The organism is Caulobacter sp. GW821-FHT10C03 (assembly GCF_059415485.1).
Genome location: NZ_JBWKNI010000015.1, coordinates 1 through 41,251 on the forward strand (window position 1 = coordinate 1; position 41,251 = coordinate 41,251).

Annotated in this window: 34 protein-coding genes and 1 tRNA gene; 12 read left to right on the plus strand and 23 right to left on the minus strand. The window is 70.2% G+C overall.

Annotated elements, in window-relative coordinates:
- Positions 1 to 73 precede the first annotated feature (73 nt).
- The 3 genes from AC07NG_RS18180 to AC07NG_RS18190 are packed head-to-tail and all read right to left on the minus strand — an operon-like array spanning position 74 to position 3,547.
- Entirely contained in the window at positions 74 to 1,063 is a 990-nt protein-coding gene (locus AC07NG_RS18180; protein WP_494595484.1) for a transglutaminase family protein, read from the minus strand.
- 4 nt (positions 1,064 to 1,067) lie between these two features.
- On the minus strand, positions 1,068 to 2,009 hold the full coding sequence (locus AC07NG_RS18185) for an alpha-E domain-containing protein (RefSeq protein ID WP_110122103.1): 942 nt from the start codon (positions 2,007 to 2,009) through the stop codon (positions 1,068 to 1,070).
- The gene (locus AC07NG_RS18190; RefSeq protein ID WP_110122104.1) at positions 2,006 to 3,547 is read right to left on the minus strand and encodes a circularly permuted type 2 ATP-grasp protein; all 1,542 of its coding nucleotides are present in this window, start codon (positions 3,545 to 3,547) and stop codon (positions 2,006 to 2,008) included. Before AC07NG_RS18190 ends, AC07NG_RS18185 begins: the two co-directional genes overlap by 4 nt.
- A 261-nt stretch (positions 3,548 to 3,808) precedes the next feature.
- Between AC07NG_RS18190 and AC07NG_RS18195 the strand changes: the two genes are divergently transcribed.
- The 7 genes from AC07NG_RS18195 (at position 3,809) to AC07NG_RS18225 (ending at position 15,406) form a co-directional block, all read left to right on the plus strand.
- Positions 3,809 to 5,590, plus strand: coding sequence for an autotransporter assembly complex protein TamA (locus tag AC07NG_RS18195; RefSeq protein WP_487289553.1), 1,782 nt, complete (start codon positions 3,809 to 3,811; stop codon positions 5,588 to 5,590).
- Positions 5,587 to 9,759, plus strand: coding sequence for a translocation/assembly module TamB domain-containing protein (locus AC07NG_RS18200; protein WP_494595487.1), 4,173 nt, complete (start codon positions 5,587 to 5,589; stop codon positions 9,757 to 9,759). The genes AC07NG_RS18195 and AC07NG_RS18200 overlap by 4 nt, the downstream gene beginning before the upstream one ends.
- 100 nt (positions 9,760 to 9,859) lie before the next feature.
- On the plus strand, positions 9,860 to 11,119 hold the full coding sequence (locus AC07NG_RS18205) for a hydrolase (protein WP_494595489.1): 1,260 nt from the start codon (positions 9,860 to 9,862) through the stop codon (positions 11,117 to 11,119).
- Positions 11,120 to 12,124 carry an arginine N-succinyltransferase gene (locus AC07NG_RS18210; protein ID WP_492856187.1) on the plus strand — a complete coding sequence of 335 codons (1,005 nt, stop codon included), beginning with the start codon at positions 11,120 to 11,122 and terminating at the stop codon, positions 12,122 to 12,124.
- On the plus strand, positions 12,121 to 13,569 hold the full coding sequence (gene astD, locus AC07NG_RS18215) for a succinylglutamate-semialdehyde dehydrogenase (protein WP_494595491.1): 1,449 nt from the start codon (positions 12,121 to 12,123) through the stop codon (positions 13,567 to 13,569). Before AC07NG_RS18210 ends, astD begins: the two co-directional genes overlap by 4 nt.
- Positions 13,566 to 14,903 carry an N-succinylarginine dihydrolase gene (locus AC07NG_RS18220; protein WP_494595493.1) on the plus strand — a complete coding sequence of 446 codons (1,338 nt, stop codon included), beginning with the start codon at positions 13,566 to 13,568 and terminating at the stop codon, positions 14,901 to 14,903. The genes astD and AC07NG_RS18220 overlap by 4 nt, the downstream gene beginning before the upstream one ends.
- The gene (locus AC07NG_RS18225; protein WP_494595494.1) at positions 14,900 to 15,406 is read left to right on the plus strand and encodes a GNAT family N-acetyltransferase; all 507 of its coding nucleotides are present in this window, start codon (positions 14,900 to 14,902) and stop codon (positions 15,404 to 15,406) included. Before AC07NG_RS18220 ends, AC07NG_RS18225 begins: the two co-directional genes overlap by 4 nt.
- A 126-nt stretch (positions 15,407 to 15,532) precedes the next feature.
- Here AC07NG_RS18225 and AC07NG_RS18230 read toward each other — a convergent pair whose 3' ends face one another.
- Genes AC07NG_RS18230 through AC07NG_RS18250 form a run of 5 tightly spaced genes read right to left on the minus strand, consistent with a single transcriptional unit; the run spans position 15,533 to position 20,004 of the window.
- Positions 15,533 to 16,432 (minus strand): polysaccharide deacetylase family protein, encoded by a 900-nt coding sequence (locus AC07NG_RS18230; protein WP_494595496.1) that lies wholly within the window; start codon positions 16,430 to 16,432, stop codon positions 15,533 to 15,535.
- Positions 16,419 to 17,363, minus strand: coding sequence for a polysaccharide deacetylase family protein (locus AC07NG_RS18235; RefSeq protein ID WP_494595498.1), 945 nt, complete (start codon positions 17,361 to 17,363; stop codon positions 16,419 to 16,421). Before AC07NG_RS18235 ends, AC07NG_RS18230 begins: the two co-directional genes overlap by 14 nt.
- Before the next feature lie 12 nt (positions 17,364 to 17,375).
- Entirely contained in the window at positions 17,376 to 18,236 is an 861-nt protein-coding gene (locus AC07NG_RS18240; RefSeq protein ID WP_494595500.1) for an isocitrate lyase/PEP mutase family protein, read from the minus strand.
- Complete coding sequence (locus AC07NG_RS18245; protein ID WP_232793070.1) at positions 18,233 to 18,721, minus strand: LeuD/DmdB family oxidoreductase small subunit; 489 nt, start codon at positions 18,719 to 18,721, stop codon at positions 18,233 to 18,235. Before AC07NG_RS18245 ends, AC07NG_RS18240 begins: the two co-directional genes overlap by 4 nt.
- On the minus strand, positions 18,721 to 20,004 hold the full coding sequence (locus AC07NG_RS18250; RefSeq protein ID WP_494595503.1) for an aconitase/3-isopropylmalate dehydratase large subunit family protein: 1,284 nt from the start codon (positions 20,002 to 20,004) through the stop codon (positions 18,721 to 18,723). The genes AC07NG_RS18245 and AC07NG_RS18250 overlap by 1 nt, the downstream gene beginning before the upstream one ends.
- A 118-nt stretch (positions 20,005 to 20,122) precedes the next feature.
- Here AC07NG_RS18250 and AC07NG_RS18255 point away from each other — a divergent pair, with 118 nt between their 5' ends.
- Positions 20,123 to 21,313 (plus strand): acyl-CoA dehydrogenase, encoded by a 1,191-nt coding sequence (locus AC07NG_RS18255; RefSeq protein WP_492856178.1) that lies wholly within the window; start codon positions 20,123 to 20,125, stop codon positions 21,311 to 21,313.
- An 11-nt stretch (positions 21,314 to 21,324) separates the two neighbouring features.
- Entirely contained in the window at positions 21,325 to 22,047 is a 723-nt protein-coding gene (locus tag AC07NG_RS18260) for a hypothetical protein (protein WP_494595505.1), read from the plus strand.
- 274 nt (positions 22,048 to 22,321) lie between these two features.
- Here the strand turns inward: AC07NG_RS18260 and AC07NG_RS18265 are convergent, their stop codons facing one another.
- The 10 genes from AC07NG_RS18265 to AC07NG_RS18310 form a co-directional block, all read right to left on the minus strand.
- On the minus strand, positions 22,322 to 23,104 hold the full coding sequence (locus tag AC07NG_RS18265) for an enoyl-CoA hydratase/isomerase family protein (RefSeq protein ID WP_494595507.1): 783 nt from the start codon (positions 23,102 to 23,104) through the stop codon (positions 22,322 to 22,324).
- Positions 23,101 to 24,432: an amidase gene (locus tag AC07NG_RS18270; protein ID WP_494595509.1), complete on the minus strand. Its 1,332-nt coding sequence runs from the start codon at positions 24,430 to 24,432 to the stop codon at positions 23,101 to 23,103. The genes AC07NG_RS18265 and AC07NG_RS18270 overlap by 4 nt, the downstream gene beginning before the upstream one ends.
- 1 nt (position 24,433) lies before the next feature.
- A complete protein-coding gene (locus AC07NG_RS18275) occupies positions 24,434 to 25,831 on the minus strand; it encodes a phenylacetate--CoA ligase family protein (protein WP_494595510.1) in 1,398 nt (465 codons plus the stop codon).
- A 20-nt stretch (positions 25,832 to 25,851) separates the two neighbouring features.
- Positions 25,852 to 27,207: an MmgE/PrpD family protein gene (locus AC07NG_RS18280; RefSeq protein WP_494595512.1), complete on the minus strand. Its 1,356-nt coding sequence runs from the start codon at positions 27,205 to 27,207 to the stop codon at positions 25,852 to 25,854.
- Between the two features lie 419 nt (positions 27,208 to 27,626).
- Positions 27,627 to 28,736, minus strand: coding sequence for a CaiB/BaiF CoA transferase family protein (locus AC07NG_RS18285; protein ID WP_494595513.1), 1,110 nt, complete (start codon positions 28,734 to 28,736; stop codon positions 27,627 to 27,629).
- Complete coding sequence (locus tag AC07NG_RS18290) at positions 28,733 to 29,893, minus strand: CaiB/BaiF CoA transferase family protein (RefSeq protein WP_494595515.1); 1,161 nt, start codon at positions 29,891 to 29,893, stop codon at positions 28,733 to 28,735. Before AC07NG_RS18290 ends, AC07NG_RS18285 begins: the two co-directional genes overlap by 4 nt.
- The gene (locus tag AC07NG_RS18295; protein ID WP_494595517.1) at positions 29,893 to 31,074 is read right to left on the minus strand and encodes an acyl-CoA dehydrogenase family protein; all 1,182 of its coding nucleotides are present in this window, start codon (positions 31,072 to 31,074) and stop codon (positions 29,893 to 29,895) included. Before AC07NG_RS18295 ends, AC07NG_RS18290 begins: the two co-directional genes overlap by 1 nt.
- A 1-nt stretch (position 31,075) precedes the next feature.
- A complete protein-coding gene (locus tag AC07NG_RS18300) occupies positions 31,076 to 31,597 on the minus strand; it encodes a MaoC family dehydratase (protein WP_101715660.1) in 522 nt (173 codons plus the stop codon).
- Between the two features lie 18 nt (positions 31,598 to 31,615).
- Positions 31,616 to 32,416, minus strand: coding sequence for an HpcH/HpaI aldolase/citrate lyase family protein (locus tag AC07NG_RS18305; protein ID WP_494595518.1), 801 nt, complete (start codon positions 32,414 to 32,416; stop codon positions 31,616 to 31,618).
- 52 nt (positions 32,417 to 32,468) lie between these two features.
- Positions 32,469 to 33,353 (minus strand): polysaccharide deacetylase family protein, encoded by an 885-nt coding sequence (locus tag AC07NG_RS18310; protein WP_494595519.1) that lies wholly within the window; start codon positions 33,351 to 33,353, stop codon positions 32,469 to 32,471.
- 120 nt (positions 33,354 to 33,473) lie between these two features.
- Here AC07NG_RS18310 and AC07NG_RS18315 point away from each other — a divergent pair, with 120 nt between their 5' ends.
- Both AC07NG_RS18315 and AC07NG_RS18320 read left to right on the plus strand, forming a co-directional pair.
- Positions 33,474 to 33,788, plus strand: a complete 315-nt coding sequence (locus tag AC07NG_RS18315; RefSeq protein ID WP_494595520.1) for a RedY/HapK family protein — start codon at positions 33,474 to 33,476, stop codon at positions 33,786 to 33,788.
- A gap of 2 nt (positions 33,789 to 33,790) precedes the next feature.
- Positions 33,791 to 34,630 (plus strand): SDR family NAD(P)-dependent oxidoreductase, encoded by an 840-nt coding sequence (locus AC07NG_RS18320; RefSeq protein WP_110120242.1) that lies wholly within the window; start codon positions 33,791 to 33,793, stop codon positions 34,628 to 34,630.
- Between the two features lie 161 nt (positions 34,631 to 34,791).
- On the opposite strand, the gene AC07NG_RS18325 is transcribed toward AC07NG_RS18320, so the two are convergent.
- The 3 genes from AC07NG_RS18325 to AC07NG_RS18335 are packed head-to-tail and all read right to left on the minus strand — an operon-like array spanning position 34,792 to position 38,106.
- Positions 34,792 to 35,439 carry a glutathione S-transferase family protein gene (locus tag AC07NG_RS18325; protein ID WP_494595521.1) on the minus strand — a complete coding sequence of 216 codons (648 nt, stop codon included), beginning with the start codon at positions 35,437 to 35,439 and terminating at the stop codon, positions 34,792 to 34,794.
- Between the two features lie 58 nt (positions 35,440 to 35,497).
- On the minus strand, positions 35,498 to 36,499 hold the full coding sequence (locus AC07NG_RS18330) for a zinc-binding dehydrogenase (protein ID WP_494595522.1): 1,002 nt from the start codon (positions 36,497 to 36,499) through the stop codon (positions 35,498 to 35,500).
- On the minus strand, positions 36,496 to 38,106 hold the full coding sequence (locus tag AC07NG_RS18335) for an FAD-binding oxidoreductase (protein ID WP_494595523.1): 1,611 nt from the start codon (positions 38,104 to 38,106) through the stop codon (positions 36,496 to 36,498). Before AC07NG_RS18335 ends, AC07NG_RS18330 begins: the two co-directional genes overlap by 4 nt.
- 113 nt (positions 38,107 to 38,219) lie before the next feature.
- Between AC07NG_RS18335 and AC07NG_RS18340 the strand changes: the two genes are divergently transcribed.
- The gene (locus tag AC07NG_RS18340; protein ID WP_494595524.1) at positions 38,220 to 39,218 is read left to right on the plus strand and encodes a zinc-binding dehydrogenase; all 999 of its coding nucleotides are present in this window, start codon (positions 38,220 to 38,222) and stop codon (positions 39,216 to 39,218) included.
- A gap of 174 nt (positions 39,219 to 39,392) precedes the next feature.
- Here the strand turns inward: AC07NG_RS18340 and AC07NG_RS18345 are convergent, their stop codons facing one another.
- Positions 39,393 to 40,721, minus strand: a complete 1,329-nt coding sequence (locus AC07NG_RS18345; protein WP_494595525.1) for an MFS transporter — start codon at positions 40,719 to 40,721, stop codon at positions 39,393 to 39,395.
- A 194-nt stretch (positions 40,722 to 40,915) separates the two neighbouring features.
- Positions 40,916 to 40,991 (minus strand) — tRNA-Lys (locus tag AC07NG_RS18350).
- Between the last annotated feature and the right edge of the window lie 260 nt (positions 40,992 to 41,251).

Consider the following 41,251-nt stretch of genomic DNA (forward strand, 5'->3'; position numbering starts at 1 on the left):
CCCTGGCGCTGGCGCCGGCCCCCTCCGGCCCTCTGGGCCACCTCCCCCAGAGGGGGAGGATCTACGAAACCGCCTACTGCTGCTGTTGTTGTTGCTGCTGCTGGCGCTGCTGGTCCTGATGGACCGCGGCGGCGTCGCCGCGGCGGCGGCCGCCGAAGGCGGCGGGCTTGGCCAGGCGCAGGAACTCCGGCTCGGCCAGGGCCGCGCGGGCGCGGCGCACGGTGACGCCCACCGCCAGATGGCTCTCGGCGTCGCCCTTGTAGACCCCGCGCGAGGGCGTGACGTCGGCATAGTCGCGGCCGACGGCCACGGCCACGTGACGCTCGCCCGTCAGGCAGTTGTTGGTCGGATCGAACCCTACCCAGCGCAGGCTGGGCAGGAAGACCTCGATCCAGGCGTGGGTCGCGTCGGGATCGGAGCGGTCGCCGGCGTCGCGGTCGGTGAACAGGTAGCCCGAGACATAGCGCGCGGGCAGGCCCCAGCTGCGGCAGATGGCCAGCATGATGTGGGCGAAGTCCTGGCAGACGCCGCTGCCGGCCTCCAGGGCCAGGTCGATCGGGCTGTCGGCGTCGGTGACGCCGGGCTGGTAGCCGAACGACTGGTAGAGGGTCTCGTTCAGCCGCTTCAGCGCCGTCAGCGGGTCCTGACGGCGCAGGTCTTCCAGGTCGTGCTTGGCGATGAACGCCAGCAGCGCCTCTGTGGTCTGCACGAAGCCGTGCGGCCGCAGGAAGTCGAAGCACTCGCCGCGCACGAACTCGCTGCGCAGGCGGTCCCACTCGCCGGTGTCGAGCCTGTCGGGCAGGTCGGCGGCGCGTTCGGTCTCCACTGCCGAGCGGGCGATGATGGTCAGGCGGTCGTGCGGCTGGGGCACGTCGAAGTGATAGACCGCGTTGCCGAAGCTGTCGGCGTAGGAGAACAGCTGGCCGGCCGGATCGATGTCCAGCTCGAAGCTGACCAGCCGCTGGCGCGCGCCCTTCTGGGGCTGCATCCACAGCTCCATCAGGCTTTCGCGGACCGGCCGCTCGTAGTGGTACTGGGTGACGTGGCGGATTTCGAGCAGCATGGGATCAGGCCGGCAGTCGCAGTTCGAGGGGATAGGAGACGAAGGTTTCGTAGATGGCTTCGTGGATGCGGGCGCACTCGTTGACCACGGCGGTCAGCAGCGAGCCGGCGCCGCCGGCCTCGAGTTCGTCGACGTCGGCGAACTGCAGGCGGGCCTTCAGCTTGCCGGCCAGGCGCTCGGGCGCGGCGCGGCCGGCGGCCTCGACGTGGCGGGCCAGGGTCGCCAGGTGCTCCTCGATGCGCGAGGTGGCGAAACGGATCGAGCGCGGGAAGTCCTCGTCGAAGACCAGGAACTCCAGGATGTGCCGGGGCTCGATCTCGGCGGTGTAGACCCGCAGGTAGGGCTCCAGCGCGCAGGCCATACGCAGCAGGCTGACCAGCGCCAGGTGGTCGTTGATCTCGCGGCCGGGGGCGGGGGCGAAGCACACCTCCAGCAGGCTGGAGACCAGCTGCGCCCGCTCCAGGTACATGCCCAGCATCATGAACCGCCAGCTTTCGCCGTGGCTCATGGTGGCGTCGGCCGCGCCCTTGAACAGGTGCACGTCGGCGATGACGTCGTGCAGGAAGGCCACTGAGTTGTCGGCGAACTCGGCCTCGGCGTTGGGGTCGGTGACCCGCAGATAGAGGACGTTCAGCCGCTCCCAGGTCTCGGTGGTGATCTGGTCGCGCACCTGGCGGGCGTTCTCGCGGGCCATGGTCAGGGATGAGACCACCGAATTGGGGTCCGAGCGGTCGAGCACCAGGGCCAGGGCGGCGTCATAGGGCGACACCTTGCCGGTCTCGCTGTCGCCGACGGCCGAGAGGGCGATCCACACCGCCTGGACGCCGGAATCGGTCTGGTCGAGCGTGGCGTTCAGCATCACGCTGGACAGCCGCGACAGGTGTTCGGCGCGCTCGATATAGCGGCCCAGCCAGTAGAGGCTGTCGGCGACCCGGGCGAGCATCATTGGCCGTTCCCCTTGTGACCGTTGGAGTGGCCATTGCCGTTGCCGTTGGAGTGACCGTTCTCCTCGGCCAGCACCCAGGTGTCCTTCGAACCGCCGCCCTGGCTGGAATTGACCACTAGCGAGCCGCGCTTCAGCGCCACGCGGGTGAGGGCGCCGGGGGTGACGATCGTCTTCTCGCCCGACAGGATGAAGGGCCGCAGGTCGACGTGGCGGGGCTCGATGCGGCCGTCCACGAGGCACGGCGCGGTCGACAGCTGGATGGTCGGCTGGGCGATGTAGTTGCCGGGATCGGCCTTCAGGGCTTCCGCGAACTCGGCGCGCTCCTGGGCGCTGGCGTGCGGCCCCACCAGCATGCCGTAGCCGCCCGAGGCCCCCACGGCCTTGACCACCAGCTTGTCGAGATTGGCCAGCACGTGGCTGAGCTGGCTCTTCTCACGGCAGAGATAGGTCTCGATGTTGGGCAGGATCGGGTCTTCGCCCAGGTAGTAGCGGATGATGTCCGGCACGAAGGCGTAGACGGCCTTGTCGTCGGCCACGCCCGTGCCCGGGGCGTTGCAGATCACCACGTTGCCGGCGCGATAGGCGTTGAACAGGCCCGCGGCGCCCAGCGACGAATCCCGACGGAAGGTGAGGGGGTCGATGAAGTCGTCGTCGACCCGGCGATAGATCACGTCCACCCGGCGCAGGCCTGTGGTGGTGCGCATGTAGACCATGTTGTCGTGGACCACGAGGTCGCGGCCCTCGACCAGCGGCACGCCCATCAGGCGGGCCAGATAGGCGTGCTCGTAATAGGCGCTGTTGTAGACGCCTGGGGTCAGCACCACGACCTGCGGGTCGGACCGCCAGTCGGCGCTCATGCTCTTCAGCGTGGCCAGCAGCAGGTCGGGATAGCGCTCGACCGGCCGCACCCCGGCCTCGCGATAGGTGCCCGGGAAGGTGCGCTTGGCCGCGTCGCGGTTGGCCAGCATGTAGGATACGCCCGAGGGGACGCGCAGATTGTCCTCCAGCACGGCGAACTGGCCGTCCTGGCCGCGGATCAGGTCGCTGCCGCAGACATTGGCGTACGACTTGTGCGGCACGTAGAGGTTCTGCATCTCGCGCCGGTACGAGGGCGCGCCCAGCACCAGGTCGCGGGGCACCACCCCGTCCATCAGGATCTTCTGCTCGCCGTAGATGTCGGCGAGGAACATGTTCAGCGCCAGCAGGCGCTGGGTCAGGCCCGACTCGATCTTGGCCCATTCGGCCGCCGGGATGATTCGCGGAAAGAGGTCGGTGGGAATGATCCGCTCGGTCGCGCTGCCCGCGCCGTAGACGGTGAAGGTGATGCCCTGCAGCAGGAACGAGCGTTCAAGGGTCTTCTGGCGATCGGCCAGCGCCGAGGCGCCCAGGGTCGCCATCCGAGACTGCAGCGGGGCGTAGTGGCCGCGCACTTCGCCGCCCGGAGCGAACATTTCGTCGTAAGCCACGCCGGGCAGATAGGCCGCCCCCGTCATCGGCAGGTTGGGGGCTTCGTCCAGGCTCTGTATTTTCGCCGCCACGCCTGTGTCCACCTTGGTTGTCCGTCTCTTGGACCCGCGCCGAAGCGGCGCTGGTCGATGGAAACCTAGAACGCCTCGAAAAGGTTCGCGGCGGATTTCGCGCTCCGCCGCGCCAATGCGCACGACTGCTCATCATTTGGGCGCCAATTGCCGGGCCTGAGAAGGCGCCATCGTTCGCCCTCGCAGCATTTCGCGGCGTGACAGGCGTGAAGCGCCCGACTACACGAGGCCTGGGGGCGCTCCGCGCGGGGACGAAGCTTGGTGCGTAAGACGACAGTCCTGGGCCTGGCCGCCGTCATGGCGGCCTTCGCGGCCCAGGCGCATGCGGACGAACCATCGGCGACCATCACGGGCGTCGAGGATCGCGCCCTGCGCGAGGCGATTCAGCGCGCCTTGACCGAATCCGACGGCCCGCCCGGCAGCCGCTCCGAAGCCCGCCGCCGCGCCCGCGACGCCGCCGACGACGCCGTGGCCGTGCTGCGCGCCGAGGGCTACTACGCCTATGTCGTCGAGCCCGACGTCACCGAGGCCGATCCGCCGCGCGGCGTGGTCAAGGTCACGCCCGGTCCGCTGTTCGTCTTCGCCGATCCCCGCATCGACTGGTCGGGCGAACCGCCGGACGAGGGCGTGCGCGAGCGGGCCTTCTCGGTGCTGGGCCTGACCGAGGGCTCGGCCGGCCGCGCCGCCGAGGTGCTCGGGGCCGAAGGCAGGGCCGTCGCCCAAGTCCAGAAGCTGGGCTATGCCGACGCCATGGCCGATCCGCGCCAGGTGATCGTCGACCACGCCGACCACACCGTGCGCCCGACCTTCGTCATCGCTTCGGGCGAACTGGTGAAGGTCGACGGCGTCGAGCTTTCGACCAAGGGCCGCACCAACATCGTCTGGCTGCGTCGCCTCGCGCCCTGGAAAGAGGGCGACGTCTACGATCCCGAGGACGTCGCCGAACTGGAGCGCCGGCTGCGCGACACCGGCGTCTACGACACCGTCTCGGTGGCGCTGGCCCCCAAGGACAAGGCGCTGGAGAACGGCCTGCGTCCGATCCAGGTGACCCTGGCCGACCGGGCCTCGCGCACGCTGGAACTCGGCGCCGGCTATTCGACCAGCGAAGGCCCCGGCGTCGACGTCAAATGGATCCGCTACAACCGCCTGCGTCGGGCCGACACCACCACGATCACCACTCAGGTCGCCAAGCTGGAAAAGAGCCTGGAGGGCTCGGTCGCCCTGCCGCACTGGGGCCGGCCGCAGCAGACCCTGAAGCTGACCAGCAAGGTGTTTGGCGAGACGACCGACGCCTATGACGAAACCGGCGCCACCATCAGCGCCGACCTGACGCGCCGGCTGCAGGCCACGCGCTACCAGACCTACGGCGTATCGCTGGACCTGTCGCAGACCACCGAACTGACCTCGGCCAGCGGCGGCACGGTGGGTCAGCGGCTGAACCTGGCGACCTTCACCACCCTTGCCGCCTACGCCTGGGATCACTCGGACAACATCCTGGATCCCAAGCAGGGCTGGCGGATCGAGGCCCGGGCCGAGCCGACGGCGATCACCGGCGACACCAGCCTCGTCTACATCCGGACCCAGGCGCAGGGCGCGGCCTACATCCCGTTCGGCGAGAACGCCAAGACGGTGCTGGCCGGCCGGCTGAAGCTGGGCGCCATGCTGGGCGGCACCATGCCCGAAGTGCCGGCCTCGCGGCGCTTCTATTCCGGCGGCGGCGGCTCGGTGCGCGGCTATTCCTACCAGGCCATCGGCCCGCGTCTGTCGGACAACACCCCGCAGGGCGGCCTGTCGCTGTTCGAGGCCTCCCTCGAAGTGCGCCATCGCTTCACCGAGCGCTGGGGCGGGGTGTTCTTCCTCGACGCCGGCGCCGTGGGCGTGGAGCCCACGCCCAGCGCCGACGACTTCAGCGCCGGCGTCGGCTTCGGCGTCCGCTACGACCTGGGCTTTGGCCCGATCCGCGCCGACTTCGCCGTGCCGCTCGAAAAGCGCAAGGGCGACCCGGCCTTCCAGATCTATCTCAGCATCGGGCAGAGCTTTTGACCGACGCCGCACCGCCGCCAGAGCCCGTCGAACAGGTCGCAGAAGCCGCGGTCAAGGTCGCGCGCCGCATCGGCGGGCCCGGCTGGCTGATCATCGTCTCGGTGACCCTGGTGGCGATCGTCGCCCTGTTCCTGGGCGTGGTGCGCTACGGCGTGATCACCCCTCAAGGGCGGGCGTTCCTCGAAGCCCGCACCAGCGGCCTGAAGCTGGGCCGCATCGGCACGCTGAAGATCGAGGGTCTGTCGGGCGACATCTGGCGTGACTTCGGCGTGCGCCGGCTGACCATCTCCGACGAGAAGGGCGTCTGGCTGGAGGGCGCCGACCTGCACGTCGTCTGGCGTCCGCGCGAGCTGTGGTGGCGCCGCTTCCACGCCGACAACATCGAGGCCCGCCAGGTGACGCTGGTGCGCCGCCCCACGCTCGGCCCCAAAGGCAAGTCGAGCGCCGCGCCGGTCTCGGTCGATCTCGACGCCTTCAAGCTGCGCCTGGTCTCGCGACCGGCGTTCAGCAACGTGGCCGGCGACTTCGACGTCTCCGGGGCGTTCGAGATGGCGCGGGCGGGCGGCCAGGCCGGCCGGCTGTCGGCCGCCAGCCGCCTGCACCCGGGCGATCACCTGGATCTCGTCTTCGACCTCGGCCGCGACCAGACCCTGCTGCTGACCGCCACGGGGCGCGAGGCCAAGGGCGGCGCCCTGGCCGGGAGCCTCGGTTTGCCCGCCGACCGCCCGTTCCAGCTCGACGCCAAGGCCAACGGCACCACCCAGGCCGGCGCCTTCACCATCCGCGCCCAGACCGGCGACACCGTTCCCCTGCGGGCCGGCGGCGCTTGGACCGCCCAGGGCGGTTCGGCCAGCGGCCATGTCGACCTTTCGGCCTCCAGCCACACCGACCTCTACGAGCGGATGTTCGGCGCGGCCGTGGACGTCGACCTCGTCGGCCGCAGGGCCGGGGCCTCGACCGATCTTTCCCTGAAGCTGCGCGCGCCGAACCTCAGCCTGGACGCCCAAGGCCTGGCCGACATCAGCCAGCGCCGCACCGCGCCGGAAGGCGTGACCTTCTCGGCCTCTGTTCGCGATCTCTCCAAGATCACCCCGATCCCCAAGATGGGCGCTGCCAAGGCGCAGGGCGTCTTCAAGCTCGGCGCCGACGGCTTCTCGGTCGAGGGGCCTGCCGACGTCGCCAATCTGGAGTTGCTCGGCTACCGCCTGGCGCGGGCCCGCGGTCCGGCCTTCGTCGGCTGGAAGAAGGGCGAACTGACCATCCGCGCCTCGGCGACCACCGAGGGCGGGGCGGGCGAGGGTCTGCTGGCGCCGCTGGGCCGCTCGCCCAAGGCCGAGTTCGAGGGCGCGCGCCTGAAGGACGGCCGTTTCCTGATCAAGCACGCCAAGATCGTCGCCCCCAACATCGTCGTCGACGGCAAGGGCGAGCGCGGCCTGCTCGGCGGCCTGTCGTTCGACGGCTCGGCCAAGGTCGCCTCCCTGGCCCCCATCCGGCCGGGCATGAAGGGCGCGGCCGACATCAAGTGGTCGGCCAGCCAGGCCCACAACAAGCCCTGGAACTTCACCGCCGACGCCAAGGGCGCCGGCTTCGCCACGGGTCTTTCCGAACTCGACCGGCTGCTAGGCGCCGCGCCCAAGCTCAGCGCCCGCGCGGCCTGGGACAACGGCAAGCTGTCGGTCGCCGACGCCAAGCTCGACGGCGCGTCGGCCCGCGCCAAGGCTTCGGGCGTCATGACGCCCGGCAACAACCTGGCCTTCAAGCTCGACTGGTCGGCCGAAGGGCCGTTCGGCGCCGGGCCGGTGGAGATCAGCGGCAAGGCCTCGGGCGACGGCGCGATCACCGGGACGCTGACCGCGCCCCGCGCCGACCTCAAGGCCGCCTTCGACAGCATCGAGCTGCCGCGCCTGCCGCTGAAGGACGCCAAGCTGGCCCTGACCTTCGCCAAGCTGCCCGACGGCGGCGACGGCACGGCGTCTTTGCAGGCGGCCAGCCAGTACGGGCCGGCGCGCGGCAAGACCGCCTTCCGGTTCGCGCCGGGCGGGCTGGAGCTTTCCGATCTCGACATCGACGCCGGCGGCCTGAAGGCCCAGGGCGGCGCCTCCCTGCGCGACGGCCGCCCCGCGAGCGCCGACCTGAGCGTGGCCGTCGGCCCCGGCGCCTTCCTTGCCCAGGGTTCGGTGAAGGGCGCGGTCAAGCTGGTCGACGCGCCCGGCGGTCCGAACGCCACGCTGGATCTCGTCGCCCAGGACGTCGCCGGCGGCGCCTGGAAGCTGCGCACCGCGACCATCAAGGCCAACGGCCCGATGAGCCGCCTGCCGCTGACCCTGGACGCTCGCGGCGAGGCGCCGGCCGGTCGCTGGAACCTGGCCGGAACCGGCGTGCTGGCCCAGCAGACCGACGACTATCTGCTGACCCTCGACGCCAAGGGCCGGATGGCCCGCACCGACATCTCCACTCGCGAATCCGCCCAGATCCGCTTCGGCGGACCGCGTACGACCAGCAGCCTGCGCCTGAACCTCGGCGACGGCCGCGCCGACCTCGATCTCGACGTCGGCGGCGAGCTGGCCAATCTGCGCGCCGACCTGGTGGGCGTCAGCCTGACGGCCCTCAATCCCGATCTGGCCGGCCGCATCGACGCCCGCGTCTCGATGCGCGGCCAGGGCGAGGCGCTGGACGGCGAGCTCGACGCCAACCTGTCGGGCGCCCGCGAGCGCGGGGCCAAGGAGAACCAGTCGCTGGACGCCACCATCCATGGCGACCTGCGCGACCGGGTGATGACCGTCAAGGCCAGCGGCTCCAACCCCCAGGGCCTCAAGGCCGAGGCCGACCTGACCCTGCCGACCGAGGCCTCGGCCAAGCCGTTCCGCCTGGCCATCGACCGCCGCCGCGCGGTGCAGGGCCGCTTCCTGGCCCAGGGCGAGATCAAGCCGCTGTGGGACCTGCTGATCGGCCCCGAACGCGGCCTGTCGGGCAAGATCGACGCCGAGGGCTCGCTGGCCGGCACCCTGGCCGACCCGCGCCTGATCGGTCGCGCCGCCCTGACCGGCGGCAAGTTCGAGGACGGCCAGTCGGGTCTGCGGCTGCAGGACGTCGCCATCACCCTGGCCCTGGCCGACAACGCCATCGACGTCAGCAAGGCCCAGGGCGCCGACGGCCGAGGCGGTACAGTGTCGGGCCAGGGGCGGATCAGCCTGGCGCGCGACGGCGTCGGCAGCTTCCGCCTCGACATGAAGAACTTCCAGGTCATCGACAACGAGTTGGCGAAAGCGTCCGCCACCGGCCAGACGACGATCAACCGCGACTCCGCCGGCAAGGTGAAGCTGACCGGGGCCCTGACCATCGACCGCGCCGACGTTTCGGCCCAGTCCAAGACCCCGGCCGGCGTCGTCTCGATGGACGTCATCGAGCGCAATCGCCCGCAGGACCTGGTCCAGGGCGTCGAGGTCCGCCAGCGGCGGGCCGATTCCGGCATGGCGCTGGACGTCACCCTGAAGGCGCCGCGGCGGATCTTCGTGAAGGGCAGGGGCCTGGACGTCGAACTGTCGCTCGACGCCCATGTCGGCGGCACCACGGCCAGCCCCAGCCTCGACGGCGTGGCCCGCGTGGTGCGCGGCGAATACGACTTCGCCGGCAAGCGCTTCGAGTTCGACGACGACGGCGTGGTGCGCCTGGCCACCCAGCTGGAGCGGATTCGGCTGGACCTGACCGCCACCCGCGAGGACGACGCCCTGACCGCCGTCATCAAGATTTCGGGCACGGCCGCCAAGCCGGAGATCACCCTGACCTCGACGCCGGAACTGCCGCAGGACGAGGTGCTGTCGCAGGTGCTGTTCGGATCGTCGGCCGCCCAGCTGTCGCCGATCGAGGCCGCCCAACTGGCCTCGGCCCTGGCGTCGCTGGCCGGCGGCGGCGGCTTCGACGTGATCGGCAACCTGCGCAGCTTCGCCCGCCTCGACCGCCTGGCCTTCGCCGAGGGCACCACGGGCATGACCGTATCGGGCGGCAAGTACGTCACCGACGACGTCTATGTGGAGATCATCGGCGGCGGCCGCGAAGGGCCGGCGGCGCAGGTCGAATGGCGCATCCGCCGGGCGCTGTCGCTGGTCTCGCGCCTGGGCGGCGACGGCGACGCCAAGCTTTCGGTAAAATGGCGAAAGAACTATAGGTAGCGCAAGGCTGTTGCGCGGGCCTGCGGTTTCCTCGCCAAAGGAAACAACGTTTTGCCCGCGGCCCTTGGACTAGGCTCTGGTCAAGGGAGACAGCGAATCCATGCGGATCGACGACGAAGATCGGGCTGTCCTGGGGAGTTTGGCGGCCGACGGCCCCCGGATCATCGACCGGGCCGTGGCCTGGTGCGCCATCAACTCGGGAAGCCGTCACATCGCGGGCCTGGAGCGGCAGCGGCAGGTTCTTGCCGAAGCCTTCTCGGCTCTGCCCGCCGCCCCGACCGAGATCCCGCTGACCGCCTCGCCCGAGATCGCCGCCGATGGACGTGAGGTCGCGCAGCTTCATCCCCCGGCCATCGCCGTCGTGGTGCGTCCCGAGGCGGCGGTCCAGGTCGTGCTGACCGGCCACTACGACACCGTCTACCCCGAGACCTCGGCCTTCCAGACCGTTTCGACCCGTCCGGACGGCGCGCTGCACGGGCCGGGGATCGCCGACATGAAGGGCGGGATCTCGGTGATGCTGGCGGCGTTGGAGGCCTTCGAGCGCCACCCCAAGGCCGCCAATCTGGGCTACCGCGTGCTGCTGTCGCCGGACGAGGAGATCGGCTCGATCGCCTCGGCCCCGGTGCTGGCCGACTTCGCGCGGCTGGGTCATGTGGGCCTGACCTACGAGCCGGCCCTGGCCGACGGGGCGCTGGCCAGCGTGCGCAAGGGCTCGGGCAATTTCCACGTCGTGGTCCACGGCCGCGCCGCCCACGCCGGCCGCGACTTCGCCTCGGGCCGCAACGCGGTGATGGAGGCCGCGCGTCTGGCCCAGGCCCTGCACGCCCTTAACGGCCGCCGCGAGGGGGTCACGCTCAACATCGCCAAGATCGACGGCGGCTCGCCGCTGAACATGGTGCCCGACATCGCCGTGCTGCGCTTCAATGTCCGCTTCCCCTCGGCCGCCGACGCCGCCTGGCTGGAGGGCGAGATCGCCGACATCGTCGCTTCCACAAAGGCCGACGGCCTGCACGCCCATCTGCATGGCCGCATCACCCGCGGCGCCAAGCCGTTCAACGTCGCCCAGGAGCGCCTGTTCGGCGCGGTCAAGGAGGTCGGCGCGCTGCTGGGCCAGGACATCGCCTGGAAGCCGTCCGGCGGGGTCTGCGAGGGCAACAACCTCTTCGCCTCGGGCCTGCCCAACATCGACAGCCTGGGCGTGCGCGGCGGCGACATCCACAGCGAGGCCGAGCACGCCTGGCCGGCCAGCTTCGTCGAGCGCGCCCAGCTCTCGGCGCTCACCCTGATCAAGCTCGCGAACGGCGATATCGACGCCCACGCGATCCGCGCGGCCATGGCCGCCGTACCGGAGATCCTCTGAATGCTCGTCGTCCGTCCCGCCGGTTCGGCGGATTTCGACTCCCTGATGGAGTTGGCCGTGCTGTCGGGGCGGGGCTTCACCAGCCTGCCCGAGGACGAGCCGACCCTGCGCGAACGCCTGGCGCTTTCGGAAGCCAGCTTCCAGGCCGGGGTCGCCCCGCCCGAGGCTTGGTACACCCTGATGCTGGAGGACCTGGAGAGCGGGGTCATCGACGGCGTCGCCGGCGTCAAGGCCAGCGTCGGCCTCAAGCGGCCGTTCTTCTCGTTCCGGGTCGTGACCCTGGCCCAGTCGTCGCCGGTGCTGGAGATGCGTTTCGACCACAAGGCCCTGGTGCTGGTGAACGAATGCGCGGGCTGGTCGGAGGTCGGGTCGCTGTTCCTGCGCCCCGAAAAGCGCAAGGGCGGGGCCGGGCGGCTGCTGGCCCAGTCACGCTACATGCTGATCGGCATCGAGCCGCAGCGCTTCGCCGAGATGGTGCTGGCCGAGCTGCGCGGCTGGTTCGACGAGGACGGCTCGTGTCCGTTCTGGGAGCACGCGGCCAGCAAGTTCTTCCGGCTGGACTTCGACCAGGCCGATCTGATGAGCGCCTCGACCAACGGCCAGTTCATCCTCGATCTGGCGCCGCGCCACCCGATCTATACCGAGCTGCTGGCCCCCGCCGCGCGCGACGTGATCGGCAAGGTCCACCGCGACGGCGAGGCCGCGCGGGCCATGCTGGAGCGGGAAGGCTTCCGCTACCAGGGTCTGGTCGACCTGTTCGACGCCGGCCCGACCGTCGCCGCGCCGCGCGACGACATTCGTACCGTGCGGGACGCCAGGCGCCTGCGGGTGAAGATCGGCGAGGATGCGTTCGGCGAGGAGGCCCTGATCTCGACCACCGACGTCGCCCGGTTCCGGGCCGTGCGGGCCGCCGTGCTGATCGACGGCGAGGCGGCGATCCTGGATCGCGAGGCGGCCGACGCTCTCGGGGTCAGTGAAGGCGACCATGTGCGGGTGAAGGCATGAGCGGCGTGTTTATCGACGGCGTCTGGAAGAACGGGCAGGGGCCGGAGGCGGTCTCCTCCGACCCGGCGACCGGCGAGGTGGTCTGGCGCGAGGCCACGGCCTCGTCCGCCGATGTCGAGGCGGCCGTCGCGGCGGCCCGCAAGGCCTTCCATCCTTGGGCCGATCTGCCGCGCGAGGAGCGGATCGCCATCCTGCGTCGCTACAAGGAGGTGCTGGTCGAGCGCTCGACCGCCTATGCCGAGGCCCTGAGCCGCGAGACCGGCAAGGCGCTGTGGGAGACCAAGGCCGAGATCGGCTCGATGGCCGGCAAGGTCGACGCCTCGATCAAGGCCTATGACGAGCGGACGGGCGTGGCCGAAAACGCTATGCCCTTCGGCCGCGCCGTGCTGCGCCACCGCCCGCATGGCTTGATGGCGGTGCTGGGGCCGTTCAACTTCCCGGGCCACCTGCCCAACGGCCACATCGTGCCGGCCCTGCTGGCCGGCGACACCGTGGTCTTCAAGCCCTCCGAAGAGACGCCCCTGGCCGGCCAGTTGCTGGTCGAGGCCCTGGAGGCGGCCGGTGTTCCGGCCGGAGTCGTCAACCTCGTGCAGGGCGGCCGCGAGGTCGGGCAGGCCCTGATCGACCAGGAGATCGACGGCCTGCTGTTCACCGGCTCGGCCCAGGCGGGGACCTTCTTCCGCCGCCACTTCGCCGATCGGCCCGACGTGATCCTGGCCCTGGAGCTGGGCGGCAATAATCCGCTGGTGGCCTGGCAGACCGGCGACCCGGCCGCCGTCGCGGCGCTGGTGGCGCAGTCGGCCTTCATCACCACCGGCCAGCGCTGTTCCTGCGCCCGCCGCCTGATCGTGCCGGACGGATCGGAAGGCCAAGCGATCGTCGAGGCCGTGCTGGCCCTGGTCCCGAAGCTGTCGATCGGCCCGTGGAACGGCGAGGAGCCCTTCATGGGGCCGCTGATCTCCGAACGCGCCGCCGGCCACGCCCTGGCCGCCGCCGGCCGTATCGAGGGGCAACGCCTGCTGGCGCCGGGCCGCGTCGAAGGCCTGTCGGGCGCCTTTGTCTCGCCGGGCCTGATCGACGTCACCGGCGTCGAAGTGCCCGACGACGAGATCTTCGCCCCGATCCTGCAGGTGCGCCGCGTGGCTTCGTTCGACGAGGCGCTCGCCGCCGCCAACGCCACCCGCTACGGCCTCTCGGCCGGGCTCGTGACCGAGAACCCGGCTCTCTGGGACCGATTCCTGGCGCGGATCCGGGCCGGGGTCGTCAACCTCAACCGCCCGACCACGGGCGCGGCCGGGACCATGCCGTTCGGCGGCCTGGGGGCCTCGGGCAACCACCGGCCCAGCGCCTATTACGCGGCCGACTACTGCGCCTATCCCGTGGCCAGCTTCGAGGCCGGCGCGGTGCTCGACACCACGGGCGACATCAAGGGCCTTCGCCCGTGACCGCTTTCGAGGCCAATTGCGACGGCCTCGTGGGGCCGACCCATTCCTATGTCGGCCTGTCACCGGGCAACATCGCCAGCCAGGTCAATGCCGGCCAGGTCTCGGACCCGCGTGCGGCGGTGCTGGAGGGCCTCGACAAGATGCGCCGGCTGGCCGACTGGGGCGTGCCGCAGTTCGTGCTGCCGCCGCACGAGCGGCCAGACGTGGGCTTCCTGAAGTCGATCGGTTTCGCAGGCTCCGACGCGGCCGTCATCGAGGCCGCCTGGAAGACCGCTCCGGCCCTGGCCGCCGCCGCCTGCTCGGCCTCGCCGATGTGGGCCGCCAACGCCGCCACGGTGACCCCCAGCGCCGATGCGGCCGACGGCCGCGTGCACTTCACGCCGGCCAACCTGCTGACCAACCTGCACCGCAGCCTGGAAGGCCCGCAGACCGCCAGGGCTCTGCGCCGGCTGTTCCCGGACGAGGCCCGCTTCGCCGTCCACGACCCGCTGCCGACCCAGCCGCACTTCGCCGACGAGGGCGCGGCCAACCACGTGCGGCTCTGCGTAGAACACGGCGAGCCCGGGGTGAACCTGTTCGTCTGGGGCCGTGAAGCCTGGGAGCACTGGAGCGGCGCCTATCCGGCCCGCCAGACCCGCGAGGCCTTCGAGGCGATCCAGCGTCGCCACGCCGCCGCCCGCGCCGTCTTCCCCCGCCAGGGCCGTCGCGCCATCGCCGGCGGGGCCTTCCACAACGACGTGGTCTGCGTGGGCACGCGCGAGACCCTGTTCTTCCACGAAGCCGCCTTCGAGGACCGCGCCGGCATGGAAGCCGAGGTTCGCCGCGCCGCCGAGGGCCTGTTCGAGCCGGTGTTCGTCGAGGTCTCCGAGGCCGACCTGCCGATCGAGGACCTGGTGAAGAGCTATCTCTTCAACTCCCAACTCCTGGTCCTGCCCGGTGAGGACCGCCTGGTGCTGCTGGCGCCCGGTGAGACCCGCGACAATCCCCGCGCCCGCGCCGTGGCCGAGGGGCTGGTGGCCTCCAACGGCTCGATCGGTCGCGTCGAATACGCCGACGTCCGCCAGAGCATGCGCAACGGCGGCGGTCCCGCCTGCCTGCGGCTGCGGGTGGTGCTGACGGACGAGGAACTGGCCGCCGCCAATCCCGCCCAGCGCTTCGACGCGGCCCTACACGCGCGCCTAGCCGACTGGGGCGCTCGACGCTATCGCGACCGCCTGGCGCCGGCCGATCTCGCCGATCCGGCCCTGCTGGTCGAGAGCCGCGAGGCCCTGGACGAGCTGACCGCGATCCTCGATCTCGGCGGCGGCTTCTATCCCTTCCAGAGAGACGCATGAGCTTCTCGATCCGCCCAACCCGCGCTTACGACGCGATCCCGGTCGCCGCCGTTCATCGCGCCACGGCCGCCATGCCAGGCGGCATCGCGCGCCAGCCGGAGGAGATCACCGACGGCTATATCGACCGGATTCTGCACGAAGCCCTGGCCGACGGCGTGGGCCTGGTGGCGGTGGACGAGGGCGGCGTGGTCATCGGCGAGATCCACGCCATGCGCATCCCGGTGAAGCTGTTCTCGCACGTGCTGTCGGACTTGACCGTGGCGGTGCATCCGGACTGGCGGGGCAGGGGCGTCGGCTCGGCCCTGTTCCAGGCGCTGTTCGCCGCCGCGCGGGCGATGGATCCGCCGATCGTGCGGGTGGAGCTTGGGACCGGCGCGGGGAACGCGGGCGCGATCCGGCTCTATGAGCGGCTGGGGTTTCGGGTGGAGGGGCGGCTGGAGAAGCGCGGGCGCTTCCCGGACGGAACGTTCGAGGACGACATCGCCATGGGGCTCATTCTCTGATCCCTCTCCCCTTGCGGGAGAGGGTGGCCTCGCGGAGCGAGGTCGGGTGAGGGGTCTCTCAGAACCGTCCGCGCGACCCCTCATCCGTCGGCTACGCCGACACCTTCTCCCGCAAGGGGAGAAGGATCAGGAGGCGATCTCACTCGCCGTCATCGCCTTCACGCCCAGTTCCCCCAACCCCGCCAGCAACCGCCGCAGGGCCGAGATCCGGAACGGTTGCCCCGTCACGTACGGCGTCAGGGTGAAGCCCAGCACCCGCCCGCCGAACCGCTCGGCGTCGTCGGCGAGATAGCTGGCGGCCTCGAGCACCTGACCCGCCCATTCGTCCTCGGTCTGGCGGCGGTCGATCATCAGGGACCGGTCGTCGAGTTCGTTGGACAGCGGCAGGCCGATCACCTCGCCGGCGTCGGTCTTCATCGTCACCGGAACCTCGTCCTGCTCCCAGTCGAGGCAGATGTCGAAGCCGGCGGCGCGGATCAGGTCCAGCGTGGCGAACGACTGCTGCCGTGCTGGGCTCAGCCAGGCGCGGGGCTTCAGACCCGCCGCGTCGAAGCGCGCCCGCACCTCGGCCACCCAGGCGGCTTCGGTCTCGCGATCCAGCCCGCCCCAGTGGATGTGGGTGGTCGACAGGCCATAGGCCGCGATCTCGTGGCCGTCGGCCAGGATCGCCTCGACCAAGGGCTTCAGCCGCTCCAGCTGGTCGGCGTTGATCGGGAAGGTCGCCTTCAGACCCGTCGCCTTGAGGGCGTCGAGGATGCGGTAGACGCCCACCCGGTTGCCGTAGTCGCGCGTCGTGTAGTGGCGCAGGTCCGGATAGGGGGTGACCATGGCGCCGGGGTGCTTGAACGGCTTGCCCGGCGGATTGAGCGGATGGTGCTCGATCGGCACGACGATCATCGCCGCCACCGCCGCGCCGTCCGGCCAGGCGATCGGGGCGCGCACGGTCGAGGGCCGCCAGGCGTAGCGGTCCTGGTCCATGCCGTAGGAGCGGTGCGGATAGATCAGGTGCTCGTCAGGCAGCGGCATGGGCAAACCCCGTTCCCGGCGTGGCCAGGCCGCGCGCGGCGATGTCGGCGATGGTCTGGTCGAAGTAGTTGTCGCGATAGTGCTGAGCGATCTCGCGGGCCGTGGTGATCCACACCTCGTCATGGCCGGCGATGTGGCGCAGGGCCTCCTCGAACGGCCGGATGCGATGCGGCTGGCTGACCAGATAGGCGTGCAGCGGAATGCACATCACCGTGCCCGACTTTTCGCCTTCTTCCAGAAGCTGGTCGAAGTGGCGCTTGAGCACGTCGGCGTAGCGCCAGGGGCTCATCGACAGCGCGCCATAGGTGATGACGTCGTTGACCTCGAGCGAATAGGGCATCGAGATCAGCTTGCCGGTCCTGGTCTTCACCGGCTGGGGCTGGTCGTCCTGGAAGAGGTCGCAGGTGTACCAGAAGTCGTTTTCGGCCAAGAGGTCGAAGGTCTTCTCGGTGTGGGTCAGGGCCGGGGCGAGGTAGCCCCGGATCCGCTGGCCGGTGGCGGCCTCGACCGAACGGATCGAGTCCTCTATCACCGCCCGCTCCTGGGCCTCGTCCATGCCGTAGGAGAAGCGGGTGTTGTAGATCCCGTGGCTGAAGAACTCCCAGTTCCGCGCCACGCAGGCCTCGATGATTTCCGGATGGTGGTCGAGCAGGCCCACCGACAGCGAGATCGAGCCGCGCATGCCGTACTTGTCGAGCAGCTCCATCAGCCGCCAGTGGCCGACCCGGTTGCCCCAGTCGCGCTGCGAGTAGCCGACGACGTCCGGCGAGGGCTTGGGCCAGCCCGGACGCTGCGGGTTCTTGGGCGGATCGAACTCGTAATATTCGATGTTGGGCGCGATCCAGAAGGCCAGCTTCTTGCCGTCCGGCCAGACGATCTTGGGCCGGTCGCGATAGGGCCAATGGTCGTAGAGGTTGGGATCGGCCTGCATCTGACGCTCCACTCAGCCGGCGGCGTAGGCCGCGCCGGTCTCGACCATTTCAGCAAGGCCGATGCGGTCGTTCACCCCGCCCATGTCGATCATCCGCTCTGCGAACGGACGCGTGGCGCCATTGGCCTTCAGGCTCGCCAGGAAAGCCTCGGCCGTCGGCACCAGGGCGCGCACCAGGGCGCCGGGCGAGATCACCAGCTTGAAGCCGATATTGCCCAGCTCCGTCACGTCGAGCAGGGGCGTCTTGCCGCCCTCGACCATGTTGGCCAGCAGCGGCACGCGGCCGGCGAAGGCGTGGGCGATGGCGCTCATTTCGCCCAGGGAGCGCGGGGCCTCGACGAACAGCACGTCGGCGCCGGCCTCGACATAGGCGTGGGCGCGGTCGAGCGCGGCTTCGAAGCCTTCGACGCCGATCGCGTCGGTGCGGGCGATGATCAGGGTCTGGTCGCTGGCGCGCGCGTCGAGCGCCGCGCGGATCTTGCCCGACATCTCCTGGGTCGAGACCAGGCCCTTGTCCGCCAGGTGCCCGCACTTCTTGGGGAAGGTCTGGTCCTCCAGCTGGATCGCCGAGGCCCCCATGCGCTCGAAGATCCGCACCGTGCGCTGCACGTTGACGGCGTTACCGAAGCCGGTGTCGCCGTCGACGATCAGCGGCAGCGAGACGCGTTCTGACACCCGGCCGACCACGTCGGCCACATGGTCGAACGACACCAGGCCGATGTCGGGCCGGCCCAGCTGGGTGTAGGCGATCGAGGCGCCGGAGAGGTAGACGGCCTCGAACCCGGCCTGCTCGATCAGCAGGGCCGACAGGGCGTCATAGGCGCCGGGGGCCAGCAGCGGCGTGTCTTGGGCGAGGCGGTCGCGCAGGCTCATGCGGCGGCTCCCTTCAGGCGTCGTTTCAGGTGGGGGATCAGGCCGCCGTCGTCGATCATCGCCATCAGGTGCGGCGGGATCGGCGTCAGGGCGTAGGTCTTGCCCGTGGTGATGTTCTCGAGGCGTCCAGCGACCGGATCCAGAAGGATCCGATCGCCGTCCGTCATCTCGCCGACCTGGGGAAACACGAAGGCCGGCAAGCCGAGGTTGATGGCGTTGCGGTAGAAGATGCGGGCGAACGAGGTCGCCAGCACCGCGGAGACGCCAAGAAGTCGTAGGGAAACGGCCGCCTGCTCGCGCGACGAGCCGAGGCCGAAATTCGCGCCGGCGAACACCACGTCGCCGGGCCGCACCGTGCTGGCGAAGTCCGGCGCGATCGCCTTGAGGCAATGCTGCGCCAGCTCGGCCGGCGGCAGCTTCATCAGGTTGCCCGGGGCGAGCAGGTCGGTGTCGATGGCGTCGCCGAAGACGAAGGCGCGGGACATCAGGCGGCTCCCGTCAGATAGGGGCGGGGATCGACGATGCGGCCGGCCGTGGCGGCGGCGGCCACGGCGTAGGGCGAGCCGAGATAGACGTTGGCCCCGGCATGGCCCATGCGGCCCTGGAAGTTGCGGTTGGTCGACGAGATGCAGGTCTCGCCCTCGGCCAGGATCCCCGCGCCCATGCCGGCGCAGGCCCCGCACCCCGACGGCATCAGCACCGCGCCGGCCGCCAGCAGGGTCTCCATCACGCCTTCGCGGGCGGCCAGTTCCGCCGTGCGGGCCGAGCCCGGGGCCACCAGCAAGCGCACGCCCTGCGCCACGCGGCGACCCCGCAGCACGGCGGCGGCCATCCGCAGGTCCTCGATCTTGGCCCCGACGCAGGCGCCGATATAGGCCTGGTCGATGCGGACCTCGGTAAACTCGGTCGCGTCGCGGGTGTTGGCCGGGGAGTGCGGGGCGGCGATCTGCGGCGCAAGGTCCGAGGCGTCGAAGCGATGGACGGCGGCATAGGTCGCGTCGGGATCCGAGTGCAGGGCCAGGGCCGCGGCCTCGTCCGTCACCGGCGCGCCGCGCGCGGCCAGATAGGCGAAGGTCGTCGCGTCCGGCGCCACGACCCCGGTCTCAGCGCCCAGCTCGGCGGCCATGTTGGCCAGCACCATGCGCTCGGCCATCGGCATGGCCTCGACCAGGGGACCTGCGAATTCTACCGCCTTGAAGGCGTTGTCCATGCCCAGTTCCCGGCACAGGAACAGCATGACGTCCTTGGCGGTCACGCCCGGCTGGAAGGCGCCGGCCCACTCGACGCGAATGGTTTCCGGCACGGCCAGCCAGGTCTCGCCCGTGGCGGCGATGGCGGCCATGTCGGTGGCGCCGTAGCCGGCCGCATAGGCCCCGAAGGCCCCGGCCGTCGGCGTATGGCTGTCGCCGCCGGCGATGAAGGCGCCCGGCCGGATCAGGCCGTGCTCGGGCAAGACGAGGTGGCAGATGCCGACCATGTCGAAGAAGGCCGAGACTCCATAGTCGCGGGCGAAGTCGCGCGTGCCCTTGAGGATCGCCGCCGACTCCGCATCGACGGCCGGCACGTAGTGGTCGGAGACGATGGCCACCTTGGACGGGTCCCACAGGCCCACGCCCAGCTCTTCCAGCAGCGGACGCCAGCGGCGCGGGCCGCTGCTGTCGTGCGCGAAGGCCAGATCCACCTTGGCCGTCACGAGGTCGCCGGCGCGCACGCTCGGCAGGCCCGCGGCCTTGGCGATCACCTTCTCGACGAGCGTTCGTCCAACCAACCTAATCGCCTCCCGGTCAAATCCAGCGGCGACCGGGGTAGGCGCGGGGCCCCCGGCTAGAAAGGCGGAAGTTCAGATCAATTGCTGTGCGGTCATTTCCGGCCGCCGGAGGACTACGATGCCCCTCGACGCCGCTCGCACCATTCCCGCCTTCGACTGGAAGGACCCGCTCGCCCTCGACGCCCGCCTGACCGAGGACGAGCGCCTGATCCGCGACGCCGCCCGCGCCTACGCGCAGGAGCAACTGCTGCCGCGCGTGGTCTCGGCCTATGCCGACGGCCGCTTCGATCGCCAGATCATGACCGAGATGGGCGAACTGGGCCTGCTCGGCTCGACCCTGCCCGAGGAATACGGCGGCGCCGGCGTCAGCCACGTGGCCTACGGCCTGGCCGCCGCCGAGATCGAGGCCGTCGATAGCGGCTATCGCTCGGCCATGAGCGTGCAGTCCTCGCTGGTCATGTACCCGATCTACGCATTCGGTTCGGAAGAGCAGAAGCGCAAGTGGCTGCCGGGCATGGCGCGCGGCGAGCTGATCGGCTGTTTCGGCCTGACCGAAGCCGACGGCGGTTCGGATCCCGGCTCGATGCGCACCGTGGCCCGCGAGGTCGATGGCGGCTACGTGCTGAACGGCGCCAAGATGTGGATCACCAACAGCCCGATCTCCGACGTCGCCCTGGTCTGGGCCAAGCTCGACGGCGAGATCCGCGGCTTCCTGGTCGAGCGCGGAACCGAAGGCTTCACCACCCCGAAGATCGACGACAAGCTCAGCTTGCGCGCCTCGATCACCGGCGAGATCGTGCTGCAGGACGTGCTGGTGCCGGCTGACGCCATCCTGCCGAACGTCAAAGGCCTGCGCGGTCCGTTCTCGTGCCTGAACAAGGCCCGCTACGGCATCGCCTGGGGCGCCATGGGCGCGGCGCGGTTCTGCCTGGAGACCAGCGCGGCCTACGTCGCCGACCGCGTCGTGTTCGGCCGTCCGCTGGCCGCCCGCCAGCTGATCCAGAAGAAGCTGGCCGACATGCAGACCGAGATCGCCCTCGGCTTTGAAGGCGCGCTGGCCCTGGGCCGTCGCCTCGACGCCGGCGACTGGGTGCCGGAAGCCATCAGCCTGCTGAAGCGCAACAACTGCGGCAAGGCCCTGATCATCGCCCGCGAGGCCCGCGACATCCACGGCGGGGCCGGCATCTCCGGGGCCAGCCACGTGATGCGTCACGCCGCCAACCTCGAGACGGTCAACACCTACGAAGGCGCGGCCGACGTCCACGCCCTGATCCTGGGCCGGGCGATCACCGGCCTGGCGGCGTTCTGAGGAGCGGGGCGATGAAGCACCAGACCATCCGCGGCAAGATCCTCTACACCTCGCGCAAGCCGGGTCGCGAAGGCCAGGAGCGGGGCCGCGAGCACTTCTCCATGACCCGCCACACCGACGGCAAGGTCACCATCCGCGCTCAGTGCGAGATCGAGGAGCCGGATCCCACCGTCCTGCGCGACGCCGTCTATTCCCTCGACGAGCACAACCGGCCGATGGACTTCCACCTGCGCCTGACGGTCGGCGACAAGTTCATGGGCTCGGGCTGGTTCCGCTTCGGCGAGGACTTCATCGAGTGCGAAAGCTACGGCCCGTCGATCGGCCGGCTGTCGCAGCGCGTGCCGATGAACGGCCATTTTGACGGCTTCGGCACCCATCCGATCATCGGCGACGCCTACATGTGCAAGGTGATGGACGTCGCCAAGGGACCGCACAAGCGCAAGCTTCGCGTCTTCCTGCCCTCGGTCGACCATCGTGGGGCGACCCCGCCGCAGATCGTCGAGAGCGGCATCACCCTGGAATATGTCGGCGAGGAAGAGGCGACCACGCCCGCCGGAACCTTCGCCTGCCGCCACTTCCGCTTCCTCGGCGAGGACGGTGGCATGGTCAGCAAGGACGGCGAGCACCCGACCTACGACATGTGGGTCACGGCCGACGAGGACTCGCTGTTCGTGAAGGGCGGCGTCGGGGGCTACATGCAGACCTGGTACGAGCTGGTGGAGCTGCAGCGGTAGGGTCGCAGTCGCAAATCCCTCTCTCTCTTAGAGAGAGGGAGGGGCCCGCCGCGAAGCGGTGGGAGGGTGAGAGGTTTCACCGCTTGCCGGCAAATCCCGGCTTGTGGTGGAAACCTTCAACAGACCGCGACATTGCCTTGAAGCGTCGAAGCTTTTCGCCAACCAAGCATGCGCGGAACGGCTGCGCTGGATCCTGAGAGATTATAACCTCTCACCCTCCCACGCCTTCGGCGCGGGCCCCTCCCTCTCTCGATGAGAGAGGGACCAAAGGGGGTCACCGCTCCGGAAACACCGGCTTCCGTTTCGTCAGGAACGCCGTCCGGCCCTCGATGAAATCCGGCCCCGACACCGAGGCCACGAACGCCGCCCGCGTCGCCGCGTCGTCCTCGACGGCGCCGGCCAGGATCGCCCGGATCGTCGCCTTGATCGCCCGGACCGAGCGCTGCGACGCCGCCGCGATCTCGGCCGCCTTGGTCGCGACGGCGGCCGGAACATCCGCTTCAATCGCATCGATCAGACCCAGCCGCAGAGCCTCCTCGGCCCCGAGCAGGCGTCCGGTGAACAGGATGTCCCTGGCCGCCGAGGCGCCGACGGCGTCCACCAGGCGCTTGGTGTCTTCCAGGCTGTAGGTCAGGCCCAGCTTGGCCGGGGTGATCGCCAGCCGCGCGTCCGAGGCGGCGATCCGCAGGTCGCAGGCCAGGGCCACGGCCAGGCCGCCGCCTACGCAGGCGCCTTCGATGGCGGCCAGCACCGGCTTTTCCAAGCCAGCGATCGCCCCGATCCCGGCCGCGATGGCGGCGTTGTAGTCGGCCGCGCTCTGCGGCGTGGCGTAGACCGCCTCGAACTCGCCGATGTCGGCCCCGGCCGCGAAATGTCCGCCACGGCCGGTCACGACCAGCACCTTGGCGTCCGAGGCGGCGAAGGCCGCGCAGGCGTCGGGCAGGGCGCGCCACATGGCCAGGGTGATGGCGTTGCGCTTGGCCGGACGGTCGAAGGCCAGGGTCGCGATGTTGCCCTCGATGGTCAGGGTCAGCGCCCCGTCGGCGAAAGCGGTCATCGGAAGGCCTCCGGAGCGGCGGCTGAAGGCAGGGTCTCGGACAGCCGTGCGGCCAGCGCCTGGGTAGCGCCGTCGGTCATACCGATCACCTGCAGCGACAGGGGCAGGCCGTCTGCTTCGCCCGACGGCAGGGCGAAGGCCGGCGCGCCCAGCACGTTGCCCAGCGCCGTCAGGTCGGCCTGGCTGGCGGGAACCGCGCCGCCGAAGGCGAAGGCCTGTTGTGGCGTCGTCGGTGTCAGAAGTCCGGCATAGGGTGCTGTAGCAACGAGGATTTTTCGCCTGCTCTCAGTCAGCAGGCGATAGGCCTCGGCCAGCTTGGCCGGCGTCTGCCGTGCGCCCCAGGCCAGCAGCGAGCGCAGCTCCGGCGTGAAGCCTTCCGGGTCCAGGGCCAGGGCGCGGCGATGCTCGACGCCGCCCTCGACCTCGCTGATCAGCAGGCCGGCGCGGCGCAGAGCGCCCAGGTCCAGATCGTCGATCCGCAGCTTCTCCAGCCGCCAGCCGGCGCGGGCCAGGTCGTCCAGCGTCTTAGCGAAGCCGTCGGCCACCGCCGGCTCCAGCTGCACCAGACCGTCGAGGTCGAGCACCGCCAGCGGCCGCTCGTCTGGCGCTGTGGTGGCCTCCACGCCGCAGGCCTGGGCTACCAGGGCCGCGTCGGCCGCCGAGCGGGCGTGGACGCCCACATGGTCCAATGTCCAGGACAGGGCGGTGACCCCGTCGGTGGCGATCGCGCCCAGGGCCGGCTTGTAGCCCACCACGCCGCAATAGGACGACGGCAGCCGCACGCTGCCCATGGTGTCGGTGCCCAGGGCCGCCGCGCACAGCCCCGCCGCCACGGCCGCCGCCGAGCCGCCCGACGAGCCGCCGGGGGTGAAACCCGCGCGATGCGGGTTCTCGCAGCGACCCAGGAAGGCGTTGTCGTTGGTCGCGCCCAGCGCGGCCTCGTGCATGTTCAGCGTGCCGAGGATCACCGCCCCGGCGGCCCGAAGCTGGGCCACGCAGGCGGCGTCGGCCGGCGCGACATTGCGGGCGTAGGCCTTGATCCCGGCGCTGTGCACCAGGCCCTCGACCGCGATGTTGGCCTTCACGGCGATCGGCGCGCCGTCGATCGTCGACAGCGGCGTTCCTGCCGCCCAGCGCTGGGCGCTGGCCCGGGCCTCGGCGCGCGCGCCGGCGGCATCCAGCTCGACCACGGCCCTGATCGCCGGGTTCAGCCGTTCGATCCGCGCCAGATAGGCCTCGGTCACGTCAACGGGACTGACGCCCGCCGCGTAGAGCGCTGGCAGGCCCGCGACACCAGCCGCGACGATGGGGTCGGAAAAGCCCGCCACCTCAGTAGCGCTCGTCGATCAGGCGGATCGGCTTCTGGCGCACGTCGATCTGGGTCAGGCCCGCCGTGGCGCCCTTGGGGGCCAGTTCGACCTCGACCTCGATGCCGATCTTGCGCTTGAGGATCTCGCCATAAAAGGCTGCGATGTCTCGCCATTCGGCCGTATCGGCCGTCGTCTCGGCGGTCACGGCGAAGCTATCGCGGCCGGTGGCGTCGCGTCGGGCGCGGCAGATGAACTCGCCGGCGAAGGCGGGCGCGTGCTCCAGCATCGCCCCCACGCCCTGCGGGAAGATGTTGATGCCGCGGATCTTGACCATGTTGTCCGAGCGCCCGAGGAAGCCCTCGATGCGCTGGAACACCACGTCGATCGACGACGGCTTGAGAATCGCCCGGGTCACGTCGTGGGTGTTGAAGCGGATCAGCGGATACAGGTCGTCCTTGAACAGGCAGGTGACGATCATGTCGCCCAACTCGCCCGGCGCCACGGCCGCGCCGGTGTCGATGTCGCAGACTTCCAGGTAGTGGGCGTCCTCGTGCACGTAGAGGCCGTCGCGGTCGGGGCCTTCGCCGGCGATCAGGCCGGTGTCGCCGACGCCGTACCAGTCGAAGCACTTGGCGCCGCCCCAGGCCTTCTCCATCGCCGCCCGGTCCTCGCGGCCCAGGTGCGCCGAGATCAGCCTCACGGGGATGTCGCGGCCCGGCTCGATGCCCATCTCCAGCGCCGTATCGGCCAGCTTCTTCAGATAGTCGCCGAAGCCCACCAGCACGGTGGCCCCGAAGCGCTTCATCACCTCGACCTGCTGGGCCGAGCGGGTCTCGACCCCGGTGCCGGCCGACAGGAAGGTCGCGCTGGTCCAGCGGGTCACGGCCTCGCGCACATAGTGGCCGCCGTTGATCATGCCGTGGCCGTAGACCGAGTGGATCACGTCGTCGGGACGCAGGCCCTGGAACTGGTAGTTGCGGGCCAGCAGCAGGTTCTGCACCTCGCGGCTCTTGGGGCCGAACAGCAGCACTTGTGGTGATCCGGTGGTGCCCGAGGTGGTGTGCAGCATCACCGGCGGCCGTTGGCCTTCCGGATAGCCCTCGAAGCCGGCGAAGTCGCCGAACGGGGGCTTGCGCTCCAGCGAGTCCATGATGTCGGACTTGTCGAAGCTGGGCAGGCCCGGCAGGTCGTCCAGCGAGCGGATGTCGCCGGGCTGGACGCCCGCCGCGCCCCACAGGCGCTGGTAGAAGGGCGTCTTCCAGGCGCGATCGACGCAGCGCAGGAACAGGCGGTTCTGCCGCCAGCGCAGCTCGTCGCGGCTGGTGGTGGTGGCGAACTGGGTGAAGGCCTCGCCGATCGGGTGGTCGGCGACGAGGGCGGGGTAGTCGAGCGACTGCCAGTAGGTCTGGTGAGACATGAGAACCTTGGGGGAGAAAGCTAGCCGCCGCTGGCGAGGAGGAAGACCTCGCGGGCGTCGGCCAGGGTGTCGAAGCGGTCGAAGAGGTCGGCCAGCGGGGCGTGGACGGCCTCCATGCCGACGAAGGCCAGGCACGAGCGGGCCTTTTCCAGGTGCTCGTCGCGGCTCATCGGGAAGTCGGGCGAGCCCAGCTGGGCGGTGACGTCGAGCACGATCTCGCGGCCGTCCTTCAGCTTGGCGATGGCGCGGGCCGGCACGAAGGCGGCGGGATCGGGATTGCCGTCGCTGTCCACGACGACGCGGGCGGCCAGGGCCAGGACGTCCGGCTCGTTCAGGCGCTGCGGCGTATAGTCGTCCAGGCCCACCCGGCCGCGGGTCAGCATGACGGCCGCCAGATAGGGCAGGCACAGGCGGGCGTAGGCTGTGTCCATCTCCGGCTTGGCGACACGGCCCACCAGGTGGCGGATCAGCGGCGGCGCCGAGTAGGTCAGGCTGTCGAGGTCTTCCGGACCGACGCCGTGCTCGGTCTTGAGCTTGCGCACGGCCACCAGCCCGCCGTGGCAGGCGCGGCCGGTGGGGAAGGGCTTGCAGGAGACCTCGGCGATGCGGCGGCGATCCTTGAGGTCGGCCAGTACGGGTCCCAGGTCGAACCCGGCCTCGAACAGCGGGAGATAGCCGAAAGGTCCCTCCAGCCAGTCGCGCGGACCGGGCAGGCCGGCCTCGGCCACGTCGATGGCCTGCAGGGCCGAGCGGGCGGCGGCGGCGATCTGGACGGGCAGGGCGGGCTTGCCCTCGGTGTGGGCCTGCATGGTGCCGCTGCTGAAGGCCAGGGCGTAGCCCATGGCGTCCATCGCCGTCTCGCGCGGCAGGCGCTTCAGCCGCGCCAGGGCCGCCGTCGCCCCGAACACCCCCGCCGTCGCCGGCCGGAAGAAGCGCAGGGCGGTCGTTGCCGCGACCCCCAGCGCGATGGCGACATCGACGCCCGCGACCATGGCGGCCAGAACTTCTTCGCCGGAATAGGGACCGGAGCGATCCAGCTCGGCGATCAGGGCCGGCACGATGGTCGGCAGCGGATGCAGAACGGCCTTCTCGTGGACGGAGTCGTATTCCTGACCGTGCAGCTGGAAGGCGTTGACGAAGGCGGCCTGGGCCGGCGGCAGGCGCACGCCCGGCCGTCCCAGCACCAGGCCATCGCCTTCTCCGCCCCAGCCCTTCGCGGCGGCTAGGATGGCGTCGGAATAGGCAGCGCCCGCGCCGGCCGCGCACACCGCCACGGCGTCGTGCAGCAGCCGGCGGGCGTCGGCCTGGACGGCGTCCGGCAGGGCGTCCCAGCGCAGGGAAAGGGCGTGGTCGACGAGGGCTTCGGCGGCGATCATGCGGCGACGCTAGCAGCGGCGCCGGCCGCCTTCGGACGCGGCGTTCGGGTTTGCGCGCACAGCGGACAACGGCGCGGCTGTCCGCCAGTCGGCCAAACGCGAAATCCCCGTCGCGCGCGGGCGGGACGGGTTCAGCCTTCTCTGTGCGGACTATCGGGGGATCGTCCGCAAGCCGGGAGAGCCGCCATGCTTATGCGTGTTCTGTTGCTGCTGACCAGCGCGTTTCTGCTGATGGAAGCCGGACCGATGCTGCTCGACCAGATGGAACGCGAGCGGACGGAGTCCTGACGTCTTCCTCTTCCAACTTGCCCGTCGTCCTGGCGCTCTGGTCGGGACGACGGGCTTTTGGAAGGGGGAGGCTAGCGCCTCTTGGGAGCGTGGCGGACGCCGAAATCGCTGACACTTTCGGCTGCCACGCTCTAGCGAGCTAGCCAGCCCGCAGGGCCCGCGCCCAGCGCTGGCGGGACCGGGTCGATCACCGCTGGCTCATTGCTGAACAGGATCGGCGTGCCGACGATCTCATTGCCGTCGGCGTCGCGCGACAGCATGCCCCGCGTGGCCAGGGCCGGATCGTCGAAGGCTTCCTTCAGCGTTCGCACCGGCGCGAAGCAGACGTCGCGGCCGTCGAACCAGGCTTCCCATTCCGCCCGGGTCTTGGTGACGAAGGCCTCGCGCAGGAAGGCTCGAAGCGGCTCCTGGCCGGGACCGGGCTGAAGCTCGGCATAGGGCAGCAGGTCGAGGCGCTCCAGGCCCGCCAGCAGGTTGCGGGCGAACTTCACTTCCGAGCCGCCCAGGCAGATCCACTGGCCGTCGGCGCATTCGTAGAGGCCGTACATGGCGTTGCCGCCCCACGAGCGTTCGTCCTTGGGAACGTGGGCCTCGCCCGTGGCGAAGATCTTGCCGGTGACGTTGGGCGTCCAGGCCAGCACGCTGTCGTACATGGCGACGTCGACATAGTCGCCGAGGCCCGTCTTCTCCCGCCGCAGCAGGGCCATCAGCACGCCCGAGAGCGCGGTGAGGCTGGCCAGGGCGTCGGCGGCCGGCATGTTCGGCGGGGTCGGCTTGCCGTCGAAGCCTTCGCTCAACGACACCATGCCGGCCAGGGCCTGCACCGCGATGTCGTGGGCCGGCTTGTCGCGATAGGGGCCGGTCTGGCCGAAGGCCGAGATCGCCACATAGACGATGCCCGGATTGCGCGCCTTGACCGCTTCGTAGTCGAAGCCCAGGCGCTGGATCACGCCCGGTCGGAAGGCCTCGACCACGACATCCGCTTCGGCGGCGAGGTCCAGCAGCAGGGCGCGGCCCTCGGCGGACTTCAGATCCACCTGGAGGCTGCGCTTGCCGCGGCTGGTGTTGCGAAACCAGACGCTCGTCCCGTTCTTGCGATAGCCGATCTCGCGGGCCGGATCGCCTTCGCCGGGCGGCTCGATCTTCAGCACGTCGGCGCCATGGTCGGCCATCATCAGGGTCAGCATCGGCCCCGGCAGGAAGAACGACAGGTCGAGGACGCGGACGCCTTCCAGCTTCACGAAACTGCTCCCAGAACGTCTTCGGTGTGTTCGCCGAGCTTCGGCGCGCGGACGCCGGGCATCCGCTCGCCGTCGATCTTCACGGGGCAGGCCAGCATCGCCAAGCCTTCCGCGCGGTCAGGATGGGCGACGACGTCGCGCATGCCGACCTCGGCCACGAACGGATTGTCCAGCGCGTCCATCATCTCGAGGATGGGCGCGAACGGCACCTTGCCGCCCAGCAGGGCAGTCCAGTCGGCGGTCGTGCGCGTCCCGAACAGGACGTCCATCGCCTCGCTCAGCGCCGGACGGTTGGCGTGGCGGCTGGGGATGTCGGCGAAGCGCGGGTCGGCCTTCAGCTCGGCGGCGCCGGCGAGGTCGCACAGCGCCTCCCAAAACTTCGGGGTCTGGCACATCACGAGGCCCCAGCCGTCGGCGGTCTTCACCGCCTGCGACGGCGCGATCGACGGGTGGGCGCCGCGCGGCAGGCGCTGGACCTTGTAGCCCTCGTTCATCGCCCAGACGGCCGGATAGGACAGCTGGTGCAAGGCCACGTCGAAAAGCGAGACGTCGACGTCGCAGCCTTGCCCCGTCGTGCGGGCCGACAGCAGGGCGCTGACAACGCCGAATGCCAGCATCGTCCCGGTCATGAAGTCGACCATCGACACGCCCAGCCGGGCCGGCGGCGCGTCGGGCTCGCCGGTCAGGCTCATGAGGCCGGCTTCCGCCTGCATCAGGTAGTCGTAGCCCGGCCAGCCGGCCCGGCTGTTGCCGCGCCCGTAAGCGGAAAGGTGACCGCAGACGATGGCGGGGTTCACGCCCTTCAGGTCGTCATAGGTCAGCTTCATCTTGCCCGGCTGGTCGCCGCGCAGGTTGTCGACCACCATGTCGGCGGCCGCCACCAGACGCTCGAAGGCCGCGCGGCCCTCGGGGGTCTTGATGTCCACGGCGATGGACTTCTTCGACCGCGAGAAGGTCTGGAAGAACTGGCTGTCGGCCGTTCCCAGAAAGAACGGGCCGGTGGCGCGGCTGACGTCGCCGCCCATGGCCGGGGCCTCGATCTTGACGACCTCGGCGCCCAGTTCGGCCATCAGCTGGGTGGCGTAGGGGCCGGCGCCGTACTGCTCGACGGCCAGCACCTTGATCCCGGCGAGCGGGCGGCGAACGTCTTTCCCCATCAGACCGGGTTCCGGGCCACGAGCTGGCGGGCGATGATGATCCGCTGCATCTCGTTGGTGCCTTCGCCGATGCACATCAGCGGGGCGTCGCGGAACAGCCGCTCGATCGGATACTCCTTCGAATAACCGTAGGCGCCGTGGATGCGCATGGCTTCGGTGGCGACGTACAGCGCCGTCTCCGAGGCGAAGTACTTGGCCATGCCGGCTTCCATGTCGACACGCTCGCCGCGGTCGTAGGCCTTGGCGGCGTCTTCCACGAGCAGCTCCGAGGCGCGGGTCTTGGCCCCCATCTCGCCGAGCTTCAGCTGGATGGCCTGGTGCTGGGCGATCGGCTTGCCCATGGTCTTGCGCAGCTGGGCGTACTTGACGCTTTCCATCAGCGCGCGCTTGGCGATGCCGACCGAGCGGGCCGCGACGTTGATACGGCCGATCTCCAGGCCGCCGGTGGCCATCACGAAGCCTTGGCCCTCTTCGCCGCCGATCAGGCACAGCTCGGCGTCGCAGCGATAGTTCTCGAAGATGAACTCGCCGCTGTCGATGCCCTTGTAGCCGAGCTTCTCCAGCTTGCGGCCGTTCGTGACGCCGGCGATGGGGGCGCGGGTCTCGGGATCGATCTTCGGGGTGATGAGCATGCTCATCCCCTTGTGGCGCGGCTGGGCTTCCGGATCGGTCTTCACCAGCAAGGCCGAGACGTGGCCCTCGATGGCGTTGGTGATCCAGGTCTTGGTCCCGTTGACCACGTAGTCGGCGCCGTCGCGCCTGGCGACGGTGCGGATGCCCTGCAGGTCGGTGCCGGCGTCCGGCTCGGTCAGGCCCAGGCAGCCGCGCATCTCGCCGCTGGCGAAACGGGGCAGCCAGAAGTCCTTCTGCTTCTGGGTGCCGAACTTCTGGACGACCATGGCCATCATCAGGTGCGAGTTGAAGACGCCCGTCAGGCTCATCCACTCGGCGCTGATCTTGGTGACGATCCGCGAATAGGTCAGGGCCGACAGCCCCAGGCCGCCGTATTCCGGGTCGATCAGAGCCCCGAACAGACCCAGCTCCTTCATGTCCTCGACCAGGGCATGGGGATACTCGTCGTCGTGCTCGAGCTGCATCGCCACGGGGGCGACCTTCTTCTCCAGCCACTTGTCGATGGCGTCGAGGATGGCGCGTTCGTCGGCTTCCGAGATCTCGCTCATCCTAGTAGTTCCCGACCTTGTCCTCGACGGCGTGGCCGCGCGCCGGGATCAGCATGTTGCGCTTGAAGGTGCAGACGACCGTGCCGTCCTGGTTGATGCCCGTGGTCAGGATCGTGACGATGCCCTGGCCGGGACGCGACTTGCTCTCGCGCTTGGCCAGCACCTCGCTCTCGCCATAGATCGTGTCGCCGGCGAACACCGGGGCGCTGAACTTCACCTCGTCCATGCCCAGGTTGGCGATGGCCTTCTGCGAGACGTCGGTCACGCTCATGCCGATCAGCAGGGCCAGGGTGTAGGGGCTGACCACCAGGTTCTTCTTGAACTCCGAGGCCTTGGCGAACTCGGCGTCGAAGTGCATCGGGTGGGTGTTCAGCGTCAGCAGCGTGAACAGGTGGTTGTCGTACTCGGTCACCGTCTTGCCGGGGCGGTGCTCGTAGACGTCGCCGACGATGAAGTCCTCGAAATAGCGGCCGAAGGTCTCGCGGTAGCGCTGCGGACCGACCTCTTTCCAGTTCTGCGACATGGGGAGTCTCCTAGGATTTCAGGCGCGGTCAAGAATGCGCCGGGCGGCGCGGATGACCGGCAGTTCGATCAGCTTGCCGTCCAGCAGGGCGGCGGCCCCGCCGGCGGCGTCGAAGGCCTCGACCACGCGCCGGGCGCGCTCGATCTCGGCGGGCGAGGGGGTGTAGGCGGCGTTCACCGCGGCCACCTGGGCCGGGTGGATGCAGGACCGGCCGGTGAAACCCAGCGCCTTGGCCCGCAGGGTCGAGGCGGTCAGGTCGTCGGGATCCGAAAGGTTCAGGTGCGGCACGTCCAGCGAGGCGACGTCGGCGCGGGCGCAGGCCGCCACCAGCGTGCCGCGGCCCAGCAGCAGGGCGTCCCAGTCCATGGTCGAGCCGAGGTCGGCCGACAGATCCGCCCCGCCGAACAGGGCGCCGGCCACGCCCGGCGCGGCGCAGATCTCGAACGCCCGGCGCAGGCCCTCGGCCGACTCGACCACGGGCCAAAGCGGCAGGCCCGGCAGCACCTCGCCGGCGGTCAGCAGGTCCTCGGGCGCGGCGACCTTGGGGATCATCAGGAAGTCGGGACGGGCGCCGCTGTCGGCCAGGGCCACGAGGTCCTTCAGGCCCTCCAGCGTGCGCACGCCGTTGATCCGCAGGCCGACCACGGCGGTGCGCGGCTGGCCCAGGAAGGCGAGGGCGGCGGCGCGGGCTTCGGCCTTGCCGGCCGGCGGCACGGCGTCCTCCAGGTCGATGCAGACCGCGTCGGCGCCGGCGTCCAGCGCCTTGCCGAAGCGGTCCGGACGCGTGCCGGGCACGAAGAGCAGCGAGCGATAGGTCATGATCGGCTGAGCCGCCCGTGTCGTTGAAATGTCAGGACAATCGCCCTGGCCGTCAATCGCCGATCGGGACCCCTTGCGCGAACGCCTCGGCGATCTTTCTCCGACAGGCGATCCAAACGCCGTCGTGGGCGGCGACGTGATCCAGGAACTTGCGGAAGGCGCCGATGCGGCCCGGACGGCCGATGATCCGCAGGTGGAGCCCCAGGCTCATCATCCGCGCGCCGACCTCCTGGCTCTCGGCGTGCAGCTCGTCGAAGGTGGCCACGGCGTAGTCCAGCCAGTCCTTGGCGGTCAGCGACGGGGCCAGCCAGAACTTCATGTCGTTGGAGTCCATGGCGTAGGGCAGGATGACCATCGGCTTGCTCTGGCCGTCCGAGGTCTCGACACGGTCCCAGAAGGGGAAGTCGTCGGAGTAGTCGTCCATGTGATAGCTGAACCCGGCCTCGGCCAGCAGCCGGCGGGTGTGGTCGGTGTGCAGGTAGCGCGACAGCCAGCCCGACGGACGGGTCCCGATCGTCTGTTCGATCGAGTCGGCGGCCTTGGTGATGAACTCGCGCTCCTTGGCCTCGTCCATCCAGAACTGGTGGGTCCAGCGATAGCCGTGGGCGGCCACCTCGTCGCCTCGGGCGCGGATGGCGGCGGCCAGGTCCGGGGCGCGCTCAAGAGCAAGAGCGGCGGCCGTCCAGGTGGCCTCGACGCCGTGCTGGTCGAGGATGCGCAGGATGCGCGGCGCGCCGGCCTTGACGCCGTACAGATAGTTGCTCTCGCTGCCGTGCATCCGCATCGGCTTCTTGGGAACCGCGCCCAGTTCGTCGACCGGTTCGGGGCCCTTGTCGCCGTCGCGGATGTTGTGCTCGGCGCCTTCCTCGACATTGACGACGATCGACAGGGCGAGGCGAGAGCCGTCCGGCCAGCGGAAGTTTGCGGGTGCGGGCATGGGGGCTTTCTCCAAGAGGCGAACAGTCTGAGCGCGGCGCTCGCGCCCATCGGGGCGGCGATCCAGCATGCGGCTTCAATCTTCACGGCGGCGCTGGAGCCGCAACGGAGGGAGCGCCCGATGGCCGTCACGCGGATTGTCGCCCTGTTCAACCTGAAGCCCGGCGTCTCGGCCGCCGACTACGAGGCCTGGGCCAAGGAACGCGACCTGCCGACCGTCAACGGCCTGGCCTCGATCGACAAGTTCGAGGTCTTCCGCTCGGCCGCTCTGCTGGGGACCGAAGCTGCGCCGCCCTACCAATATGTCGAGATCATCGACGTCGCCGACATGGACGCCTTCGGAGGCGACGTGGCGAGCGAAACGATGCAGGCGATCGCCGCCGAATTCCAGGCCCTGGCCGACCCGATCTTCATCGTCACCGACAAGGTGGGCTGAGCATGACGGGACGTTTCGCGGGCAAGACGGCGGTCGTCACCGGGTCCGGTCGGCGCGGAGGCCTGGGGGAGGCCATCGCACGACGCCTGGCGCAGGAGGGAGCGGCGGTTGTCGTTTCCGATCTTGGTCGCCCCGTCGATCCTTCCACGCCAGCCGGGATGATCGGCGGGACCGAGGAGATGGAGGCGATCGCCGCCGATCTGCGCCAGTACGGCGGGTCGGCCAGCACCCAGCCCTGCGACGTGCGTCGCTGGGAGGAGGTCCGGGCGCTGGCCGACCATGCCAAGGAAACCCACGGCTCGCTCGACATCTGGGTCAACAACGCCGGCATCGGCTACATCATGAAGCCGCTGATGGACGTGCGCCCCGAGGACTGGTCGGCGGTCATCGACGTCAACCTGACCGGCGCCTTCTTCGGCCTGAAGGCCGCCGCCGAGGTGATGATCGGCCAGGGCAAGGGCGGGCGGATCGTCAACATCGCCAGCCAGGCGGCCAAGTCGGGCTTCCCGCACGCCCAGGCCTACACCGCCTCCAAGCACGGCCTGGTCGGCCTGACCCGCTCGGCCGCCATCGAACTGGGCGCGCACCAGATCACCGTCAACAACGTCTGCCCCAACCATGTGACCACGGGGCTGGGCGCCTGGCAGAACGAATACTTCGCCAAGGTCACCGGCGCGGCCTCGGTCGAGGCCTACCTCGCCGCCATGGCCGCCCGCATCCCGCTCGGCCGCCCCGGCAAGGCGGAAGACACCGCCGACGCGGTGGCCTTCCTCTGCTCCGACGACGCCAAGTACATCACCGCCGAGAGTTTGAACGTCTCGGGGGGCGAGGAGCCGCACTGAGGGGCTTTGCCCTCATCCGTAAAATCCCCGCGAAAGCGGGGACCCAGGCTTTTTCTGAAACCCTGGGCGCTCGACGATAAAACACCTGGGCCCCCGCTTTCGCGGGGGTTTTACGGTTTGGGGCGCGAGCAAACAGAGACCCTGCCGCCGAGTGACGTCTCTCAATACGCCAGCCGCCCCTCCAACTCTCCGAACGGGACCATCACGTTCGCCCGAAACCCCGGCCGCGCCTGTAGCCGCTCATACCAGGCGACGACGTTCGGCACGTTGGGCCGGTCGATCTCCAACCCGAAATAGCGATAGAGCGCCGTGCCCGCCGGAATGTCGGCCAGGCCGATCTCGTCGCCGCCCAGCCAGGGCTGCTCGGTCAACACCTGGTCCAGCAGTCGGAAATACCCGGCGCACCGGGCGATCGCCGCCTCGACCCGCGGCAGGTCCCGCTGCGCCGGCGGCGTGCGGTAGAAGCCCCAGAACACGCCGTTGAGGAAGTCCGGCTGCAGGCTGGCCTGAGACCAGTCCATCCAGCGATCCTGCCGTGACCGCGCCGCCGGATCGGCCGGCCACCAGCGCTCGCCGCCATGACGGGCCGCGAGATAGCGCAGGATGGCGTGCGACTCCCAGACTACGGTCCCGCCGTCGTCGATCACCGGCACCCGGCCGTGCGGATTGCGCGCCCTGAAGTCGGCATCATCCAGCCCGCCGAAGCCGCCGCCGGCCGGAACGTGGTCGTAGGCCAGCCCTAGCTCGTCGGCCAGCCACAGCACCTTCTGCACGTTGAACGAGTTGCGGCGGCCCCAGATGGTCAGCATGTCGTCCTCCCCTCGAGCATCAAGGAGTGGAACCGCGGGGCTGGCAATGCCGGGCGCGCTACAGCTTCACCGTCACCTTGCCCATCGACTTGCCGGAGTTGAGCCAGTCCACCGCATCGTAGATCGCGCCGACGCCCTCGAAGGCCGTGTCGTCGGCCACGGCCTTCAGCTTGCCGGCCGCTTTCAGCGCGGCGAGATCCGCCCGCGCCGCCGGCCAGTGCTCGGTCAGCAGGCCGTTCATGAAGCCGCGGATCGAGGCGGCCTTGTAATAGAGCTTGTGGGCGATGCGCGGGGCGCTGATGATCTCGGCGCCGCCGTCCATGTCCTGGGCGACGCCGGCCACCACCAGGCGGCCGTGGCGGGCCAGGTTGTCGGCGAAGGCGTCGAAGATCTCGCCGCCCACGGTGTCGATGGCCACGTCCAGGGCCTCGGGAAAGTCGCGGGCCAGGGCGGCGGCGACCGGCTCGGCGCGGTAGTCGATCACCGCGTCGGCGCCCAGGCCGCGCACGAAGTCGGCCTTCTTCGGTCCGCCGCAGACGGCGATGACCTTGCAGCCGTGGGCCTTGGCGATCTGCACCAGGATGTGGCCGAGGCCCCCGGCCGCCGCCGAGATCGCCACGGTCTCGCCGGGCCTGGCCTGGCCGATCTGGTGGAAGGCGACATGGGCCGAGACGCCGGTCGAGGCCAGGATCAGCGACTCCTGGTCGGCCGCCGGAACCTTCACGAAGGTCGATGCCGCCGCGATGTTCATCTCGCGATAGCCGCCGCCGAAGCGGACGCTGGCCACCGCGTCGCCGACCGCCAGGTCCGTGACGCCGTCGCCGACCGCCTCGACGATCCCGACCGCCTCGACGCCCATCGGCATCGGCGGGGAGACCTTGACGTAGCTGACGGCGTTGCGGGCGATCTGCACGTCGAAGAGGCCGTTGATCCCGCACCAGGCGTTGCGCACCGCCACCTCGCCGGGACCGGGCGCGCGCATCGGGATCTCCACCACGTCGGCGGCCTCGCGCAGGGTGCGGGCGAAGCGGCGCAGTTCGAGGGCGCGGTAGGTGCTCATGGTCTGGCTCCGAGGCCGAGGACGCCGGGATTGACCAGGCCTTGCGGGTCGAGCGCGGCCTTCACCGCCTCCAGCAGAGCCCACGAGGCCAGATCGCGGCTGTCGGCATAGGGATAGACGCGGCCGATCTGCAGGTGACCGGCGCCTTCGGCCTGGAAGATCGCCATCACCCGCGCGCGGGCCTGGCTGACCACGGCGAAGGCGGCCGGGTCGTGCGGCAGGGCCGGCAGCTTGGCCAGCAGGTGCGGCTCGATCGTCGCCTCGTGCAGGGCGTGGCGGGCGCCGGGCCAGTAGAAGGTCGGCTCGATGACGAAGGCGTTGGTCGACAGCGCCGTGAACATGAAGGCCGTGTCGATGCCGTGCTCGGCGAAGGTGGGCGCCATCTCGGCATAGATCGCCTCGATCGCCGCGTGGATCGCGACGGCGCGCGACAGCGGCGCGACGCATTGCAGGGTCGCCCACCGCTCGCCGCCGGGACCGAGGATCGAATTGGCGGCCGGGAACGGCTGGGCGCGGATGATGCGGGGGATGCTGTTCTCGATCTCGCGGCCGGCGAAGCGTTTGGCGATCGCTTTCGCTTCAGCAAGGTCGGCCTCGACGCCGGCCTTGCTGCGGCCCTCGCAGATCACATGCAGCGGATAGTCGTCGGCGCCGACGAAATCGCGGCCGGCCAGGGCCACCTTGGCGGCGGCGACGGCGCCCTTCAGCAACGAGCCTTGCTTGGCCGCGACGTCCTTCAGCACCTTGACGTCGCTCAGCAGCGAGGAGCGGCGCAGGCGCACCTTGGTCAGGTTCGGATCGAAGCCGCAAAGCTCGCTGGCGATCCCGGCCCGGGTCATCTCGGCCATCGCCTCGATGATCGAGGCGGCGTCAGTGAAGGCGAAGGAGCCGTAGGCCTCGTGGGCCGGCCGGCGGATCAGGCGCAGCGTGACCTCGGCCTTGATGCCCAGCGCCCCGCAGTCGCCGCCGAACAGACCCGTCAGGTCGGGCCCGTAGAAGCGCCAGAACGGATGCTCGCCGTCCTTGCCGCGCGCGCCGGTGCGCAGGATGCGGCCCTCTCCCGTCACCACGGTCAGGGCCACGATGCTCTCGCTGGTCGTGCCGTAGTGGCCGGCGCCGAAGAAGGCGTTCTGCTGCGACAGCCCCCCGCCGATAGTCGAGGTCAGGCCCGACATCGGCCCCCAGAACGGCGCGCGCAGGCCCAGCGGCGCCAGGGCGTCGTCCAGCGTCTTCCAGGTGCAGCCGGCCTGGACGGTGGCGACCATGTCGGCCGCATCGATGCGCACGATCTGGTCGAGCTTGGAGAGATCCAGGCTCAGCGTGCCGGCGCGGGCGGGGATGTAGCCCTTGGTGTAGCTCATGCCGCCGCCGCGCGGGGCCAGGGCCAGGCCCTCGTGCGCGGCCAGGGCGGCGACGGCGGCCAGCTGCTCCACGCTGGTCGGCGCGACCACGGCCAGCACGGTCTCGTCGGCGATGGCGAAGATGTCCTGGCTGTAGAGGACGCGGGCGGCCTCGTCGTCGCGAACGCCGGTTTCGCCGACGATCTCCCGCAGGGCGGCGAGCGCGGAAGTTCGGCTGGCGGATGGATCGGATTTGGCGGCGGCCACGGGCAGGTCCGGAAAGCTAGGGTCGCCCCATCGATAGTCCCAACCGCGGGGCGGCCGGGCAGGGGGCGCAGGCTCTCTCCGACAGGCGGCGCCCGCCGGAGCGAAAGCCGACCATGAGCAAGACCCTGGAAGTCGTCCTCAAGCGCACGATCGAGGACGTGCCCGTCGCCGCCGATTTCGAGGTGATCGAGCGCGCCGCGCCCACCGAGGCGCCGGCCGGCCAGCTGCTGGTGCGGGTGCTCTACCTGTCCCTCGACCCCTATCTCGGCTCGCGCTTCCGCGGCCGGCACATGGGCGAGCCGCGTCCGGCGCCGGGCGAGACCCTGCCGGGCTCGTCGGTGGCCGAGGTCATCGCCTCGGGCCATCCGGACTTCGCGCCGGGCGACCACGTGGTCGGCGACGCCGGCTGGGCGCAGATCGGCCTGATGGACGCCAAGTTCGCCCGCAAGGTCGACGCCTCGCTGGGCGTCTCCAACCACCTGGGCGTGCTGGGCATGCCGGGCCTGACCGCCTGGGCCGGCGTCACCCAGCTGGCCAAGGTCGGCGCGGGCGACGTCTTCACGGTGGACGCGGCCGCCGGCAGCGTCGGCGGCACGGCTGGGCAGATCGCCAGGATCCTCGGCGCCAAGGCCGTCGGCATCGCCGGCGGGGCCGACAAGGTCGCCCAGGTGGTCGAGCGCTACGGCTTCGACGGCGCGGTCGACTATCGCAACGAAGGCTGGGTCGACGAGCTGAAGGCCCTGACCGACGGCGGCCCCACCGTTCACTTCGAGAACGTCGGCCTGCCGATCCTCAATCCGGTGTTCGGTCTGCTGAAGACCTACGGCCGCGTGGTGATCTGCGGCCTGTCGGCCCACTATCACGCCGACGGCCCGCCGCCGCAGTTCGGCCTGGGTCCGATCGTCGGCAAGCGCGCCGCCGTCATGGGCCTGGTGGTCTACGACTTCTATCCGCGCTGGAACGAGTGGGTGAAGACCGCCGAGCCGTGGCTCAAGGAAGGCCGCCTGGTGCAGGTCGAGGACCTGGGCGAGGGCATCGAGTCGGCCCCGGCCCAGTTCGAGCGCCTGATGAAGGGCGCCAACGCCGGCAAGACGCTGGTGAAGGTGGCGTAGGCGCTCGCCTTACAAACAACTCGTCATCCCGGAAGCCGCGCAGCGGCTATCCGGGACCTGGGGGCCGGCGCACTGCGTCGGCCCCTGTTCGTTTGCGAGCCCGACCGCCGCGCCCAGTCGCCTGGGTCCCGGCTCTGCGCTTCGCTCCGGCCGGGATGACGAAGTTGGGAGAGCCTAGGCCTTCCCGAACCGCGCATAGAGCGCCGCCGCCGCCAGGTTGAACGCCGCCGGGGCATAGGCGAAGGCCACGGCCACGCCGATCAGCGCCGAGCCCGGCTGGGCCGCGCCGGTCACCGCCAGGGCGCTGGAGAAGCCGAAGGCCGACAGGATGAGCCCCGTCAGCAGGGTGCCGCCCAAGGCGAAGCCGATCTTGTCGGCCCCGGTCCACAGGGCCGAGAACACCCCGGCCCGGCTCTCGCCATGCTCGGCCTCGTCCTTGGCGATGACGTCCGACAGCAGGCTGTAGCCCATCAGGCTCCAGCCCGAATTGAACAGGGCGAACAGCACCACCACGGCGTAGATCGCCGGCAGCGGCGCGCCGGCCATCACGCCCCAGGCGGCCTGGACCACGGCATGGCCCAAAGCGGCGGCGATGTAGACGCGCTTGCGGCCGAAGGTGGTCGACAGCCTGATCCACAGCGGCTGGGCGGCGATGACCACGGCGCTCATCACCAGCACGATCATGCCGATCTGGGTCAGGGCGTCCGCGCGGCCCATGTTGTAGCTGAGGAAGTAGACCATGGCCGCATAGCCCAGGCCCGAGCCGATCAGTTGCAGCACATAGGCGCCCAGCAGCGGGCGGAAGGTCGGGTCGGCCACGGCGCTGAGAATCGCCTTCAGCCGCATGGCCGGGGCGCCGGCCGCTTGCACCACGGGACGCGGCGAGGCCAGGAAGGCGATCAGCAGGCTGACCGAGCACACCGCCGCCAGCACCAGCGACATCTGCGAATAGGCCGGCCGGCCGCCGCCCCAGGTCTGCACCAGCACGGGGGCCAGGGCGTTGCCGACCAGCAGGCCGATCGCCGAGAAGCCCATCCGCCAGGCCATGACCACCGTCCGCTCCTTGGGATCGTCGGAAAGCTCCGTGCCGATCGCCAGGTAGGGCACCGAGAAGGCCCCGAACACGATCATGTAGACGCTGAAGGCGGCGGCCACGTAGCCGGCCTTCAACGCGGGGCTCCCTTCCGGCACGTGGAACAGCAGGATCAGCGCGGCCGGCGCCAGCAGCGCCCCGACCAGCAGCCACAGGCGGCGCGGAACCCGGGCCTTCCAGCGGTCCGAGACGAGCCCCACGGTCAGGTCCGAGATCAGGCCCCAGAACAGCTTGGGAAAGAAGATCGCCGCCCCGGCCAGCGCCGGCTCGACGCCCAGCGCATTGGTCATGAAGAACAGCAGCAGCAGCGAGGGAGCGTCGCGGAACACCTGGCCGGCGATCTGGCCCGCGCCGTAGCCGGCGTGGACGAGCAGGGGCAGGCGGGGCGAGGGCGGCTTGGCGGCGGTCATGGCGCGGATCCGATGATAGGGATCGGCGACGCTAGGCGCGAAACGAAGGTTCAAGGGGGCGCGAGAGCCGGCGCCCGACTGTCGGACACTGACAGGTCAAAACAGCGTGCGGCTGCGCGAAGGCTCGGCGCCAGCCGCTTTCGCGGCCGTCTGGCGCGGCCATCCGGTTTCAGATCATTAGTTCTGAGAGAGAATGGTGGGTGTAGTAGGATTCGAACCTACGACCCGCTGATTAAGAGTCAGCTGCTCTACCAACTGAGCTATACACCCGTTCGCGTTTCGAAGTCGCTTTCGCGTCCCCGACGGCGAGGCGCGATACATACGCCAAGGCGCGGTAAGTGCAATCCACTTCAGAACATTAGGTGTGGATATATTCGTCGCATCTGAAGCCAGACGTACGGGCGCAGCAAGGGGACCCCGGAGGGGGAATTCTTTACTGGATCAAGTTTTGCGGAGAATGGTGGGTGTAGTAGGATTCGAACCTACGACCCGCTGATTAAGAGTCAGCTGCTCTACCAACTGAGCTATAC

Excerpts from the sequence above, each read along its gene's own strand:
- AC07NG_RS18180 (WP_494595484.1), bottom strand. The coding sequence starts at position 1,063 with ATGCTGCTCGAAATCCGCCACGTCACCCAGTACCACTACGAGCGGCCG.
- AC07NG_RS18185 (WP_110122103.1), bottom strand. The coding sequence starts at position 2,009 with ATGATGCTCGCCCGGGTCGCCGACAGCCTCTACTGGCTGGGCCGCTAT.
- AC07NG_RS18205 (WP_494595489.1), top strand. The coding sequence starts at position 9,860 with ATGCGGATCGACGACGAAGATCGGGCTGTCCTGGGGAGTTTGGCGGCC.
- AC07NG_RS18210 (WP_492856187.1), top strand. The coding sequence starts at position 11,120 with ATGCTCGTCGTCCGTCCCGCCGGTTCGGCGGATTTCGACTCCCTGATG.
- astD (WP_494595491.1), top strand. The coding sequence starts at position 12,121 with ATGAGCGGCGTGTTTATCGACGGCGTCTGGAAGAACGGGCAGGGGCCG.
- AC07NG_RS18225 (WP_494595494.1), top strand. The coding sequence starts at position 14,900 with ATGAGCTTCTCGATCCGCCCAACCCGCGCTTACGACGCGATCCCGGTC.
- AC07NG_RS18230 (WP_494595496.1), bottom strand. The coding sequence starts at position 16,432 with ATGCCGCTGCCTGACGAGCACCTGATCTATCCGCACCGCTCCTACGGC.
- AC07NG_RS18235 (WP_494595498.1), bottom strand. The coding sequence starts at position 17,363 with ATGCAGGCCGATCCCAACCTCTACGACCATTGGCCCTATCGCGACCGG.
- AC07NG_RS18240 (WP_494595500.1), bottom strand. The coding sequence starts at position 18,236 with ATGAGCCTGCGCGACCGCCTCGCCCAAGACACGCCGCTGCTGGCCCCC.
- AC07NG_RS18245 (WP_232793070.1), bottom strand. The coding sequence starts at position 18,721 with ATGTCCCGCGCCTTCGTCTTCGGCGACGCCATCGACACCGACCTGCTC.
- AC07NG_RS18255 (WP_492856178.1), top strand. The coding sequence starts at position 20,123 with ATGCCCCTCGACGCCGCTCGCACCATTCCCGCCTTCGACTGGAAGGAC.
- AC07NG_RS18260 (WP_494595505.1), top strand. The coding sequence starts at position 21,325 with ATGAAGCACCAGACCATCCGCGGCAAGATCCTCTACACCTCGCGCAAG.
- AC07NG_RS18265 (WP_494595507.1), bottom strand. The coding sequence starts at position 23,104 with ATGACCGCTTTCGCCGACGGGGCGCTGACCCTGACCATCGAGGGCAAC.
- AC07NG_RS18275 (WP_494595510.1), bottom strand. The coding sequence starts at position 25,831 with ATGTCTCACCAGACCTACTGGCAGTCGCTCGACTACCCCGCCCTCGTC.
- AC07NG_RS18280 (WP_494595512.1), bottom strand. The coding sequence starts at position 27,207 with ATGATCGCCGCCGAAGCCCTCGTCGACCACGCCCTTTCCCTGCGCTGG.
- AC07NG_RS18290 (WP_494595515.1), bottom strand. The coding sequence starts at position 29,893 with ATGGGGAAAGACGTTCGCCGCCCGCTCGCCGGGATCAAGGTGCTGGCC.
- AC07NG_RS18295 (WP_494595517.1), bottom strand. The coding sequence starts at position 31,074 with ATGAGCGAGATCTCGGAAGCCGACGAACGCGCCATCCTCGACGCCATC.
- AC07NG_RS18300 (WP_101715660.1), bottom strand. The coding sequence starts at position 31,597 with ATGTCGCAGAACTGGAAAGAGGTCGGTCCGCAGCGCTACCGCGAGACC.
- AC07NG_RS18305 (WP_494595518.1), bottom strand. The coding sequence starts at position 32,416 with ATGACCTATCGCTCGCTGCTCTTCGTGCCCGGCACGCGTCCGGACCGC.
- AC07NG_RS18310 (WP_494595519.1), bottom strand. The coding sequence starts at position 33,353 with ATGCCCGCACCCGCAAACTTCCGCTGGCCGGACGGCTCTCGCCTCGCC.
- AC07NG_RS18315 (WP_494595520.1), top strand. The coding sequence starts at position 33,474 with ATGGCCGTCACGCGGATTGTCGCCCTGTTCAACCTGAAGCCCGGCGTC.
- AC07NG_RS18320 (WP_110120242.1), top strand. The coding sequence starts at position 33,791 with ATGACGGGACGTTTCGCGGGCAAGACGGCGGTCGTCACCGGGTCCGGT.
- AC07NG_RS18325 (WP_494595521.1), bottom strand. The coding sequence starts at position 35,439 with ATGCTGACCATCTGGGGCCGCCGCAACTCGTTCAACGTGCAGAAGGTG.
- AC07NG_RS18330 (WP_494595522.1), bottom strand. The coding sequence starts at position 36,499 with ATGAGCACCTACCGCGCCCTCGAACTGCGCCGCTTCGCCCGCACCCTG.
- AC07NG_RS18340 (WP_494595524.1), top strand. The coding sequence starts at position 38,220 with ATGAGCAAGACCCTGGAAGTCGTCCTCAAGCGCACGATCGAGGACGTG.
- AC07NG_RS18345 (WP_494595525.1), bottom strand. The coding sequence starts at position 40,721 with ATGACCGCCGCCAAGCCGCCCTCGCCCCGCCTGCCCCTGCTCGTCCAC.